Source organism: Actinoplanes sp. NPDC051475, assembly GCF_040689425.1.
Lineage (GTDB): Bacteria > Actinomycetota > Actinomycetes > Mycobacteriales > Micromonosporaceae > Actinoplanes.
The window spans coordinates 57,128-112,954 of sequence record NZ_JBFAZZ010000007.1; the positions used below are offsets into that span (position 1 = coordinate 57,128).

Annotated in this window: 53 protein-coding genes, 3 tRNA genes and 2 pseudogenes (2 of these 58 only partly in view); 24 read left to right on the top strand and 34 right to left on the bottom strand. The window is 70.8% G+C overall.

Annotation, left to right across the window (positions count from 1 at the left end):
- Positions 1-489 carry the 5' portion of an alpha/beta hydrolase-fold protein gene (locus AB0368_RS16090; RefSeq protein ID WP_366154647.1) on the bottom strand. 255 nt of this gene lie to the left of the window's left edge, so 489 of the gene's 744 nt are visible here — the first part of the coding sequence; the start codon lies at positions 487-489; its stop codon lies beyond the left edge, outside the window.
- Between the two features lie 53 nt (positions 490-542).
- On the opposite strand from AB0368_RS16090, the gene AB0368_RS16095 reads away from it, so the two are divergent.
- From AB0368_RS16095 to AB0368_RS16105, 3 genes are read left to right on the top strand one after another with little or no spacing between them, the layout of a single operon-like run.
- Positions 543-1,724 (top strand): glycoside hydrolase family 3 N-terminal domain-containing protein, encoded by a 1,182-nt coding sequence (locus AB0368_RS16095; RefSeq protein WP_366154648.1) that lies wholly within the window; start codon positions 543-545, stop codon positions 1,722-1,724.
- Between the two features lie 41 nt (positions 1,725-1,765).
- Positions 1,766-2,146, top strand: a complete 381-nt coding sequence (locus AB0368_RS16100) for a MerR family transcriptional regulator (RefSeq protein ID WP_366154649.1) — start codon at positions 1,766-1,768, stop codon at positions 2,144-2,146.
- Positions 2,128-2,475 (top strand): thioredoxin domain-containing protein, encoded by a 348-nt coding sequence (locus tag AB0368_RS16105; RefSeq protein WP_366154650.1) that lies wholly within the window; start codon positions 2,128-2,130, stop codon positions 2,473-2,475. Before AB0368_RS16100 ends, AB0368_RS16105 begins: the two co-directional genes overlap by 19 nt.
- A gap of 6 nt (positions 2,476-2,481) precedes the next feature.
- On the opposite strand, the gene AB0368_RS16110 is transcribed toward AB0368_RS16105, so the two are convergent.
- Positions 2,482-3,039, bottom strand: coding sequence for a hypothetical protein (locus AB0368_RS16110; RefSeq protein WP_366154651.1), 558 nt, complete (start codon positions 3,037-3,039; stop codon positions 2,482-2,484).
- 52 nt (positions 3,040-3,091) lie between these two features.
- A complete protein-coding gene (locus tag AB0368_RS16115; protein WP_366154652.1) occupies positions 3,092-4,282 on the bottom strand; it encodes a hypothetical protein in 1,191 nt (396 codons plus the stop codon).
- A gap of 204 nt (positions 4,283-4,486) precedes the next feature.
- Here AB0368_RS16115 and AB0368_RS16120 point away from each other — a divergent pair, with 204 nt between their 5' ends.
- On the top strand, positions 4,487-5,179 hold the full coding sequence (locus AB0368_RS16120) for a hypothetical protein (RefSeq protein WP_366154653.1): 693 nt from the start codon (positions 4,487-4,489) through the stop codon (positions 5,177-5,179).
- Here AB0368_RS16120 and AB0368_RS16125 read toward each other — a convergent pair whose 3' ends face one another.
- From AB0368_RS16125 to AB0368_RS16155, 7 genes are all read right to left on the bottom strand, one after another.
- Positions 5,180-5,629, bottom strand: coding sequence for a YdeI/OmpD-associated family protein (locus AB0368_RS16125; RefSeq protein WP_366154654.1), 450 nt, complete (start codon positions 5,627-5,629; stop codon positions 5,180-5,182).
- A gap of 21 nt (positions 5,630-5,650) precedes the next feature.
- Entirely contained in the window at positions 5,651-7,753 is a 2,103-nt protein-coding gene (locus AB0368_RS16130) for an MMPL family transporter (protein WP_366154655.1), read from the bottom strand.
- Positions 7,754-7,936: 183 nt separating this feature from the next.
- Positions 7,937-8,461, bottom strand: coding sequence for a hypothetical protein (locus tag AB0368_RS16135; protein WP_366154656.1), 525 nt, complete (start codon positions 8,459-8,461; stop codon positions 7,937-7,939).
- Positions 8,462-8,676: 215 nt separating this feature from the next.
- Positions 8,677-9,864 carry a S8 family peptidase gene (locus AB0368_RS16140; protein ID WP_366154657.1) on the bottom strand — a complete coding sequence of 396 codons (1,188 nt, stop codon included), beginning with the start codon at positions 9,862-9,864 and terminating at the stop codon, positions 8,677-8,679.
- 88 nt (positions 9,865-9,952) lie between these two features.
- The gene (ligD, locus tag AB0368_RS16145) at positions 9,953-10,912 is read right to left on the bottom strand and encodes a non-homologous end-joining DNA ligase (RefSeq protein WP_366154658.1); all 960 of its coding nucleotides are present in this window, start codon (positions 10,910-10,912) and stop codon (positions 9,953-9,955) included.
- An 18-nt stretch (positions 10,913-10,930) separates the two neighbouring features.
- A complete protein-coding gene (locus AB0368_RS16150) occupies positions 10,931-12,763 on the bottom strand; it encodes a sensor domain-containing diguanylate cyclase (RefSeq protein ID WP_366154659.1) in 1,833 nt (610 codons plus the stop codon).
- A 108-nt stretch (positions 12,764-12,871) separates the two neighbouring features.
- Positions 12,872-13,471: an antibiotic biosynthesis monooxygenase gene (locus tag AB0368_RS16155; RefSeq protein WP_366154660.1), complete on the bottom strand. Its 600-nt coding sequence runs from the start codon at positions 13,469-13,471 to the stop codon at positions 12,872-12,874.
- 91 nt (positions 13,472-13,562) lie between these two features.
- Here AB0368_RS16155 and AB0368_RS16160 point away from each other — a divergent pair, with 91 nt between their 5' ends.
- On the top strand, positions 13,563-14,615 hold the full coding sequence (locus AB0368_RS16160) for an oxidoreductase (RefSeq protein ID WP_366154661.1): 1,053 nt from the start codon (positions 13,563-13,565) through the stop codon (positions 14,613-14,615).
- A gap of 6 nt (positions 14,616-14,621) precedes the next feature.
- On the opposite strand, the gene AB0368_RS16165 is transcribed toward AB0368_RS16160, so the two are convergent.
- Positions 14,622-15,257 carry a response regulator transcription factor gene (locus AB0368_RS16165; protein WP_366154663.1) on the bottom strand — a complete coding sequence of 212 codons (636 nt, stop codon included), beginning with the start codon at positions 15,255-15,257 and terminating at the stop codon, positions 14,622-14,624.
- Complete coding sequence (locus AB0368_RS16170) at positions 15,209-16,495, bottom strand: sensor domain-containing protein (protein WP_366154664.1); 1,287 nt, start codon at positions 16,493-16,495, stop codon at positions 15,209-15,211. The genes AB0368_RS16165 and AB0368_RS16170 overlap by 49 nt, the downstream gene beginning before the upstream one ends.
- 100 nt (positions 16,496-16,595) lie before the next feature.
- Between AB0368_RS16170 and AB0368_RS16175 the strand changes: the two genes are divergently transcribed.
- Both AB0368_RS16175 and AB0368_RS16180 read left to right on the top strand, forming a co-directional pair.
- Positions 16,596-17,612, top strand: a complete 1,017-nt coding sequence (locus AB0368_RS16175; RefSeq protein ID WP_366154665.1) for an acyl-CoA desaturase — start codon at positions 16,596-16,598, stop codon at positions 17,610-17,612.
- A 61-nt stretch (positions 17,613-17,673) separates the two neighbouring features.
- On the top strand, positions 17,674-18,468 hold the full coding sequence (locus AB0368_RS16180) for an SDR family oxidoreductase (protein ID WP_366154666.1): 795 nt from the start codon (positions 17,674-17,676) through the stop codon (positions 18,466-18,468).
- Between the two features lie 87 nt (positions 18,469-18,555).
- Here AB0368_RS16180 and AB0368_RS16185 read toward each other — a convergent pair.
- From AB0368_RS16185 to AB0368_RS16195, 3 genes are all read right to left on the bottom strand, one after another.
- Positions 18,556-18,630 (bottom strand) — tRNA-Met (locus AB0368_RS16185).
- Positions 18,631-18,632: 2 nt separating this feature from the next.
- Positions 18,633-18,705 (bottom strand) — tRNA-Lys (locus tag AB0368_RS16190).
- A 4-nt stretch (positions 18,706-18,709) separates the two neighbouring features.
- Positions 18,710-18,783: transfer RNA gene (locus tag AB0368_RS16195), tRNA-Arg, on the bottom strand.
- 1,235 nt (positions 18,784-20,018) lie between these two features.
- On the opposite strand from AB0368_RS16195, the gene AB0368_RS16200 reads away from it, so the two are divergent.
- Positions 20,019-20,978, top strand: coding sequence for a CDP-alcohol phosphatidyltransferase family protein (locus tag AB0368_RS16200; RefSeq protein WP_366154667.1), 960 nt, complete (start codon positions 20,019-20,021; stop codon positions 20,976-20,978).
- 19 nt (positions 20,979-20,997) lie between these two features.
- Here AB0368_RS16200 and AB0368_RS16205 read toward each other — a convergent pair whose 3' ends face one another.
- Entirely contained in the window at positions 20,998-21,639 is a 642-nt protein-coding gene (locus AB0368_RS16205; protein WP_366154668.1) for a response regulator transcription factor, read from the bottom strand.
- On the bottom strand, positions 21,630-22,727 hold the full coding sequence (locus AB0368_RS16210) for a sensor histidine kinase (protein ID WP_366154669.1): 1,098 nt from the start codon (positions 22,725-22,727) through the stop codon (positions 21,630-21,632). The genes AB0368_RS16205 and AB0368_RS16210 overlap by 10 nt, the downstream gene beginning before the upstream one ends.
- Positions 22,728-22,879: 152 nt before the next feature.
- Here AB0368_RS16210 and AB0368_RS16215 point away from each other — a divergent pair, with 152 nt between their 5' ends.
- Positions 22,880-24,415, top strand: a complete 1,536-nt coding sequence (locus AB0368_RS16215) for an alpha/beta hydrolase (RefSeq protein WP_366154670.1) — start codon at positions 22,880-22,882, stop codon at positions 24,413-24,415.
- Between the two features lie 288 nt (positions 24,416-24,703).
- A complete protein-coding gene (locus tag AB0368_RS16220; protein ID WP_366154671.1) occupies positions 24,704-26,392 on the top strand; it encodes an AMP-binding protein in 1,689 nt (562 codons plus the stop codon).
- A 429-nt stretch (positions 26,393-26,821) separates the two neighbouring features.
- Here the strand turns inward: AB0368_RS16220 and AB0368_RS16225 are convergent, their stop codons facing one another.
- From AB0368_RS16225 to AB0368_RS16250, 6 genes are all read right to left on the bottom strand, one after another.
- Positions 26,822-28,006, bottom strand: coding sequence for a glycosyl hydrolase (locus AB0368_RS16225; RefSeq protein ID WP_366154672.1), 1,185 nt, complete (start codon positions 28,004-28,006; stop codon positions 26,822-26,824).
- A 95-nt stretch (positions 28,007-28,101) separates the two neighbouring features.
- Positions 28,102-28,890 carry a carbohydrate ABC transporter permease gene (locus AB0368_RS16230; RefSeq protein WP_366154912.1) on the bottom strand — a complete coding sequence of 263 codons (789 nt, stop codon included), beginning with the start codon at positions 28,888-28,890 and terminating at the stop codon, positions 28,102-28,104.
- A 128-nt stretch (positions 28,891-29,018) separates the two neighbouring features.
- On the bottom strand, positions 29,019-29,921 hold the full coding sequence (locus AB0368_RS16235; RefSeq protein ID WP_366154673.1) for a sugar ABC transporter permease: 903 nt from the start codon (positions 29,919-29,921) through the stop codon (positions 29,019-29,021).
- Positions 29,921-31,309 carry an N-acetylglucosamine/diacetylchitobiose ABC transporter substrate-binding protein gene (gene ngcE, locus AB0368_RS16240; protein ID WP_366154674.1) on the bottom strand — a complete coding sequence of 463 codons (1,389 nt, stop codon included), beginning with the start codon at positions 31,307-31,309 and terminating at the stop codon, positions 29,921-29,923. The genes AB0368_RS16235 and ngcE overlap by 1 nt, the downstream gene beginning before the upstream one ends.
- A 9-nt stretch (positions 31,310-31,318) precedes the next feature.
- Positions 31,319-32,068 (bottom strand): SIS domain-containing protein, encoded by a 750-nt coding sequence (locus AB0368_RS16245; RefSeq protein ID WP_366154675.1) that lies wholly within the window; start codon positions 32,066-32,068, stop codon positions 31,319-31,321.
- Positions 32,065-33,000 (bottom strand): MurR/RpiR family transcriptional regulator, encoded by a 936-nt coding sequence (locus AB0368_RS16250; protein WP_366154676.1) that lies wholly within the window; start codon positions 32,998-33,000, stop codon positions 32,065-32,067. Before AB0368_RS16250 ends, AB0368_RS16245 begins: the two co-directional genes overlap by 4 nt.
- A gap of 77 nt (positions 33,001-33,077) precedes the next feature.
- Here AB0368_RS16250 and AB0368_RS16255 point away from each other — a divergent pair, with 77 nt between their 5' ends.
- Together AB0368_RS16255 and AB0368_RS16260 are read left to right on the top strand one after the other, a co-directional pair.
- The gene (locus tag AB0368_RS16255) at positions 33,078-33,989 is read left to right on the top strand and encodes a BadF/BadG/BcrA/BcrD ATPase family protein (RefSeq protein WP_366154677.1); all 912 of its coding nucleotides are present in this window, start codon (positions 33,078-33,080) and stop codon (positions 33,987-33,989) included.
- On the top strand, positions 33,989-34,828 hold the full coding sequence (locus tag AB0368_RS16260; RefSeq protein ID WP_366154678.1) for a hypothetical protein: 840 nt from the start codon (positions 33,989-33,991) through the stop codon (positions 34,826-34,828). Before AB0368_RS16255 ends, AB0368_RS16260 begins: the two co-directional genes overlap by 1 nt.
- Here the strand turns inward: AB0368_RS16260 and AB0368_RS16265 are convergent.
- Entirely contained in the window at positions 34,825-35,934 is a 1,110-nt protein-coding gene (locus AB0368_RS16265; protein ID WP_366154679.1) for an MFS transporter, read from the bottom strand. The genes AB0368_RS16260 and AB0368_RS16265 overlap by 4 nt on opposite strands.
- A gap of 99 nt (positions 35,935-36,033) precedes the next feature.
- Between AB0368_RS16265 and AB0368_RS16270 the strand changes: the two genes are divergently transcribed.
- Positions 36,034-37,080 carry a DUF5937 family protein gene (locus AB0368_RS16270; protein ID WP_366154680.1) on the top strand — a complete coding sequence of 349 codons (1,047 nt, stop codon included), beginning with the start codon at positions 36,034-36,036 and terminating at the stop codon, positions 37,078-37,080.
- Between the two features lie 4 nt (positions 37,081-37,084).
- Here the strand turns inward: AB0368_RS16270 and AB0368_RS16275 are convergent, their stop codons facing one another.
- Positions 37,085-38,116: an alcohol dehydrogenase catalytic domain-containing protein gene (locus AB0368_RS16275; RefSeq protein WP_366154681.1), complete on the bottom strand. Its 1,032-nt coding sequence runs from the start codon at positions 38,114-38,116 to the stop codon at positions 37,085-37,087.
- A gap of 21 nt (positions 38,117-38,137) precedes the next feature.
- Between AB0368_RS16275 and AB0368_RS16280 the strand changes: the two genes are divergently transcribed.
- A complete protein-coding gene (locus tag AB0368_RS16280) occupies positions 38,138-38,953 on the top strand; it encodes a GNAT family N-acetyltransferase (protein WP_366154682.1) in 816 nt (271 codons plus the stop codon).
- 4 nt (positions 38,954-38,957) lie between these two features.
- Positions 38,958-39,962, top strand: a complete 1,005-nt coding sequence (locus tag AB0368_RS16285; protein WP_366154683.1) for a LacI family DNA-binding transcriptional regulator — start codon at positions 38,958-38,960, stop codon at positions 39,960-39,962.
- A 1-nt stretch (position 39,963) separates the two neighbouring features.
- Here AB0368_RS16285 and AB0368_RS16290 read toward each other — a convergent pair whose 3' ends face one another.
- Both AB0368_RS16290 and AB0368_RS16295 read right to left on the bottom strand, forming a co-directional pair.
- On the bottom strand, positions 39,964-40,974 hold the full coding sequence (locus AB0368_RS16290; RefSeq protein WP_366154684.1) for a LacI family DNA-binding transcriptional regulator: 1,011 nt from the start codon (positions 40,972-40,974) through the stop codon (positions 39,964-39,966).
- Positions 40,975-40,984: 10 nt separating this feature from the next.
- A complete protein-coding gene (locus AB0368_RS16295; protein ID WP_366154685.1) occupies positions 40,985-41,806 on the bottom strand; it encodes a LuxR C-terminal-related transcriptional regulator in 822 nt (273 codons plus the stop codon).
- Positions 41,807-41,890: 84 nt separating this feature from the next.
- Between AB0368_RS16295 and AB0368_RS16300 the strand changes: the two genes are divergently transcribed.
- Both AB0368_RS16300 and AB0368_RS16305 read left to right on the top strand, forming a co-directional pair.
- Complete coding sequence (locus AB0368_RS16300; protein WP_366154686.1) at positions 41,891-43,483, top strand: AMP-binding protein; 1,593 nt, start codon at positions 41,891-41,893, stop codon at positions 43,481-43,483.
- Positions 43,484-43,532: 49 nt separating this feature from the next.
- Complete coding sequence (locus tag AB0368_RS16305; RefSeq protein ID WP_366154687.1) at positions 43,533-45,197, top strand: GMC family oxidoreductase; 1,665 nt, start codon at positions 43,533-43,535, stop codon at positions 45,195-45,197.
- A gap of 44 nt (positions 45,198-45,241) precedes the next feature.
- Here AB0368_RS16305 and AB0368_RS16310 read toward each other — a convergent pair whose 3' ends face one another.
- Entirely contained in the window at positions 45,242-46,366 is a 1,125-nt protein-coding gene (locus AB0368_RS16310; protein WP_366154688.1) for a cellulose binding domain-containing protein, read from the bottom strand.
- 308 nt (positions 46,367-46,674) lie between these two features.
- Between AB0368_RS16310 and AB0368_RS16315 the strand changes: the two genes are divergently transcribed.
- Together AB0368_RS16315 and AB0368_RS16320 are read left to right on the top strand one after the other, a co-directional pair.
- Positions 46,675-47,025, top strand: a complete 351-nt coding sequence (locus AB0368_RS16315) for an Lsr2 family protein (protein WP_366154689.1) — start codon at positions 46,675-46,677, stop codon at positions 47,023-47,025.
- Between the two features lie 68 nt (positions 47,026-47,093).
- Positions 47,094-47,825 carry an SDR family NAD(P)-dependent oxidoreductase gene (locus tag AB0368_RS16320; RefSeq protein WP_366154690.1) on the top strand — a complete coding sequence of 244 codons (732 nt, stop codon included), beginning with the start codon at positions 47,094-47,096 and terminating at the stop codon, positions 47,823-47,825.
- Here AB0368_RS16320 and AB0368_RS16325 read toward each other — a convergent pair.
- The 3 genes from AB0368_RS16325 to AB0368_RS16335 are packed head-to-tail and all read right to left on the bottom strand — an operon-like array spanning position 47,820 to position 51,351.
- Positions 47,820-49,886 carry a xanthine dehydrogenase family protein molybdopterin-binding subunit gene (locus tag AB0368_RS16325; protein WP_366154691.1) on the bottom strand — a complete coding sequence of 689 codons (2,067 nt, stop codon included), beginning with the start codon at positions 49,884-49,886 and terminating at the stop codon, positions 47,820-47,822. The two genes, AB0368_RS16320 and AB0368_RS16325, sit on opposite strands and share 6 nt — an antisense overlap.
- Positions 49,883-50,866 carry a xanthine dehydrogenase family protein subunit M gene (locus AB0368_RS16330; RefSeq protein ID WP_366154692.1) on the bottom strand — a complete coding sequence of 328 codons (984 nt, stop codon included), beginning with the start codon at positions 50,864-50,866 and terminating at the stop codon, positions 49,883-49,885. Before AB0368_RS16330 ends, AB0368_RS16325 begins: the two co-directional genes overlap by 4 nt.
- Positions 50,863-51,351, bottom strand: coding sequence for a 2Fe-2S iron-sulfur cluster-binding protein (locus tag AB0368_RS16335; protein ID WP_366154693.1), 489 nt, complete (start codon positions 51,349-51,351; stop codon positions 50,863-50,865). The genes AB0368_RS16330 and AB0368_RS16335 overlap by 4 nt, the downstream gene beginning before the upstream one ends.
- A 61-nt stretch (positions 51,352-51,412) precedes the next feature.
- Between AB0368_RS16335 and AB0368_RS16340 the strand changes: the two genes are divergently transcribed.
- The gene (locus tag AB0368_RS16340) at positions 51,413-52,492 is read left to right on the top strand and encodes an NAD-dependent epimerase/dehydratase family protein (RefSeq protein ID WP_366154694.1); all 1,080 of its coding nucleotides are present in this window, start codon (positions 51,413-51,415) and stop codon (positions 52,490-52,492) included.
- On the opposite strand, the gene AB0368_RS16345 is transcribed toward AB0368_RS16340, so the two are convergent.
- Positions 52,489-52,917 carry a DUF6174 domain-containing protein gene (locus tag AB0368_RS16345; RefSeq protein WP_366154695.1) on the bottom strand — a complete coding sequence of 143 codons (429 nt, stop codon included), beginning with the start codon at positions 52,915-52,917 and terminating at the stop codon, positions 52,489-52,491. The genes AB0368_RS16340 and AB0368_RS16345 overlap by 4 nt on opposite strands.
- Before the next feature lie 42 nt (positions 52,918-52,959).
- On the bottom strand, positions 52,960-53,424 hold the full coding sequence (locus AB0368_RS16350) for an SRPBCC family protein (RefSeq protein ID WP_366154696.1): 465 nt from the start codon (positions 53,422-53,424) through the stop codon (positions 52,960-52,962).
- A 14-nt stretch (positions 53,425-53,438) separates the two neighbouring features.
- Between AB0368_RS16350 and AB0368_RS16355 the strand changes: the two genes are divergently transcribed.
- Positions 53,439-53,711, top strand: a complete 273-nt coding sequence (locus tag AB0368_RS16355) for a hypothetical protein (RefSeq protein ID WP_366154697.1) — start codon at positions 53,439-53,441, stop codon at positions 53,709-53,711.
- Between the two features lie 192 nt (positions 53,712-53,903).
- Here AB0368_RS16355 and AB0368_RS16360 read toward each other — a convergent pair.
- Positions 53,904-54,136, bottom strand: a pseudogene (locus AB0368_RS16360) (hypothetical protein).
- Positions 54,137-54,392: 256 nt separating this feature from the next.
- Here AB0368_RS16360 and AB0368_RS16365 point away from each other — a divergent pair.
- The 3 genes and pseudogenes from AB0368_RS16365 to AB0368_RS16375 all read left to right on the top strand — a co-directional run.
- Positions 54,393-54,461 (top strand): annotated as a pseudogene (locus AB0368_RS16365) (hypothetical protein); the annotation flags it as partial.
- Positions 54,462-55,182: 721 nt separating this feature from the next.
- Positions 55,183-55,551, top strand: a complete 369-nt coding sequence (locus AB0368_RS16370; protein WP_366154927.1) for a hypothetical protein — start codon at positions 55,183-55,185, stop codon at positions 55,549-55,551.
- 24 nt (positions 55,552-55,575) lie between these two features.
- Positions 55,576-55,827, top strand: the 5' portion of a protein-coding gene (locus AB0368_RS16375; protein ID WP_366154698.1) for an NUDIX hydrolase. 222 nt of this gene lie beyond the right edge of the window; only the first 252 of its 474 coding nucleotides appear in the window; it begins with the start codon at positions 55,576-55,578; its stop codon lies off the right edge, out of view.

Consider the following 55,827-nt stretch of genomic DNA (forward strand, 5'->3'; position numbering starts at 1 on the left):
GTTGAAGTAGACGGCGTCGCCCCGATCGCCCCAGCCGCGCCACGTGTCCGGGTCGTAGTTGCCGGAGAAGCCCAGCGCCAGCGGGAAGAGGTCGGCCCGCTTGAAGGCGAAGTTCAGGGCGTGGAAGGCGCCCAGCGAGCAGCCGGCCGTGACGATCTCCGCGGACTCCCCGGTGTCCGCGCGGATGTGGGGCACGACCGCGTCGAGCACCCACGCCTCGTACGCGGCGTGCCGCCAGGCGCGCTCCTCCAACGGCAGGTGGTGAGCCGACCACGTCTCGGCGTCGAAGGAGTCGACGCAGTACAGCTTGACCCGCCCGGCCTCGATCAGGTCCTCGACCGCACCGACCATGCCGTTGCGCGAGAACTCCCAGGCGTCACCGCCCTCGGTCGGGAAGACCAGCACGGGCCGGCCCCACTGTCCGTAGACGGCAACGGTCCCGGACCGCCCACCGGCGGGTACGGCGAGATCCACCGCATAGTGACGCACTCCCCCACGCTAGTCACCGGCCGCGCTGGATGCCGCGCGCTAGCGTGGCACCAATGCATGCTCGACTGGGATGGGCGTTGGCCGGGATCGTCGCTGTCACTGCCGGCGGCGCACTGACCGCCTGCTCCGACCGGCCGGCCGCCACCGCAACGGCAGCGTCCGCCCCCACTGCCGCGGCGCCGTCCGCCTCGCCGTCATCCGCCGGCTGCGTCTCCCGGACGCTCGCCGGAATGTCCGCCGAGGAGCGCGCCGGGCAGGTGCTCATGATCGGGGCGCCCGTGGACGACCCCCGGCGGCTCGAGGAGGCCATCGCCGAGCGGCATCTCGGCGGGGTGTTCCTAGCCGGGCGCAGCACCCGCCGGGCCACCGGCCTGCGGGCCGACATCGCCGCGCTGCGGCGGGCCGGGAAGATCACCCCGCTGGTCGCCCTCGATCAGGAGGGTGGCAGCGTGCAGACCCTGAAGGGGCCCGATTTCCCGCTCGTACCCTCGGCGCAGCGGCTCGGGCGCGGCTCGCAGGCGAAACTGCGGGACAGTGTTCGCGACAGCGCACAGCGGCTGGCGGACATCGGCGTCACCGTGAACCTGGCGCCGGTCGCCGACACCGTTCCGGCGGACGTCGGTGCCGCGAACCCGCCGATCGGCGCCTTCGGCCGGCAGTACGGCTCCGACCCCGGCAAGGTGGCGGCGGACATCCGCACCGTGGTGCCTGCGTCGCAGGGCGCGGGCGTGCTCACGATCCTCAAGCACTTCCCCGGGCTGGGCCGCGTACTGGCGAACACCGACGTCTCCCGGGACGCCGTCGACGCCCGGACGACGGCCGACGACCCGTACCTGAAGCCGTTCGAGGCCGGGATGCAGGCCGGGTCCGCCGGTGTGATGATCTCGTCGGCGCGGTATCCCCGGCTGGACCGCTCCACGATCGCCGCGTTCTCGAAGCCGATCGTCACCGGGCTGCTCCGCGAGCGGCTGGGCTACCAGGGCCTGGTCATGTCGGACGACCTCGGTGCCGCCGACGCGGCCGGGTTCGTGCCGGTGGGCGAGCGGGCGGTGCGGTTCGTGGCGGCCGGCGGTGACCTGGTCCTGTCGATCCGGCCGCAGGACGCGAAGCCGATGGAGGCCGCCCTGGTCGGCGAGGCACGCACGTCACCGGCCTTCGATGCGCGGCTGACCGACGCCGCCGGCCACGTCCTGCGCACCAAGGACCGGGCCGGGCTGCTGCCGTGCTCTGCCTGAGGGCTTGCCTTGACGTCGGCGGCAAGGCCTAGCGTGGGGTCATGCTGATCGGGGAGTTGGCCGAGCGGGCCGGCACCAGCGCCCGCACGCTGCGGTACTACGAGGAGCACGGGCTGGTCGAGCCCCGCCGCGACCGCAACGGCTACCGGCGCTACGACGAGGGCGAGCTGCGCGTGGTGCACGAGATCCGGGCGCTGCTCGCGGCCGGGTTCGGGCTCGACGACATCCGGCCCTTCGTGGCGTGCCTGCGGGCCGGGAACGTCGCGGGGCACGTATGCCCGGACTCCGTCGCCGTGCTGCGCCGCAAGCTCGCGGAGGTCGAGGAGTGCCTCGATCAGCTCGCCGCCGTACGGGACCAGCTGCGCGGGCAGCTCGCCCAGGCGATCGAGGAGCGGGAGACCCGATGCCTGAAGATTCGTTGATCACCCTCACCGACGACACGTTCGCCGACGTGGTGCTGGGCGCGCGTCTGCCCGTACTCGTGGATTTCTGGGCGGAATGGTGCCCGCCGTGCCGGCCCGTCGCGGTGACCCTCGCCGAGCTGGCCGGCGAATTCGCCGGGCGGATGCTGATCGCCAAGCTCAACGCGGACGAGAACCCGGAGAGCACCCGGGCCTACCGGGTCCTGTCGATGCCCACCCTGATGGTCTTCCGCTCCGGTGTCGTGGTGAACACCATCGTGGGGGCACGGCCGAAGCGGATGCTGAGGTCGGCGCTGACCGCGGCCGTGGAACCGTACGCGAATCGCTGACCGTGCTCAGCTGACCGGGATGCCGGTCTCGTGGACCGTGGCCGAGACCTTGAGCGTCCGGTGCGTCTGCTTCCCGCCGCCGACGGTGTAGAGGGCGTACGTGTGAGTCTCGGTCGAGCCCGCCGCGCCGGAGCAGGAGAAGTGGAATTCCTGCATGCCCTGCAGGGCGACCGGGCCATAGGTGCCAGGGGTGCCGGTCGGGTCGTCGACGGAGAGGGCGGCCGAGTGGGCGCCGGTGACCTTCCACTTGAGGATCAGCGGCACGGCGTCGGTGTGGGAGACGTCCGTGCCCGACGGGCAGCCCGGCTTCTGGAAGACGGTGAACGACACGATGCGCGGGCTCGGACGGCTCACCGTGGTGCCTTCGTGGGACGGCTCCGCTTTCGTCTTGGCCTCCTTCTTCGGCGCCGTCTTCGTCTTCGACGACGACGAAGACGAGGACGACGGCGATGGCGGTGGCGAGGCGGACTCGGCGGACGGGGACGCAAGGGTGACGGAGCAGCCGGTCAGGGCGGCGGTGGCGAGGGCCAGCATCACAGCGGCGGAGATTCTCGGAATCGACATGCCACTGAGCGTAGGAACTCCGTGATGCTAGGTAATCCCGGCTTCGTGCCGTCTACCCGGCGCAGGTCACGAGCCTGTTCAGCGGGCAAACGTGCCCACGGGGGTAGTAGTCGCCCATCACGGCGGCCGCCGTGCCCGGGCGCCCGTCCGGCGGCACGTGCGTCACGGCCGGCCCGAAGCCCGGCGCCGGCAGCATGTTGCGCAGCAGCACGAGGTGCCGAGTCTCCGGCTCCGCCAGCGAGAACGGCACGAACGTCACACCCGGCACGGCCTCGATGCGCGCGCGCTGCGCTTCCGTGCCCAGCACGAAGGTGTACCAGCCGTCGGTGTCGAGCGCGACCACGTCGTCGTGGCGGCAGCCCGGGTCGGTGCTTCCGTCCGGCAGATTGTTGACCACGACGGGGTAGAAGGGCGAGCGCAGGTTGGTGCAGAGCGACCAGTACCGCAGGTCGTCGCCGGGCCCGGGCCACGGGTGCGGGTGCGGCTCGTCCGGGCTCCGCGCCGCCTTGCCGCGGATCACCACGACCCGGTCCCGACCCGGCGGCGTCACCCAGGCGTTGAGGTATCCGCTGTCCGGATTCGGGAACAGCTCGTCATTGCCGAACGAGCGGGCGAAGTGCAGGTCACGACCCAGGGCAGGCTGCGGGATCCGGTGGCTGCCGGCGACGGTCACCGTACGTTCACAGGGCCGCAACGTCCGGCTCCGACCGCCGTCGGTGACCGTCAGGGTGGGCAGCAGCACCGGCGACGACGTGCCTCCGGTCGGCAGGTAGATGCGGTACACGAGATACCCGGTCTGGCCGTCCTCGGCATCCGGCGGCGCGAGCGGGAGCACGTTGGTCTCCCCCGGGGCAACGGTCATCCGCAGGTGCAGCGTGTACGCGCCGCCGGCCACGGCCGGCCGCTGCCACGGGTTGGCGCTGCCGGGGTCCGGGGCGATCTCGAAGTCGGGCCGCGACGAGAAGACGCCGTTGCTGGTGAAGGGACCGTGGAAGCCGTCGTAGACCGTGAAGGAGGCGTACCGGGTGTCGGGGAAGGCGCCGGTCACGGTGATCTCCCGGCCCGTACGCACCTGGAAGGGCATTACCCAGTAGCGGGCGTTGGAGTCCGGCAACGCGATGTTCGCCGCCTGGGCGCCGACCTCCGTCGGCCACGCGCATGCGGATGCGGCCGCGGACGCCGGGACGACGGGCACCAGGGTGGCCAGGGCCAGGATGGCGAGGACAGCTCCGACACGTCTCATCCGTGCAGCACAGCATGTCGATATAACGACGATGTTCAATATCATGAACAAAGTGATGTCGCCGCCCGCCCGTTGCCGGGCGGGCGGCGGGACACGTCCCCCTCGATCGTGTCCGACTAGAAGATCGCCGCGCGCGGGCCCCTGATACGCCGGGAACTGTCAACTGGCCGACCGGCACCGGGAGCCGTCTGCCATCATGGCCGGATGCTTGTGCCTGGTCGGATGGTTCGGGGTGTGCTCGCGATCGTCGCCGTCGCCGGTTTCGCCGGCTGCTCGTCGGACGACTCCCCCGAGCCGGACAAGAACCACATCTCCGCCGACGTCATGCGCAACGCGCTGCTCAAGCCCGCGGAGGTCGGCCCCACCTGGAAGACGCCCACCGAGTCGGCGGCGCCCGCGCAGCTGGTGAGCATCTGCGGCGCCGACACCGAGCCGGCGGCGATCCCCGGGCGGCCCACGGTCGTCTCGGCGCCGCTGTCCGACGAGGGCACCAAGGGCGTGCAGAGCCTCACCCAGCACGCCCTCGTCTACGAGGACGCCGTCTCGGCCGCGACCGCCCTCGCCACCCTGCAGACTCTGGCGAACGCCTGCCCGCCCAGCACGCAGCGACCGGCCAAGTCCGGCGACCGGGAAGAGCCCGCGTACACCGAGACCGCGACCACCTCGCCGCTGGAGGAGGGCGCCTGGGCCGGCTTCGTCACCGTACGCAACAAGCTCTACGACAAGGCACACCCGGCCACCGCGGACGTCGCCGTGGCCGCGCTGGCCCGGAACAATGTCGTGCTCGTCGACCAGTACGCGATCTACCGCCTGGGCCGCTCGGACGCGAGCGCCAACCCGCAGTTCGCGGCCGACTGGCGGAAGCTGGTCGGCACGACGCTGAAGCGGATCGGCTAGCTAACGGGCCTTACCCGCCGCGAGCAGGGCGATCGACTTCTCGATCCTGCGGGCGCGGGTCTCCGGCGTCTTCGCCCCGGTCACTTGCAGGACGTGCCAGCTCTGGTTGCTGTAGGACAGCGTGGCCCAGAACGACTTCGCCGCCGGGGACGATTCGAGGGCCGTGGCCAGGTCGGCCGGCACGTCGACCTCCCGGGGTGCGGTGTCCAGCTCGACGTCGACGTCCAGGACCTCGCCGGCGGCGATGCCGGCCTGAGCGCGGCGTTCCGCGCTGACGCCGAGCCAGTAGCTGCCGCCCATCCGGGCGATCGACCCCCGCCACGACTCGCCGTTCACCGTCACGACCACCTTGGGCCGGCCCCCGCCGCCCAGGTCGGCGACAAACTCGTCGCCGACCTGGAAGCCGGTCGTGGTACCACCCGTGGCCTGCAGTTCTGCCCGGAATCTCATGCGGGCGAGAATAGCCGCCGATCAGGGCACGGGGTCGAGATCCCGGCCGGGCGTGCCGGCCTCCGCCGGGACGACCGCGGGCTCGTCCCGCACCTGGGTCAGCTTGCTCGGCCACCACAGCCAACGGCCCAGGTCGAGGCCGAGCGCCGTGACGAGCACCGAGCGCACCACCAGTGTGTCGAGCAGGACGCCGAACGCCACCGCGAACCCGATCTCGGCGAAGGCCACCAGCGGGAGGCTGGCCAGCGCCGCGAACGTGCCGGCCAGCACGATGCCGGCCGAGGTGATCACGCCCCCGGTGGCGGCGAGGCCGACGAGCGCGCCGCGCCGGGTGCCTTGCTGCAGCGTCTCCTCGCGTACCCGGGTCATCAGGAAGATGTTGTAGTCGATGCCGAGGGCGACCAGGAAGACGAAGACGTACAGCGGGAACGAGGTGTCCTCGCCGGCGAAGCCGAACACGTGCTTGAACACGAGGGCGCTGACGCCCAGCGCCGCCACGAACGACAGCACCACGGTGGCGATGAGCACCAGCGGGGCGACGATCGCGCGCAGCAGGATGCCGAGGATCACGAGGACGACCAGCAGCACCAGCGGGATGATGATCCGGTTGTCGTGGTCGTTGGCCGTGTTGACGTCGAGGGTCATGGCGGTCATGCCGCCCACCTTGGCGTCGCCGACCCCGTGCACCGCGTCGCGGACCCGCTCGATGGTCGCCATCGCTTCGTCGCTGTCCGGGGCCGAGGTCAGCACCGCCTCGTAGAGCACCAGGTCGCCGTTGACGACCGGGTCGCCCACCGAGCTGATGCCCGCGGTGCCGGCGACCGTGGACCGGATCTGCGCCGCGGCCGAGTTCTGCCCGATGACCACGACGGGCTGACCCTGGCCGGCCGGGAAGTGCCGGGCCAGCGCCTCCTCGCCGGCCACCGACGACGGCCGGTCGACGAACTGGTCGGCCTGGGCGAGCCCGTTCGCGTCGAGCTGGAACAGGCCCAGCGACATCGCGCCGAGGACCAGCGCAGTGCCGATCCAGACGGTGCGGGGTCGCCGGGCGATGCGGACGCCGAGCCGGGCCCAGACGCCGGTCGCGGTCGGTTCGGCCGAGCCGGCCTTCGGGCGTACGGGCCAGAAGAGCCAGCGCCCGCAGATGACGAGCAGGGCCGGCAGCAGCGTGATCATGGCGAGCAGGCCGACGGCGACGCCGATGGCGGCGACCGGGCCCAGGCCGCTCGTGGAGTTGAGCTGGGCGAGGGTGAGGCAGGACATGCCGATTGCTACGGTGGCGGCGCTGGCGATGATCGCCGGCCCGGCCCGGTGCAGCGCGAGCGCCATGGCCTCGTGCCGGTCCTCGTGCCGGCGCAGTTCCTCCCGATAGCGCGCGACCAGCAGCAGCGCGTAGTCGGTGCCCGCGCCGAAGACCAGCACCGTGAGGATGCCCGCGCTCTGCGCGTTCACGACCAGCCCCGCGTGCTTGGCGAGCAGATAGATGACCGCCTGCGAGGCGGTCAGCGCCACGCCGGCGGAGAGGATGGGCAACAGCCAGAGAATCGGACTCCGGTACGTGATGAGCAGGATGATCGTCACGACGGCGAGCGTGGTGTAGAGCAGCGTGCCGTCGATGCCCTCGAACGCCTCCGCGGAGTCGGCCGCCGTGGCAGCCGGACCGGCGAGGTGGACGTCGAGGCCGGCCGCGGAGCCACCGGTGGCCGCCTTCACCTGGTCCACGACCTCGACGATGCGCTGCCAGCCGTCCTGGTCCACCTTGATCGGCACGATCGTCTGGAACGCCTTGCCGTCCTGCGCGGGCACCGGGCCGGCCACCTGACCGGCCACCCCGGCGATCTGCTGCAGCCGCGCCACGTCGGCGGTGGCCTTCTGCCGGTCGGCCGGGGTGACGCCGGCGCCGCGCTCGTACACGATCACGGCCGGCACGATGTCGTCCGGCCCGAACCGGCCCTGAAGATCGGCGACCTGGGTCGCCTCGGCGCCGCCGGGCAGCCACGCCGAGTTGTCGTTCTTCTCGACGCCGGTCAGCTTCCCGGCCAGCGGCCCGGCGACCGCGAGAACCACCACCCACAGGCCGAGGACCACCCACTTGGTCCATCGTCCACACACGAGCCAAGCCATGCCGTTACCCCCGATGTAGTCCGACAGCAGGCGAGCGTAGACCCGCCCGGCCGCCCGCCAGAAGCAGCGAGCCGACAGCTCAGGGGTTTTTTCAGGGACATCGATCACACCGGATGGGTTGATCGTCGACCCGGGGTCGGCGGTTCGGCGCAGGACCCCCCCACCTGAGGGGGGCCGGTCGGTCTAGGCGGCCGCCGCGGAGGCGGACTCGACGGCGGCGCGGATGCACTGGGCGAGGCCGATCGCCTGCACCACCGACAGCACCGGCGTACGCAGCTCGAATGCCAGGTTCTGCCCCAGGGCGAACAGGCCGCCGCGGGTGTGCAGCTCGGCGACCGGGGAGCCGGCCTCGTCGGTGATCGTGAACTCCCGTGCCGTCCAGTTCCCCTTGGTGGCCAGGCTGCGGCCGTCCGGCAGCGACACGACGCCGCGGCCCGAGGGGCCGGTCCACCCGCCGAACTTCAGCGACAGCAGGAACTCCGACTGCGGGCCCATGAGCTCGTACTTGTTGCCCCAGAACCCGGCCTGGGCGCCGGCGGCCAGCAGCGCCGTGCCGGTCGCGTCGAGGATCTCGAAGCGCCGGCGCGAACTCCACACCCGGCGGCGGATGGTGGCGACGGGCAGGCCGTCGTCCGTGGTGACGGTGGAGGTGGAGCCGAGGACGGGCGAGTCCGGCAGCAGCAGGACCCCGGTGAAGGGCGTGTGCATCGCCCCATTCTGGCCTCCGCGCGCAACCACCGGAGTTCCTCAGGTACGGGCGTCCACCCAGCCGCAGTCCGAGCAGACGTCGAACCCGCGGAACCGGGCGATGCGGCGGCGACCGCTGGGCGAGTCGAGGAAAACGCCGCTGAGCTGGGGAAATGCGGAGCGGACCGGCGGGCCACGGGTACCTCGTTCGAGCTGACCGCGGCCCGCCGGCTTGACTAGAACCCGCCGGTGTAGAGCAGCCGGTTGGGCGAGCCGGAGCCCGGGCTGCCCACCACACCGGTGGTCGCCGCGGACACGACCGCCGAGTGCACGTCGGCCGCCGTGGCGGTGGGGTGCGTCGCCAGGTAGAGCGCGGCCGCGCCGGTCACGTGCGGGGTCGCCATCGACGTGCCGCTGATGGTGTTGGTGGCGGTGTCACCGGTCCCCCACGCCGAGGTGATGTTGATGCCGGGCGCGAAGAGGTCGACGCAGGTGCCGCGGTTGGCCCAGCTGGGCTTGCGGTCGCTGCTGTCCACGGCGGACACCGTGATGGCGGTCGGCACGCGCGCCGGCGACTGGGTGCAGGCGTCCAGGGCGAAGATGCCGAAGAGGCCGTTGCCCGCCGCGATGGAGTAGCTCACGCCGGAGGCGATCGACCGGGTCACCGCGCTGTCCAGCGCGGTGTCCGCGCCGCCGCCGAGGCTCATGTTGGCGACCGCGGGCTTCTGCGCGTTGGCGGTCACCCAGTCGATGCCCGCCACGACCTGTGCCGTGGTGCCGCTGCCCTGGCAGTTGAGGACGCGGACCGCGACGAGCTGCACGCCCTTCGCGACGCCGTACGAGGTGCCCCCGACCGTGCCCGAGACGTGCGTGCCGTGGCCGTTGCAGTCGTCGGCCGTACCGCCGTCGACGGCGTCGAAGCCGCTGGTCGCGCGCCCGCCGAAGTCCTGGTGGGTGATGCGGATCCCGGTGTCGATGATGTAAGCGTGCACGTTCGAGGCGCGCGTCGAGTACGTGTACGCCGAGTTCAGCGGCAGGTTGCGCTGGTCGATCCGGTCGAGGCCGTACGACGGCGGGTTGGTCTGGGTGTCGCTCGCCCGGTGGACGACGTCGGCCTGCACGTACGCGACGGCCGGGTCGGCGGCCATCCGGCGAGCCTGGCGGGCGGTCATCGTGGCCGCGAAGCCGCGCAGCGCATGCGAGTACGTCCGCCGCACCGTGCCGCCATGACGGCTCGCGAGGGTGCGCGCCTGCCCAGCGACCGCGGAACGGTTCTCCTTCAGGACGATCACGTAGCTGTCCGGGACGACCTCGGCGCCGGATGCGGCGAGGACTGCTTTCTCGGCGGGCGCCGCATCGGCGGCCGCCGGCACGCCTAGGGTGGTCAGGGCGACGGCCGCCGTTGCCGCGACCGCACATCTCATGGATCTCCGCATGAACGCCTCCCCCTGTGACGGGTTGACTCCGTGCGGTGAACGTAACAGTTTTATCGATTCATGAGAATGTCTCGGTTCATTCGCTGTCCGCGGGTCCTTCGAGACCCGCCTTTTCGTCGCGTTCCGCCCATTCCAGCAGCGGACGCAGGTCGTGCGCGGTGTCGTCGATGGTCGCGTGCAGATCCCCGAGCTCGGCGAACCGGGCCGGGACCGTCCGCAATGTGAAGTCGTCGGGCTCGACGTCGTCGATCTCGTCCCACCGGATCGGGGTCGACACCGTCCCCCGCTGGTTGCCCCGCACCGAGTACGCGCTCGCGATCGTGTGGTCGCGGGCGTTCTGGTTGTAGTCGACGAAGAGCTTGGCGGGATCCCGGTCCTTGCGCCACCAGGTAGTGGTGACGTCCGCGGCGGCGCGGCGCTCGACCTCGCGGGCGAAGGCAAGGGCGGCCCGGCGTACGTCACCGAAGCCGTGCTCCGGCTTGATGCGGACATAGACGTGCAACCCACGGCCGCCGGAGGTCTTCGGATAGCCGGCGATCCCGAGGTCGTCGAGGACCTCGTGGGCCACGTGCGCGACCCGGCGTACGGTCGCGAAGTCGCACTCGGGCATGGGGTCGAGGTCGATGCGCCACTCGTCCGGCTTCTCGGTGTCGGCGCGCCGCGAGTTCCACGGGTGGAACTCGACCGTCGACATCTGCACCGCCCAGACGACCTCGCCCAGCTGGGTCACGCACAGCTCGTCGGCGTGCCGGTTGTAACGGGGGAAGGTGACGCGCACGGTCTGCAGCCACGGCGGGGCGCCGTGCGGAACCCGCTTCTGGTGCACCTTCTCGCCGGCCAGGCCGTCGGGGAAGCGGTGCAGCATGCACGGTCGTTCGCGCAGCGCCCGGACGATGCCGTCGCCGACGCTCAGGTAGTAGTGGACGAGGTCGAGCTTGGTCAGGCCGAGCTCCGGGAAGTACACCCGGTCGGGGTTCGACACCCGTACCGTGTGCTCCCCCGCCTCGACCTCCACCGCGGGCGCCTTCGTGGCCATGGACCACAAACTAGCCGCTCAGTCCTCCGAGCGGTGGCGCCCCACGCGAATCAGCTCGCGCTGCTCCGGAATCGCAGCGCGGCGACCGCCGCCGAGGTGCTTGATGGCGTACATCGCGTGGTCCGCCGCACGCAGCGCCTGGCCGGGATCGTCCGAGGCGTTCGCGAGGTGGACGCCGACGCTCGCCCCGATGGTGATCTCGTTGCCGAGGACGTGGAACGCTCGCTCGACCGACAGCCGGACCCGGGTGCTCATCGCGTCGGCGTCCGCGCGGTTGGTCACGCCGGGCATGAGGACCACGAACTCGTCGCCGCCGACCCGGGACACAACGTCCTGCACGCGGACGCACCCGCTGAGCCGGTCGGCGACCTGGCGCAGCAGCTCGTCGCCGACCTCGTGGCCGTGGGCGTCGTTGACCGGCTTGAAGCCGTCCAGGTCGACGAAGAGCACCGCCACCGACTCCTGCTGCAACGAGGTGCCGAGCGCGTCCTGCATGCGGCGGCGGTTCGGCAGCCCGGTGAGCGGGTCGTGCTGCGCCTCGTAGGCCAGCCGCTCCTGGAACGCGCGGGTCTCGGAGACGTCGCGAGCGTTGATCACGATGCCGGTCAGGGCCGGGTTGTGCATCTGGTTCGACGCGGTGAACTCGAACCAGGTGGCCCGGCCGGCGGCGTTGAGGACCCGCGTCTGCAGGCGCAGCACGCTGTCGCGCTCGGCGAACAGCCGCCCGAAGGCCTCCATCATGCGGGGCCGGTCCTCGGGATGCACGAGGTCGAAGACGCTGCTGCCCTGCAGCGAACCCGGTGGGAAGTGCAGCACGGAAGCCGCGCTGGGGCTGGAGTACGCGAGCCGCCCGTCCGCGTCGAGCACGGCCACCATGTCGGGCGCGTGCTGGAACAGGGCCTGGAACTTCTCGTCGGCACGCCGCCGCTGCACCTGGGTGCGGTAGCCGAGGATCGAGATGCCGACCGCGCCGATCAGGAGCATGGCGAGCAGGGTCAGGTTGATCGTCTGGCTGCGCTTGTGGACCGCGCCGTCGAACGAGGCCGTCGTCTGCGTCCGGACGTAGTTCCAGCCGTCCGGCAGCACGTCGCCGGTGACGAGGATGGCGGTCATGGGCGTGTGGCCGACGTGGTACTCCACGAACGTGGATCCCTGCGGGTGTTCGCGCGCGGCGGCCACGACGGCGGGGTCGATCGTGGTGCCGATCCTCGTGCCGTCACTGCTGAACCCGACCGTACCGGCGCTGTCGACGATCATCGTCAGGTGCGCGTCGGACTTCAGCTTCGAGGTGTACGCCTGCAGGGTCGTGTCGGCGAACTTGTTGAAGCCGAGCAGCAGCCCCACCGGAGCCCCGGCGACCTTGATCGGCACCCCGACGGCCTCGACCGCCGTGCGCTTGCCGTCGGTGCCGTAGACCGACATGACCGAGGAGAACCCGGGCTTGCCGGCGAGCAACAGGCTCAGCATCACCTTGTAGCCCGGGTCGGTGGCGTCGGGCAGCGCGTTGGCCCGCGTGGCGTTGATGACGGTGCCGTTGAGGTCCGTGATCGCCGCCCCGTAGGGGAACAAAGGCGATTGGGCGACGTACTTCTCGAGGGCCTTGCGGTCGCCGGCCTGACCCGGCGCCAGGATGAACGGGCGGCTCTCGGCGAACTCGTTGAGCTCCTTGGCGGAGAGCAGCTGCATCTGTCCGGCCAGGGTGGCGTTGTTCACGGCCAACGCCTGTGAGTCAGCACGGTGAACCGTGTCGGCCGCGCGCAGCGCCGAACGGTTGACCAGTACGCCGACGATGCCGACGGCCACCAGCAACAACACGCTGACGGCCACGGCGATCCAGTTGCGCAGCCGCATGGAATGCCTCCCTCGCCCGGATTTATCGGGCGTGGCGGAGGGGACCTGAAGAAATCCGCGCGGAATCCGCGCCACAACCGTCCCGGCGGCACCATCCGCACCGCGGCATCAAGCCCGGCCGCTCCGCCACGGCGGGGGCTGGCCGTGCAGCCACCACTGGAGCGCTCCGGTGATCCGGGGCAGCACCAGATAGGCCATGAGCGGCGTCAGCACCAGCGTCGAGACGAGCGTGCGGATCACCACGTGCTGGCCCTCCAACAGGTGACCCAGCGTGACGGCCGACAGCAGGCTCACCGGGAAGAACCCCAGCCAGATCGTCACGGCCTGCTTCCACCGCGGCGGTGGCGCGGGGGCCGCGGTCAGTTCGTCGACCGACTGCTCACGCGGCGGGTCGAACCAGCCCTCGATGCCGGTGCGGCGCTCGACCCGAGTGTGTTCCACCATGCCCTGCGCGGACGACAGCCACCACTGGCGCTGCGGCGACTCCTCCCACGCGTGCAACGACTCGGCATCGGCGAAGCGGTAGAGCATGTGCCACTCGGTGGAGCCCAGCACCGGACGGACCCAGCCGACCCCGAGGAAGCCCGGGAAGTCCTCCGCCAGCGTCGCCCCGGCGCGCACCCAGGCGAGCATCTCCGCGTTGCGGGAGGGGTCGGCCTTACGGGTGATCGCCACCGTGACGGCGAGCTGCTGAGGTGCGGTCTCCATGCCCCCATCCTCGGCCGCCGGGATCACGGGCGGGCTGCGATCGGCGTTCTCCGCCCGTGTCCTCGCTCACCTTGGAGTAAGTTCCGGAGGCATGATTCGAAAGCTGTCGATGGCCGCGCTCGGCCTGGTCACCCTCGCCGCCACGAGCGGCTTCAGCTCCGGCGTCCCGGCACCGTCGTGGGAGCTCTCCGGCACGGGCGTGACGGCCCGCTTCCGCGGCCTGGCCCCGGTCAGCGACCGGATCGCCTGGGTGGCGGGTTCCGCCGGGACCATTCTGCGTACGGTCGACGGCGGGCGGGCCTGGCAGCGGGTGGATCCCCCGGGTACGGCGGACCTGCAGTTCCGTGACATCGAGGCCTTCGACGCGAACCACGCCGTCGCCCTGACCATCGGCGAGGGCGACCAGTCCCGCCTGTACGCGACCAGCGACGGCGGCGCCACCTGGACCGAGACGTTCCGCAACGACGACCCGGCCGCCTTCTACGACTGCGTCACGTTCCTGGACCGCCGCCACGGCCTGGCTCTGTCCGACCCGGTCGGCGGCAGGTTCCGCATCCTCGCGACGGCCGACGGCGGCCACAGCTGGCAGGTGCAGCCGACGGACGGCATGCCGGAGGCGCTGCCCGGCGAGTTCGCCTTCGCGGCCAGCGGCACCTGCCTGGTCACCGCGGACCACCTCGGCCGCGGCCACGCCTGGTTCGCCACCGGCGGGGGCGAGCGGGCCCGGACGTTCGCCACCACCGACGGCGGCCGCACCTGGCGCGTCACCGACAGCGGCATCCCGAGCGGCCCCAGCGCCGGCGTCTACAGCCTCGCGTTCCGCGACCCGTGGCACGGCATCGCGGTCGGCGGCGACTACGCCGTACCGGAGACGGCCCTGGATGCCGCGGCGACCACCCACGACGGCGGCCGCACCTGGAGGCCGGCCCGGACGGAGCCGGGCGAGTACCGCTCGGGAGCCGCCTGGATGCACGGCACGACGGCCCTGGCGGTCGGGCCGACCGGCAGCGACATCAGCCGCGACGGCGGCCGCACCTGGACGGAGTTCGACGGCGGCAGCTTCGACGCGGTGCGCTGCGCGGACGGCGCGTGCTGGGCCTCGGGCGAACAGGGCCGCGTGGCCAGGCTGACCTGGCGGCACTGACCGCGATCACCCGCCCAGGTAGGTCAGCACCGCCAGCACCCGCCGGTTGTCGTCGTCGGACGGTGGCAGGTCCAGCTTCGTGAAGATGTTGTTGATGTGCTTGCTGATGGCCTTCTCGGTGATGCAGAGCCGCGCCGCGATAGCCGCGTTCGAGCGGCCCTCCGCCATCTGACCGAGCACCTCGCGTTCCCGCGCGGTGAGGGCGGCGAGCGGTTCGCGGCGCGCGAGCAGCTGCGACACGACCTCGGGATCCATCGCGGTGCCACCGGCGGCGACCCGGCGGACCGCGTCGACGAACTGGGCGACATCGGAGACGCGGTCCTTGAGCAGGTAGCCGACGCCCCCGCTGCGGTCGGTGAGCAGCTCACGCGCGTACAGGGGCTCCACGTGCTGGGAAAGCACCAGGACGGGCAGGCCGGGAACCTCGGTGCGGGCCGCGATCGCGGCCTGCAGCCCCTCGTCCGTGAACGTCGGCGGCAGGCGGACGTCCACCACGGCCACGTCGGGGCGATGCCGCAGGAGGGCCGGCAGCAGCGCGGGACCGTTGTCGACCGCCTCGACAACCTCGAAGTCGAAGGCCTCCAGTATGCGGGTCAGCCCGTCCCGGAGAAGGGCGAGATCCTCGGCGATGACAACACGCACGGCAGCTCCATCGTGACGACGGTCGGGCCGCCCGGCGGGGACGACAGCGCCATGGTGCCATCGAAGGCGGCAAGGCGGCGCGAGATGCCCCGCAGGCCCGTGCCGGCCCGCGGATCCGCACCGCCGGCGCCGTCGTCGGAGACGACCATTGCGAGCCGGCCGCCGTCGTACACGATCGAAACCGCAGCGGTACGGGCAGAGCTGTGCCGGACGACGTTCGTCAGCGCCTCGGCGATCACGAAGTACGCCGCCGACTCGACCGGCGTCTCAGGCCGGCCCGGCAGGTCGACGTCGACGCTGATCGGCAGCGGGAGACTGAGCGCAACAGCGCGGACAGCGCCGTTGAGGCCACGCTCCGCAAGCACCGGCGGGTGGATGCCCTGCACGAGGAGCCGGAGCTCCACCAGTGCGGCAACGCTGGCCTCGCGCGCCTCGGCGAGCAGCTTCCGCGCGCGGGCCGGATCGCGGTCGAGCATCTCCTCGGCCAGCCCGATCGTCATGCCGAGCGAGACGAGCCGCGCCTGGGCGCCGTCGTGCAGGTCCCGCTCGATGCGGCGCAGCTCGGCAGCCTGGGCGTCGACCGTGTCGGCCCGGCTGACGGTCAGGTGCGCCACCCGCAGCCGCAGCTCGGCGGCCTTGGTCGGGGCGAGGAAGAGCTTGGCGAACCGGGCGTCGACCCGGCGCAGCCAGGGCGCGGCCGTGATGCCCGCCGCCAGGATCACCAGGCCCTGCGGCATCGACGAGAGTCCCTCGCCGACGCTCTCGATGGGCCAGAAGAGCCCGTATCCGTACCAGTCGGTGCCGAGGTAGAGCCAGAAGGGCAGCAGGACGATGCCCTCGACGCCGTAGATCGGCACGACCAGCGAGATCACGCCGAGTCCCAGGCTCACGATCGCGCCGGGCACGAGCCAGGCGACGTCCCGCCAGGTCGCCTGGTCGGTGAGGATCCAGTGATACCGCCGCCAACCACCCGGCATCGCCAGCGGCGGTCCCGGGGCGTACGGCCGGCCGATGACCACGCCGGCCCGGGCGGCGAGCTTGCGCTCCAGGTCGGCACGGGCCCGCAGCACCAGGGTCATGAACGGCAACGCGATCAGGCCGAGCCCCGCCACCGGGCTGAGGGCGAGGGCCACGATCCAGAGCACGAGCAACGGGATGTTCGTCACCGACAGCCCGACGGCGAAGATCCCGCCCGCGACGGCGCGCAGCCCGGTGCGCAGCCATGTCCGCGTCTCCATGGCGCCATTCTCCGTCCTCCCGCCGTGGTGGGGTTAACCCCACCAACCTCCGGGTGCTTCCACTCCTGACATCGAGCCCCGGCCCCGAGACCCTTGAACCATGACGACGATGGAACGGCCGAAAACCACCGCCGGCAGCGACTTCGCCGAACTCGGACGCCGGATATCCCAGGCGGGCCTGCTCGATCGCAGGCCCGGCTACTACGCCCTGCGGCTCGGCGTCGTGGGCGCCATGCTGGTGGGCGGCTGGAGCGCGTTCTTCATGGTGGGGTCGTCGTGGTGGACCCTGGCCGTGGCGGTCTTCCTCGCGGTCACCTTCGCCCAGGTGGCCCTGGTGGCACACGATCTCGCGCATCGTCAGGTCTTCCGCACCAACAGGCCGAGCTCCCGCGCCGGAATGATCGCCGGCAACCTCGGCATCGGGATGAGCTACGGCTACTGGATGGACAAGCACACCAAGCACCACGCCCACCCCAACCACGACGACCTCGACCCGGACGTCGCGCCGGGAGTGCTGGTGTGGTCGACGGAGGCGGCCGCCGGCCGCCGCGGGCGGTTCGGCCGCTGGCTCACCCGCAACCAGGCCTGGCTGTTCTTCCCCCTGCTCACCCTGCTCGGGCTGAGCCTGCGCAAGGACAGCGTCAGCGCGCTCCGCGCCGGATCGATCAAGCGCCGCGGTTTCGAGAGCGCCCTGCTTGCCACGCACATCATCGGCTACCTGGCGGCCCTGCTGCTCGTCCTGAACCCGTTCCAGGCGCTGGCGTTCTTCGTGGTGCACCAGGCCCTATTCGGGGTGTACCTGGGCATGACGTTCGCGCCGAACCACAAGGGCATGCCCCACCCGACGGGCGACGAGGACTTCCTCCGCAAGCAGGTGCTGACGTCCCGCAACGTGCGAGGAGGATGGCTGACGGACGCGGCGCTCGGCGGCCTCAACCACCAGATCGAGCACCACCTGTTCCCGGGCATGCCGACGCCGAACCTGCGCAGGGCCCAGCCGATCGTGCAGGCGTACTGCGCGGAGATCGGCGTCTCCTACGAGGTCACGGGCCTCGCCGAGTCGTACGGCATCGCCCTTCGCCACCTGCACGCGGTGGGCGCTCCCCTGCGCCCCTGAACCTGTGCGACCGTGCTCTTGGCGCACCTGGCGTGCCGCACGTATCGAACAGGAGGCGACGATGGATCTTCAGCTCACCGACAAGGTCGCGGTCATCACCGGTGGCAGCGTCGGTATCGGTCTCGCGGTCGCCCGCGGCCTGGCCGCCGAGGGGGTCCACCTCGCGTTGTGCGCCCGCGACGAGTCCCGCCTGCGGACCGTCGTGGACAGGATCAGAACCGATTTCCCGGTACGCGCCATAGCGGTCCCCGCCGACGTCGCGCACCCGGACGGCATAGCGGCCCTCGCCGACGCGGTCACCACAGAGTTCGGCGGCGCCGACATCCTGATCAACAACGCCGGCACCGGCAGCGAGGAAACCATCCTCGAAGCGCCCGACGAGCGCTGGCAGGCGTACTGGGAACTCCACGTCATGGCCGCGGTCCGCCTGGCCCGCGCCCTCGCCCCGGGCATGAAGGCCCGCGGCGGCGGGGTGATCCTGCACAACGCATCGATCTGCGCCACCCAGCCCCTGGGCTACGAACCGATCTACAACGTCACCAAGGCGGCGCTGGTGATGTTCTCGAAGTGCCTGGCCAACGAGCTGATCGGCGACGGCATTCGGGTCAACGCCGTCAATCCCGGTCTGGTGATGACGCCGGACTGGCAGAAGACAGCGAAGCAGCTGACGGCCGGGACGGACACATCGTGGGAGGCGTACCTGCAGAAAATCGCCGACGACAACGCGCCGATCGGCCGGTTCGCCGACCCGGAGGAGATCGCCGACCTGTTCGTGTTCTTGTGTTCGCCGCGGGCGAGCTACGCGGTCGGCTCGACGTACTACATCGACGGCGGCTGGCTGCGCACCACTACATGATCACCCGCTGTCGCAGGCCCCGGTGTCGAACCGGGCGGTCCGCCCTTATGAGGGGCGGGCGAGCAGCCAACGCTCCGCCTGCGTTTGTGGCAGGGATGGGATTTGAACCCACGACCTCGGGCTTATGAAACCCGCGAGCACTCCGAACTGCTCCACCCTGCTAGTGCGCCGCCGGGGACTCGAACCCCGAACAAACTGATTAAGAGTCAGTCGCTCTACCATTTGAGCTAGCGGCGCCCGCACCCCCCAGCAGGACTCGAACCTGCGGCCTCGACGTTCGTAGCGTCGCGCGCTCTCCATCTGCGCCATGGGGCATCGTTTTCGTGTCTTCGATCGGCATGGTGTCTTCGGTCGACTCTGTGTCTGGCTCGGCTTTGGCTTTTGGGCACGGCTTCGTCGTCAGGCATCCCTGTGCAGGTGCCTTCAACTTCAGCGCGGCTTTGTCTTCAGCCGCGCCTTTCTCTTCAGCCGCCGCTTTGTCTTCAGCCGCCGCTTGGCCTCGAGGGGGGCCTTGTTCCGAGGGGCGGCCTTGTTCCAATGGCAGCCCTAATCCCAGGGGCGGTGGGCCGTCGCGCGTTGGCGGGGTAGCGCAACTAATCCCTGCCAGCGAGCCCGGTGGTCTAGGTACCACCGCAGCCGGCCCGCGCGGGCCACCGCACCTCAAGAACCGCCGTCCCTCGCCTGGACCAGCTCCCCGGAAGAAAGAAAGCCGCCGTCGGCGAACCGGGCGGCGGCAGCAGAACGCGGTGATCAGCCGCGTCGCCGGCCCAGACCCGGGCGCATCATCCACAGTCCCCGCATTCGCTTCGCGGCGCTGCCGATCATCTCCACCCCCTCGAGTCCGTCCTGCCCGTGCTCCCCCGTTCGGAACCAGTCATACGTTAGGGCGCTGCTTGGTCGCCCTCAACACATTTACCGCGAGGCAGCCCCTCGCATTCGCCCGCTCGCCCTCAGGACGGTCCCATGCATCCGCTGCCCTCAGGGCGGTCCCTCGCACTAGGCTCCGTCGGGCTGTCCCTGGCACTCCTTGCCCTCAGCGCGATCCCTCGCACTCGCCGCCCTCAGGCGCGGCCGGCCTCAGCGCGGTCCCTGGCGTTCGCCCGCCTCAGCCCGGCCCCCTGGCGTTCGCCCGCCTCAGCGCGGTCCCTGACGGTCGCAGGCCTCAGCGCCGGTCCCTGGCGTTCGCAGCCGTCGGGTTAGCTCCCTGAGCGAGCGGCCCGAACTCTTTCCAGAGCGCATGCAGCGCGGCGGGAACGTTATGACCGTCACCCCTGGCCCGACGCGTTCGGCGAGCGTCCGGGCCGGGCGCTCCTCGTCGTCGTAGTGGAGCGCCGCAGGTCCTCCGTGATGGCGACAGGCTGACCCGGCATCCACGGTAGACAGCAAGCGGACCCGCCAGTCAGCAGGTGGACCGGCCCGTCAGTGGCCTTAGCCCGGCGCCCGGACATCGACCGTTGGCCATGAATAGACCGCACTACGCCCACCGCTCCTCGAAACCGCACGTGAGCGGCCGCTCGTACAGGACCGACGCCTCCACGATTCGCGCACTCATGGGTAACCCGCTCCAGCCTCGGGTTACAAAACGGACAAAAGTCGTTTCCGGAGTGATGGTCCGACCGTTGATCGGGGTTATGGTGCAACGCTCATCGCTGCAGGAGATCCGCGAGCGAACGTACAAGACCAGCGACGCGTGGTGGACGGTCCTGCTCGTCGACCCGGTAGCGGCCAGGCTGGTCCGGTTCGTCTCGCCGTACCGATGGATCACCCCTAACCTGCTGACCGTCCTGGCAACGGTCCTCGGCCTGGCCGCGGCAGCCTGCTTCGCGATGCAGGATCGCTGGTGGCTGGTCGCGGGCGCGCTCCTCTTCCACGTCAGCTTCATCGTTGACTGCATGGACGGCAAGATCGCCAGGCTCAACGGCACAGGGTCCATGTTCGGCGCCTGGTTCGACTTCATGTTCGACCGCCTCCGAGTCTTCATCTGCGCCGTCGCCCTGTTCGTCGGCCAGTACGCGCGAACCGGCTCCACGGCGTACCTATGGGCCTTGATCGGCGTGACGTTCCTGGACCTCTTCCGGTACGTGAACTCCCAGCAGATGGCGAAACTTCGCCAGAGCATGCGCGACCAGCTCTCGGAGGCTCGCGGCCCCGTCCCGCCGCCCGAGGCGCCGGACCCCGCCGTTCAGGTCATGCCGCACGGCCCCCGCGCCCGCCTGCGGCACATGCTGCTGTCCCGCCGCATCCGCACCCATCTGGTGAGCGGCATCGAGTTCGAGATGACGGTGTTCATCATCGGCCCCCTGACCGGTTGGGTGATTCAGACGTCGGTGGTGGCCGGCGCCCTTCTGCTGGGTTTCGAGCTGTGGTTGATCTTCCGCCTGTGGCAGGCGACCCGCGCCTTCCCGGTAGCCCTCGCCAAGGCCCATGCTTCAGCCGCGATGGAGCGAGCGAACCCGCACCTCCCCGTCCAGGATCCGGCTCGGGATCTCACGACGGCCGCGAAGGAGTAGCGACTCTCGAGCGGCCCCATTACCCCTCCAAATACCTGAGGACCGCTCGGACCCGCCGGTGATCGGTATCGCTGGCGGGTAGGTCGAGCTTCGAGAAGATATTGGTCACGTACTTCTCTACGGCGCTACCACTCACCCCGAGCGCCTCGGCGATGCCGGTGTTGGATCGAGCCTCGGCCATCAGCCGCAGGACGTCGAGCTCCCGCGGCGTCAGCCGGTCCCGCGGATCCTTACGCCTCCGGACCATCAACTGACTGACGACCTCGGGATCGAGCGCGGTGCCACCACTCCCGATGCGGCGCATGGCGTCGAGGAACTCGCCCACATGCGCGATCCGGTCCTTGAGCAGGTATCCGACCGACTCCGCGCCCATGGACAGCAGATCTGTCGCGTACCGCTCCTCCACGTACTGCGACAGGACCATGATCGCGATCTCGGGGTGGAGCCGGCGGATCGCCAGAGCCGCTCGGATGCCCTCGTCCGTGTACGTGGGCGGCATGCGCACGTCCACGACGACGCAGTCCGGCTCGTGCACATCGACGGCTCGCAGCAACTGCTCGGCGTCCCCGACAGCGGCCACCACCTCGAACCCTCCGTCGGTCAGCACCTTGGTGATACCGGGGCGGAGCAGTACCGAGTCATCAGCCAGAATCACGCGCACGGCAACTCCACGGTGAGGATCGTCGGTCCGCCGGGTGGACTTTGCAAGGTCATCGTGCCGTCTACCGATGTCGTGCGGCGAGCCAGACCGGTGAGCCCGCCATCGGGTGTCATGACGGCGCCACCGCAGCCATCATCGCTCACCGTCAGGTACAGCCGCTCGTCGCGCCGGATCACGACGACGTCGGCCCGCTCAGCTGAGGAATGCTTGACGACATTGGTCAACGCCTCCGAGACGATGAAGTAGGCGATGGCCTCCACCGTCGCCGCACAACGCGGTTGGACGTCAACTGAGACGTGGACGGGTATGGGTGCGCGCGCCGCGATTCCCGACAACGCGGCGTCCAATCCTCGATCATCGAGCACCGCCGGGTGCAGCCCGCGGACGAACTGCCGGAGCTCCGCAAGCGTCGCAACCGCTTCTTCATGGGCGGCGACGATGGCGTCTCTGGCCGGAGAAGGCTCGGTCAGTGCCTCCCTCGCCATCCCAAGATTCATGGCTAGCGACATGAGTCTCTGCTGAATTCCGTCGTGCAGGTCCCGCTCGATTCGCCTGCGTTCGGCGTCGGTCGCCGCAATGACGTCGGCCCGGCTCTGGGCCAGCGACTCCACCCGCCGAGCAAGCCGTTCGTAGCTGCCCGGGGCGAGCAGGTACCGAGCGACCATCACGTCGGCCTTCGCATAACGCCGCGCCGCCGGCGGCACTAGTACTAGAGCAACGGCTGGCACTCCTACGGTGAGGGCTATCAAGTGATAGGTGAGATAGCGGCCGGCGCTGTTCCACGTCAGTGTCGGTGTCGGGATGTCGATCCCGAACGACCAGCGAAAACGGTCTCGGTGGGCCTTGGCGAACTCACGCGCGAGCCAAAGAACAGCAGCGGGAAGAGCGAGCGCAGCCGACGCGTAGGTGACGACCAGGGTCGTTCCGCTCGTTGAACTACCGAAGAGACTGAAGACGGCCGCAAGCCAGACAACAGCCATGACGGTCAGCAGACTGCCGGCCAGGGTCCCCAGAGCGGCACCGGCAACGAGGTGCCGCACGGACCGGGAGGTCGTGAACGGGGTTTCCTGCCCTGATGGATTGGTCACGGCTTCGACCGTAGGCAGTGAGGCAAGTACCGGCCATCCGGCGATCCTGCTGTTGAGGGTGGGGATAACCCCACCCTCAAGGGAGCGCACACCCCAATGACGGCGCGGCCCATCCAGGGAAGCCTGGGAGCCGACCACGAAGGGGGCACAACATGATCCCGATCAAACGAATGACCATCATGAGCATCGCGACGCTCGGCCTGGTGGCGGCAGCGATACCGGTCGCATCAGCAGCAACGTCGACGGCGCCGCCCGCGAAGGCTACCGCTGCGGACGATCCCGTGGGTTCGATTGCATGGCATCCGTGCGCCTCAAGCCCGCAGGACGAGGAAGGGAAGGAGCTGGACGAGGCCGGGGTGGAGTGCGGCGACGTCACGGTTCCCGTGAACTACGCCAAGCCACGCGGTCGGACCATGACGGTGGCCATCGCCCGTAGCCGTGCCACCGATCCGAGCCGGCGCATCGGCCCTCTGATCATCAACCTTGGCGGCCCGGCGTCGCCGGTGCTGAGCGTTGTGCCGTTGGCGCGTGAAGCGATGGGTCAGGCAGGTTCCCGGTTCGACCTGATCGGCATGGATCCCCGGTTCGCGGGACGCAGCACCCCACTCGACTGCGGGTGGCCGGGGAGTTGGCTGCCGCGCTCCGCGGGAGCAGACCGCGAAAGCTTCGACCGCATGGTGGCGCTTTCCAGAGACCTCGCGAAGCGATGCGGGCAGACGCATGCCGCCGACATCCCGTACGCATCCACCGCCAACACGGCTCGCGACATCGACACGATCCGCGCGGCGCTCGGTGAGCAAAAGCTGTCTTACCTCGGCTACTCGCAAGGCACATTCCTCGGTGCCGTGTACGCGCAACTCTTCCCGAAGCGCGTCGATCGGCTCGTGCTCGACAGCGCGGTGAACCCCACCCTGCGCGGGACGTACCTTCTTCGCGACGGGGCGACCGGCAGGCAGGCCGCACTCGCCGAATGGGCGAACTGGGCAGCCGCCCGCAACGGCGAGTTCGGCCTGGGGTCCACCGCCAAGGAGGTCCTGGCCACTGTCAACAAGGTCTACGCAGTGTCGGCCCGCAAGCCACTGAGGATCGGCGGCTACGCGATCGATGACACCGTGGTGCCCGCCATCATCACCCGGTCTCTCAGCGATGACGCTACGAATGCCGAACTGGCGGAGACGGTGGCGTCTCTGGCCGCTGTCGCCAAAGGCGGAACGGCGGAGCTCACCGAGTCGTTGGCTGACGTACTGGCAAGCGTCCTGACCGGCGCCGAATCAGGCCTGCACAGCCCGCAGACGGCCATCATGTGTGGCGACGCTGCGGCTCCGCGCAACCCGCAGTGGTACTGGCGGGACATCCAGACCCATCGCGCCGAGTCGCCGATCTTCTCGCCGATGAGCCGGACGATCACGCCGTGCGCGTTCTGGCCCAACTCGCCGATCGAGCGCCCGGTGCAAATCGGCAATGCCGTGCCCGCCTTGATCGTGCAGGCGGAGAAGGACATCAACTCGCAGCTTCCAGGAGCGCAGAAGATGCACCGGGCGCTCACCGGCTCCCGGATGGTGACCCTGCAGGGAGCCCGCACCCACGGCGTATACGGGTTCCGAGGTGCGAGCTGCGTGGATGAGTCGGTCAACGCCTACCTGCAGAGCGGATCCCTCCCCCGGGCAGACGTGACCTGCACGGAATAGCGCCATGCTCGGCACCTGCCACCCCCGCTCGGGGGTGGCGGGCGCCATCCGCCAGGCGCAGGCTGGTCGAGGATCAGCAACAAGGTCGACCTGGAACCGGAAGCGGGCATACGCAGGAGCAGCAGCAGGCACAGTGAATAGCCGAAACTAGATCCATACCGTTCGGATTCGGCTTAGTACCTCTTTGAAGATCACCAGCCGACCAGCCTTGGCTGTGAAGGTTCGATTTCGTTGTGGCAGAGTCAACAGCCCTCCGATGGGCGGCAAGTAGGACTACGAGGAGGAGATGTGGCGACGACGGACGGCACGGAGACATTCCGTGCGGCGCGGGATTTCCTCTTGGAACACCGTGAGGACTACGACCGCGCCTTCGCTGACTTCACATGGCCTCAGCTCAGTCAGTTCAACTGGGCACTCGACTGGTTCGACGTGATCGCGGCCGGCAATGACAACCCGGCGCTCTGGATCGTCGAGGCGGACGGGACGGAGCAGCGGTTCTCGTTCGCAGAGATGGCTCAGCGGTCAAGTCAGGTGGCCAATTGGCTCCGCGCCCGTGGTGTCGGCCGCGGAGACCGGGTCGTCCTGATGCTCGGCAACCAGGTAGAGCTGTGGGAGACCATTCTCGCGGTCATGAAGCTGGGCGCCGTCATCATTCCCGCGACGCCATTGCTGGGTGCCGCTGATGCTCGAGACCGGGTGTCCCGTGGCGGTGCTCAGCACGTGATCGCCCAGTCCTCGGCGATGGAGCGGTTCACCGAGATCGACACGGCGGTCACCCGCATCGCTGTGGGCGCGCCTGTCGACGGCTGGCATGCGTTCCATGACGCGTACGAGGCGAGCTCCGAGTTCACGCCCGACGGTCCGACCCGGGCCAGCGACACGCTCCTGCTGTACTTCACGTCGGGCACGACGGCTCGGCCGAAACTTGTCGAGCACACGCATGCGTCCTACCCCGTCGGACACCTGTCGACCATGTACTGGATCGGCCTGCGACCCGGCGACATCCACCTCAACATCTCGTCGCCGGGGTGGGCAAAGCACGCGTGGAGCAACGTCTTCGCGCCGTGGAACGCTGAGGCGTGCGTGTTCATTCACAACTATTCGCGATTCGACGGGCCGCGCCTGCTGAGCGAGATGCAACGGTGCGGGGTGACGAGCTTCTGCGCTCCCCCGACCGTGTGGCGCATGCTCATCCAGTCCGACCTGAGCACGCTGACCGATCCGCCCCGCGTGGTGGTGGGCGCCGGGGAGCCGCTCAATCCCGAGGTCATCGACCAGGTGCAGAAGGCTTGGGGCGTGACGATCCGCGACGGGTTCGGCCAGACCGAGACGACCGTCCAGATCGCCAACTCGCCGGGACAGGCCGTGCGACCCGGTTCGATGGGGCGGCCGGTGCCCGGCTACCGAGTCGCGCTCCTCGACCCGGCGACGGGTGAGCCGGCGGATGAGGGCGAGATCTGCCTGCAACTGGAGCCGCGACCGCTCGGCCTCATGGTCGGATACCACGGCGACGCGGAATTGACGGCCGAGGCAATGGCCGGCGGCTTCTACCACACCGGCGACATCGGATCTCGGGACGCGGACGGCTACATCACCTATGTAGGCCGCACCGACGACGTGTTCAAAGCCTCCGACTACCGGATCTCGCCGTTCGAACTGGAGAGCGTCCTCATCGAACACGAGGCCGTGGTCGAAGCCGCGGTGGTGCCGTCGCCCGATCCGCTGCGACTCAACGTGCCCAAGGCGTACATCGTGCTCGCTGACGGCTGGGCCGCCGACGAGACGACGGCCGACTCGATCTTCACGCATTGCCGGGCTCACTTGTCGCCCTATCAGCGGGTGAGGCGTATCGAGTTCTCCGAGCTCCCGAAGACGATCTCGGGCAAGATCCGGCGAGTTCAGCTCCGTGACGCCGAGCGCACCAAATACGTCTCTCCGGACGCCGTTCCGCCGGGCGAATACCGCGACGGGGGGTGATTGCGGCTCGGGTGAGCGGTCGGCCTCGAGGCAACTGCCTTCCGAGCGAGTGAGGTCGTTCGCATCGTGGCCGCTGCACGAGCGAAGGCGTCCCTGGGAGACGGGCCCATGCGCGGGCAGCGGGACCGGGTGCGGGCGGCGGGACGGTGAGCCGGCTTAGCCGGCACGGCCAGGACAAGCGACGGGCGCGCGGCCGACGCAGGCGGCACGGGGGTGCGCAGCACGGGGATGCGCAGCACGGGGATGCGCAGCACGGGGATGCGCAGCACGGGGATGCGCAGCACGCCGTGCGGACAAGCGCGGGTCGCGCGGACAGCGCGACAGCCGGTCAAGCGCACATAACCGCAGGACCGCCCGAATCAACCGACGATCGGGCCCGCCCCGACACCACAAGGACGGACCCGACCATCACTCACCCGGAACAGTCACTCAACAGCGCCCGAGGTCTTCCCACTGTTGGGTCCAGCCCGGTTCTGAGCCCTGAGTCCAGTACCGGGCTCGCCACAGGTGCTTGCCTTCTCCGGAGGGCGGCCCGCTCGGGTCGCCGTACTTGCTCTTCTCGTGCTTCACCGTCTGTCCGCCCGTGTACACCGACGAGAACGACCATTCCGGGGCCGATGAGCAATCCCCTGCCGGCGGCGGGCCGGACGGCGGTGTCGAGGGCGGCGTGGACGGTGGGGTCGATGGCGGCGTCGACGAGTCGGTGCATCCTCCGCCCGTCGTCTCCACCGTGTCCGTGAACGTCGTGCCGGCGCTGCGGTAGCCGGCGGCGCGCGAGTTCACCTGGGCCGGGGTCAGTGCCTGGTTTTTGGCGAACAGGACCCAGTCGACCTGCTCGATGTACGTGGACAGGCCGCCCGTGTGGGCCGCCGTGTCGATGAACCACAGGTTCCAGTTGATCGTCATCGTCTGGCGGGGGTAGAACTTGCCCGAGTGGTCGCCGACCTGGACGCCGTCGATGTAGTAGATGACGTGGCCGTTGGCGACTGTTGCGACGAGGTCGTGCCAGCCGTTGAGGGAGTTGCGCTGGGACGAATGCACGTTGTCCGCGTACCAGGGGTCGTTTCGGTACGTGTACCAGGTCGTCTGGTAGTTGATCGGTCCCGTCTCGCCCCAGCCTCCGTTGGGCAGGTACTCCGATATGTCCAGCTCGCTGTACGTGGGGTCGAGGTCGCCGTTGAGGGGGCTGATCGTGAAGAACGTCTCGTTGATGTGGTCGCCGTCGGCGCCGGTCGTCGGGGTGTCGGTGAAGCGGATGCGGCTGGCGTACGTGCCTTCGAAGTAGCGCTTCTGGGTGCTGTACAGCTCGGCGTGGTTGGTGCCGCCACCCGTGCCGTCCGTCGATGCGGTGAGCTGCATGACCTTCTGCCCGTCCGCGGTCGGGAAGGTGATGCTGTTCGGTGACCAGGTGGCGCCCGGCACGCCCGGTCCGCCTGCGTAACTGCGGGGTGTCCAGCCGTGCGAGGAAAGGCCCGAGTCGCTGGACGAGCTGTAGTGGAAGTCGTCGAACAGGTAGCCGCAGTCGGCGGCTGATGCGCTGGGAGCGTTCGCCACCACGGCGAACACCCCCGCCAGGGCGGCCACCCCGGCAACAGCGAAAGGTTTGATAGACATGGCTCAATTCCTCCAAGGGGGACGAGGAAGGGAACGAAAGGGACGCAAAGAGGGGACGGAAAGAGGGGGACGGGGAGCGGGGACGGGGAAGGGAGTTACTTGACAGCGCCGGCGGTCATTCCGGCGCGGATGTGTCGTTGGAACGCGACGTAGGCGATCAGCACCGGCAGCATTGCGATGGTCAAGCCGGCGAACAGACCGCTCCAGTCACTGCGGTACCCCTGGCTGACCGACAGGGCGGCCAGACCCTGTGCCAGGACGTACCGGTCCGGATCCGGGTTGAGGACCAGTGGGAGCAGGTACTGGTTCCAGAGCCCCAGGAAATTGAAGATCCCGACGGCGACCAGTCCCGGCCGGGCCATCGGCAGCATGACGCGAAAGAACACCGCCCCGTGCGAGCAGCCGTCCATGAAGGCCGCCTCCGCGACCTCCCCCGGCAGCGTGCGGAAGAACGCGTGCAGGAAGAAGACCGTGAACGGTACGGCGTAAGCCGCATACACCAGCACCAGCCCCTGGTACGTGCCCAGCAGACCGAGCTGCTGCACCACGAAGAACAACGGCACCAGCGCGAGGAACACCGGAAAGAACATCGCAGCGACGAACGTGTAGTACACGATTCGGTTGCCGCGGAATTCGTAGCGGGCGAGGGCGTACGCCACCAGCGATCCGAGCAGCATCGTCAGCAGCAGGGCCCCGCCGACGACGATGAGGCTGTTGAGGAAGTACCGCCCGATGCTGGCCTCGTTCCAGGCTCGTGCCCAGTTGCCGGGTTGTGGGGTGGCCGGCAGCGACCACGGGTCGTTGAGGATCTCCTCGTCCGTCTTGAACGAGCTCACCACCGCCCACAGCAGCGGCAACGCCGTGACGACCGCCCACGCCAGCATCGCCAGGTGGACCGGTGCGGATCGCAGCGAGCGGGGCCACGACGATGCCCGTCGCGGCCGCCGTCCGGCCGGATCGTGATCGTCGACGTTGTCGGTCCGGCGGGCACGGCTCGTGGAAAGTGACAGTGTCATGCCGGCCCCGCGGTTGATTTGCGGCTGCCGCGCAGGGCGAGCACGGCGAGGGTCAGGGTGGCGAAGAACAGGGCGACCCCCATCGCCGAGGCGTAGCCGAACTTCCCGTACTGGAACGCGTTGCGATACAGCGACAGGCCGATGACCTCGGTTGCGCCGTCCGGGCCGCCGGGGCCGACCGTCATCACCTGCACCACCGCGAACGCGTCGAGCGCCGCGATGCCCAGGTAGACGAAGGCGACCTGCACGGTGTCGCGTACGAGCGGCAGTGTCACCTTCGAGAACGTCGTCCAGCCGCCTGCCCCGTCGATCACCGCCGCCTCGAAGAGTTCTCGCGGGATGCCGTCGATCGCCGCGCTGAACAGGACCACGTAGAAGCCGACCGACGACCAGACCAGCACCGCCATCACTGCCGGGAGGGCGAGGCTCGGCGATGCCAGCCAGGAGGCACCGTTGAGTCCTACCGCTCGCAGGGCTCCGTTGAGCAGGCCGGTGTTGGGGTTGTAGACGAAGCTCCACAGCACCGCCACCACGACCAGGGACAGCAACTGCGGAAAGAAATAGATGATCTGGTACGCCCCTGAGCCGGCGATTCCTCGTCGGCCGCCGCGTCCGCCCAGGTGCAGCATGCTGGCCAGGAACAGGCCGATTCCGACCGTAACCAGCGGCACCAGGACGAGCATCAGTGCGTTGTTGCGGACGGCGTCCAGGAACAGCGAGTCGCCGCCGAGGCGGGTGTAGTTGGCCGCGCCGACGAAGTGGGCAACGCCTGCGACGCCGGTCCAGTCGGTCAGCGACAGGTAGAAGGCCTGCGCGTACGGCGACAGCACGAAGACGACGTGCAGCACCAGCGCGGGGATCAGGGCCCCGGCCAGGAACCGCCACCGGCCGTGTCTCATCAGCGGGTGTATTTCTTGACCGACGAGTCCTTGGCGAGCGCGTCGGCCGCCTTCTGGAGCCGTTCCGACCACTGCGCGGCGGTGCTGCGCTTGTTCACGAGCTCACCGGTCGCGTCGTCCACCGCCTTCGCCAGCGGGGCGTACCACGTACGGAATCGGTAGGTGAAGGTCTCCGATCCCGCGGCCGTCACCGCGTCGCGGACGGAGCCCAGCCCGCTGCTCAGCGTCAGGCCGTCGGTGGCGCCGGCGACGGCGGGTAGTGTGCCCGCGGTCTCGGCGAACGCTTTCGCCGATTGCTTCGAGAAGAGGATTCGCAGGTATTCCATGCCGCCGGCCGGGTTCTTCGCCTTGGCCGGGACGAGGAACGACTCGCTGCTCGCGGCCTGCACCGCCGTCTGCTTGAGCTGGTCCGAGGCGGTACGCGCCGGCACCGGGCCCATGACCATGTCGAAGCCGTCCGGGGTGACGCCCTTCTGCTCGCTCTCCAGCCACGAGCCGCACGGGATGAACGCGGCCTTGCCCTGGCACCACGCGGCCTGCGCCTCGGTGTGCGACAGGGCCTCGGAGCCCGCCATGAGGTAGCCCTTGCCGGCCAGTTCCGCGAAGGCTTCCGCGGCGGCGAGCAGGCCGGGCGCTTTCCACGCGTTCGGCTCGAGGTTGTCGACCGCCTTCACCAGCGCCGGCCCGCCGGTCTTCGCTGCCATGCTCAGCAGCGGGTCGTTGATGTACTCCGGGTACTTGCCCTGGTAGGTCCAGGGTGCGATGCCGGCGGCCTTGATGGTCGCGCAGAGCGAGAGCATCTCGTCCCAGGTCTTCGGGTACGCCCAGCCCCTGGCGGTGAAGAGCTTCTTCGAGTACCAGACACCCCACACCGTGTACGTGAAGTTGAGCGTCTGCGCGACCCCGTCGAAGGTGCCGTCGTCCACCACGCCGGGCAGCAGCGTCTCGCGGACCTTCTTCGCCGGATCGTCGAACGCCGGGGCGTCGAGCAGCGCGGTCAGGTCGGCTACCTGTTTGGCCGAGACGAGGGTGGCGATGTCGAGGCGGCCCGCGCCCGTGTTGTCCACCACGTCCGGGGGCGTGTTCGCGACGAACCTCGGCTGCAGCGCCTCGCCGACCTTCTGCAGGCCTTTGTGGTCGATCTTCGCGCCGGCGTATTTCTGCGTGTACAGGTTTTCGGCGCTCTTGGCGTACTCGTCGCCGTATCCGCCTTTGAAGATCACGACCTCGAGCGGGGCGTCGGCCTTGACCCCTAGCGGGTTGTCGGCGCTCTTGGCGCCGGTGTTGCCGGCGGCGGGATCGTCGTCGTCACCGCCGCCGGTGACGCAGGCGGAGAGGAATGGCAGCGCCGCGGCGCTGAGAAGTAGGTTTCTTCTGGTCGCGGACATGGACCCTCCCTATGCGGTACGCCGGATACGCCCGGCATAGCGCGCCTCGAGCTGTCGGTTGTGTTCGCGCCCGCCCGGCACGTTGTCGGACAGGTAGACCGGAGGCGTGACGCCGAGCGCCAGCAGCCGCGCCACCACCTCGACGACGATCTGCTGGGCGAGCAGCGCTGCGGTGATCGACGAGACCGCGCCGACGGCACCGTCGCCGTAGGACAGGGCCGCGTCGCCGTAGGGTGCGCCGTTGTCGAGGACGACGTCGGCGAGGTCGGTGAGTTTGAGCCCGCTGGCGTGCCGGGACTCGACCCGGGCCGAGTGGGCCAGCGAGGTGATCGCGACCAGTGCGTGGCCGCGCTGCTTGACGAGCAGGGCCATCTCCACCACGGCGCCGTTGACGCCGGAGTTGCTGGCGATGACGAACGCGTCGTCGGGCTTGATCGGGGCCAGCTCGTAGAGGCGGTGCGCCACCCGGGGCGTGCGTTCGAGCTGGGGGTCGGCGAGGACCTCGGGCGGCTCGCCCCCGTACAGGACGATGTCGCGCAGCGCGATCCGGTTGGTGGGCACCAGGCCGCCGGCCCGGCCGGCGATCTCCATGGCGAGCGCCTCGGAGTGGCCGCAGCCGAACGCCTGGATCACTCCGCCCGCCTGCAGCGTCTCGGTGAACAGGCCGGCGGCCCGAGTCACCTCGTCGCGCTGGGTGGTGCCGGCGCGGTCGATCGCGTCCCGGATCGCCTCGACGTAGTCGGCGCTCGTGATGGTCACAGCGGCTTGTCCCTCCGTACTCGCTTGCGGTTGGCGGGGGTGTCCGGCAGGCGGTGCGCGTCCACGGCACGCACGGTCAGCTCCAGGGCTTCGGCGGTCCGCTCGTACGTGAGCTGCGCGACCGCCACGTAGATCAGGTCGAGGATCAGCAGCTGGGAGTGCAGGGCGGAGAGCGCGGCCAGCCGGAACGTGGTCTCGTGCACCGAGGTGGTGAAGACGACGTCGGCGACCTCGGCGAGCGGCGAGCGGGCGAAGCTCGTCACCGCCACGGTCTGCGCGCCGTGGTCCGCGGCCTCGGCGAGCATCTCGATGGCCTCGCGGGTACGCCCCGAGTGGGACAGGGCGATCGCCACGTCGCCGGGCCCGAGCAGTGCTGCGTTCGTCAGGGCGGTGTGGGTGTCCGCCCGGTACCGCACGGGGATGCGGATGCGCTCCAGCCGGAAGGCCATCTCGCTGCCCGCCGTACCGCTGCTGCCCAGGCCGAAGATCTCCACCCGGCCGGCGCCGGCGATGGCGGCCGCGACCCGCTCGATCGCGTCGGTGTCCAGCGCGGAGGCGGTGGCCTGGATCGCGCGGGTGTCCGCGGCGGTGATGATGTCGAGGACCTTCTCGGTCTGGTCGCCGGGGTTGATGTCGCCGCTGATGTCGGTCTCCCACCGGGCCTGCTCGGCGCGGCCGGTCTCGGTGGCGACGGCGACGCGCAGGTTCGCGTACCCCTTGAAGCCCAGCGCCCGGGAGAAGCGGGTGACCGTCGCGGTCGAGGTCCGGGACCGCTCGGCCAGGTCGACGATGCTGGCGTGCGCGGCCGTCTCCGGGTCGGCCAGGATCGTCTCGGCGATCTTCGCCAGCGCCTCCGGCATGGTCGGTCCCTCGATGCGCAGCCGCCCCAGCAGCCCGCCGCTCTCACCTGTCACCGTGGTCGTCCTTTTCATCGATGAACTATGTCGATGAAAATTACGACCACTTTGCCTTCTGGTCAATAACAACTTTCTATGTTTCGATCGGCGCCATGAAACTGGTGGTGGGGGTGGACGCCGGAGGGACGGCGTCCCGGGCGGTCGTGGCCACCGCTTCCGGCGAGATCGTCGGCCGGGGATCGGCCGGGCCCGGCAACCCCACGTCCGCGGGGGTCGCTGCCGTCCGAGCCATCGGTACGGCGGTCCGCACGGCCCTGGCCGGCCACGACCCCGGCACGGTGAGCGGGGGCGTCGCCGGGATCGCGGGCGTCGCCGTGCTCACCGAACCGGCGATCGCCGCCGCCTTCGAGCAGGAGTGGGCGGCCCTGGGCCTGAGCTGCCCGATCGAGGTCACCGGCGACGCGGTCACCGCGTTCGCCTCCGGCGTCCCGGCCTCCCGCGGCGCCGTCCTCATCGCCGGCACCGGAGCCGTGGCCGCGCGCATCGACGACTGGCAGATCACCCGTACCGCAGACGGGCTGGGCTGGCTGCTCGGCGACGAGGGCTCCGGGCTCTGGCTGGGTCTGCAGGCGGTCCGCTCGGTCGCCCGCTCCTGGACGTCCACACCGGAGGGACTGGCCGCGAAGGTCGCCGCCCACGCCGGCGCGGGTACGTGCGACGAGCTCGTGCACTGGGCCGGCCGGCAGCACCCCGCCGCCTTCGCCGCGCTCGCGCCGCTGGTGTGCGCCTCGGACGATCCGCTGGCGGCCCGCCTGACCGCGGACGCGGCGTTCCGCCTGCTCGCGACGCTGGGCGAGCTCGGTCCGCCGGACGGCCCGGTGGTGCTCGCCGGCGGACTGCTGACCGAACCGACCCCGGTCCGCGCGGCGGTCCTCGCCGCCCTGCCCGAGCCGGTGGCGACCGCCCGCGACCCGGCAACGGGTGCCGCCTGGCTGGCGCTGCGCCGCGCGCTGGACCTCGACCCGGAGGAGGCGGCCGAGCTGCACCGGCGCATGCTTTCGTGATGGGTACTGACGTTCGCCGCCTGTGGCAGCTGTACGAGCCGCTGCACGCGGTCACCTACTTCGCGCCCGAGGCCCGGGCCGCCTTCGAGGCCGCCGGGCTGCGGGGATTCTGGCGGGGCTACTTCGCCGGCCGGGCGGCCCCGCTCGGGGCGGTGGCGGCGGCACCGGTCAGCGCGTTGTTCTTCTCCTTCGCCCCGGCCATGGTGGCCCGTGCACTGCCCGACGTCTGGCTGCGCGTGTCGCCGGAGCAGGCGCTGGCGGCTCGGCTCGACGGCGCGGTGGCCGCGCTGCGGGCAGTCCTGCCCGACGACCCGGCGCGGTGGGCGGCGGCCGCCGACCTCCTCGAGGTCGCGGCGCAGGCAGCCGTGACGGCGGGCCGCGCACTCGGCGCGGCCAATGCCGCGCTGCCACGCCCGGCCGACCCGCTCGCCCGGCTGTGGCATGCCGCTACGGTGCTGCGTGAGCACCGGGGCGACGGGCACATCGTCGCGTTGGTCGACGCCGAGCTGAACGGCTGCCAGGCGCTCGTGCTGCGGGATGCGCTGTACGGCGGCAGGGACCAGCTGCAACCCAACCGCGGCTGGACCGACGGCGAATGGGACACCGCGGCCCGGGAACTGGCGGAGCGGGGCCGGCTGGAGAGCGACGGCCGGGCCACCGCCGAGGCGGCGGAGGTCCACCGCGCCGTTGAGGACCGTACGGATCGGCTGGCCGCTCAGCCGTGGTCCGCACTCGAGCCCGCTGATCAGGCCTGGCTCGCCGAGCTGCTGGCGCCGTTGGCCACCGCTGTCGGCGTCGTCATGCCGTACCCCAATCCGATGGGCGTCCCCCGCGTTTAGACGGCGGGGGCCCAGCGGCGTACCGCGGCGGCCGCCGCCAGCGTCGTCCCGGCCAGCAACCCCCACAGCAGCCCGGGACCGATCGACAGCAGTGCCGTCAGTACGGCCGGGGCCGCGGCGTTGCCCACCCCGGTGGAGAGCTGCCAGCGGGCCAGAGCACGGCCCAGCCCCTCGGGCGGTGCGGCGGCGGCGACGAGGGCGGTGCCGCTGCCCGCGTACAGGATCTCGCCGAGGGTGTAGGGCACCGCGACCAGCGCGACCATTGCCGGGCCGGCCGGCGCCGCCACCCAGAACCCCAGGTAGGAGGCGGCGAGGACCACGCCCGCGGCGGCCAGGACGCTGCGGCGGGGCAGGTGGCGCAGCCGTACGACCAGCACCACCTGCACCGCGACGACGAGCACGGTGTTGCCCGCGAACAATGCCGCCGACCAGGCCGGCGGGGCGTCCATCCGGGTGATCAGCAGCGCCGGCAGGGCGACCTCCAGCACGCCGAAGCACAGCGCGTACGGCAGGTTTGCCCAGGCCAGCGGCCCGATCCCGGCGCTGCCGCCGGCCGTGACCGGCGCCCGCGCCAGGCGAGGGCGCGGCAGGGAGAGGATCAACGCGCCGGCGAGGAGATAGCCGACTCCGTTGACGGCGGCGAGCAGGCGCAAGGAATCCGCGGCGACGACGGCGACGAGAGCCCCCAGTCCCAGGCCGGCGTTGCGGATCGTCCGGGCGGTCGCAAGCGCCCGGTCCGCGGGGCCGTCGACCATGGTGGTGACCAGCGCCGCCTGCGCGGCCGGCAGCGACTGGTTCCCCGCGCCGAGCAGCAGCGCCGCCGCCAGGTAGCCCGGCAAGCCGTGGCCGAGCAGCAGCACCACGATGCCCGCGACCCGGACCAGCATCGTCGCCGCCATCGGCGCCCGGCGGCCTCCGGCGTCGATCCATCGTCCGAGCAGCGGGATGCCGGTCAGCCCCGCGAGCAGGCCCGCCGTCAGCGCCAGCCCCGCGGCGCTCGCCGAAAGGTGCAGCACGCTGAGGCCGTACAGGAGGAGGAAGGGGCGCAGGAGGCCGGAACCGAGGGCGTCCACCGCGAGGGCGACCGCGAAACGATGCGAGAGCATGCCGCCGACCGTCCGCCCTCGCGGCCCGGAACAGCCCGCCAATTGACGGTACGCGTCAACCGTCGCGGGCGTACGGCCCCAGCGCGCCACAATGGCGGCGTGTCCCTGACGATCGACATCACCGGTCTCCCCCCGGAACGCTGCCTCTTCGCCCCGTCGCCGCTGGCCGAGCTGGGCGCGATGCTGCACGTGCTGGTCGCACCCGCCCACCATCCGGCGCTGCAACCGTGGGCGGCCGGTGTGCTGGCAGGATGCAAGCCGTCGTTCACCGACCGGCTGCTGGAGGCCGAGTTCCTGTGGCACTCGTCGCGCGCCGACTTCCTGGTGCCCGCCCATCCCCGCGCCACCCTCGCCGAGGAACTCGACGACGTCGACGCGATCAGCGACGAGACCTACGCGGCGGCGGCGCTCGTCACCACCTGTGGTTCCTCGCGGTTGTCGTTCCGCCGTACCGCTCCGGACCGGCTCAAGGATCTTGCGCGGGCCCGCGGCCCGGTCCAGGCCGCCTTCGCCGAACAGCTCCTCGCCGATCCCGGCCCGGTCCGGGTACGCGTCCGGCGCCTGCTCGAGGACTGCGTCGACGAGTTCTTCGGCGAGGCCTGGCGGCGGACGGCGTTCGCCCTCGCGGCCGACGCGCGGCGCATGGCCGACCTGCACGAACGCCAGGGCCTGGGGGCGGCGCTGGCGGCGATGTCCCCGGCCATGACGCTCTCGGGCACCCGGATCGTGCTCGACAAGGTGCAGGACAACTGGACCAGCGCCGAGGACGGACTGACCTTCATCCCCACCGCTTTCGGCCGTCCCCACCTGGTCACGGTGCACGCACCCGGCTACCGGCCGGTCGTGCAGTACCCCACGGCGGCCGAGCAACCGGTGCCGCTCGACGTGGTGCAGCGGCGGATCGACGCGCTGGCCCATCCCGTACGGCTCCGGCTTTGCCGGACCCTCGCCCGGGGACCGAGCACCACGAGCGAACTCGCCGAGGCGTGGCAGTTGAGCGCGCCGGAGGTGTCCCGGCACCTGGCGGTCCTCAAGAAGGCCGGCCTCACCGTGACCACCCGGCGCGGCCGCTACGTCAGCTACCAGCTGGACCTGTCGGCCACGGCGGCGCTGGGAGCCGACCTGATCGCCGTCCTGCTGCGCTGACAGCTCAGCGCAGGGCGGCCGGGTCGGGGGCGACGAGCACCTTGAGGTGGCTGCCGCTCTCCGCGTCCGAGAACGCCGCTGCGGCCTCGGTCAGCGGGTGGATCGCCGTCACGAAGTCGGTGGCTGACACCACGCCGTCGCGCAGGAGCACCATCGCCTCGGCGTAGTCGGCCGGCAGGTATGTGGCGCTGCCCTGGATCCGGAGCTGGCTGTCCTGCACCAGGGCGAGCGGCACGCTGACGTCGCCGGGTGGCACGCCGACGACCACCACCGTGCCGCCCTTGTTCGCCATGGCCAGCGCCTGGCGCAGAGTTGACTCCTCGGCGACGCAGTCGAAGACCACGTCGGCGCTCTCCCCCAGCACCGCCCGTACCTGGTCGGCGGCGTCCGGTGCGGTGGCGTCCACGACCGCGTCCGCGCCGAACGCCGTTGCGCGCTCGCGGCTGTGCGGGGATCGGGCCGTCATCACGATGCGGCGCGCGCCGCGGAGGCGGGCCACCCGGAGTGTCAGCAGGGCGATCGTGCCGGCGCCCAGGATGGCCACCGCCCGGCCGTCGAGCGGGCCGGCCAGGCGGGTGGCGTGCACCGGGGTCGCCAGCGGCTCGATCAGCGCGGCCGTCGTGTCGTCGAGCTCGTCCGGCACGGCGTGCAGGCGGCGGGCGTCGATGGTGAAGAGGTCCGCCATCCCGCCCTGGTCGGAGCCGCAGCCGAAGAAACCGAGGTGTTCGCAGAGGTTCTCCCGGCCCGCGCGGCACTGCTTGCACGTCCAGCACGGGAGGTCCGGTTCCACGGTCACGCGGGTGCCGGGCCGGACGTCGGTCACGCCGGCGCCGGCCGCCAGTACGACCCCGACGACTTCGTGGCCCGGCGCGTACGGCGGGGTCACGTGGGGGTGGCGGCCGCGCAGGGCGTGGGTGTCCGAGCCGCAGACGCCGGAGACCGCGGTCCGCACCAGCGCCTCGCCCGGACCGGGTACCGGCTCGACGGCCGGCACCACCTGGACACCGTCGGGGGTGACGACCACCTTGCGCATCATGGTCGGAGGATAATCGCCGGGGTGCCGATCCGGATCGCTCAGCCCGAGGACGCCGCCGCCGTGGTGGCGTTGCGCGCGGTCGTCTACCCGTACCTCGTGAGGGGGGTCGAGGCGACACGGCGGGCCATCACCGGCTCGCAGTGGGTGGCCGTGGAGGGCGGCGAGATCGTCGGCTGGGTCGCGGCGCACGGGCAGACCATCTCGCTGCTGCACGTCCACCCGGCCCACCGCGGCCGGGGCATCGGGAGCGAGTTGCTGGCGGTGGCGCGCCGGCACGTGGCGGAGCCGGCTCGGGTCTTCGCCCTGCCGGAGTTCGTGCCGTTCGCCCGCCGGCACGGGTTCACGCCGAGCCGCGAGATCCGATACTCCGCCGTCGATCTGGCGGACTTCCCGCGGGCCCCCAGCGACCTGCCCCGGCTGCGCGACGTCGATCCCGGCGAGCTGCACCGCACGTACGCCGAGGCGACCGCCGACGAGCCGGGCGACGTCCCGCCGGAGCCGGTGCCGTACGACCGGTGGCGGGCGGAGTTCTGGGACAACCCCGACGCGGACGCCGAGGCGGGCACGGTGGCGGTACGCGACGGCCGCCCGGTGGCCTTCGCGCTCATGCTGCGGGACGGGGACCGGGCGTGGTCCGACATGACCGCGACGCTGCCCGCGTACCGGGGACGGGGTCTGGCCTACACCGTCAAGCGGGCGGCTCTGGGGCGGTGTCGCGCGCGGATCGCGTACACGTCGAACGACGCGGCCAACCGTCCGATGCTGGCGGTCAATGCGCGGCTGGGTTACCGGCCGGTCGCCGCCCAGTGGAGCTGCGTCGGCGACGCACTACGGTAGGAGCGTGCGCGCAGCGACGATGGCCGACATCGCCCGGCGCGCCGGTGTGTCCCGCATCGCCGTCTCGTACGCGTTGAACGGCCGTCCCGGCGTGTCGGCCGATCTGCGCGAGCGGATCCTGGGCATCGCCCGGGAACTGGGCTACCGCGCGCACGGGCCGGCGCTGGCGCTGCACGGGGCCGCGGCCCGGGCCGTCGGGCTGGTCCTGCTGCGCTCGTCCGCCGCCCTGACCGTCGAGGTGTTCCGGCGGCAGCTCATCGCCGGCATCCAGGCCGAGCTGTCCGGGCACGGCTTCGGGCTGGCCCTGCAGATGGTCGCGGGCCTCGACGAGGAGGCGCAGGTGCACCGCCGGTGGAGCGCCGAGCGGCGGGTCGACGGGGTGCTGATCTGCGATCCCCGCGTCGACGATCCGCGGATCACGGCGGTACGCGAGCTGGGCCTGCCCGCCGCGCTGGTCGGCAGCACGTACGACGACCGGTTGCCCGGCGCGTGGTGCGACGACCGTGACTGGTCCCGCGAGGTGGCCGCGCACCTGGCGGGGCTGGGGCACCGGCACGTCGCCCGGGTCAGCGGGCCGGCGGGCATGCTGCACACGGCGATCCGCGACGAGGCGCTGCGCTCGGCGGCCGACGAACGCGGCATGCGCACGACGATCGTGCGGGGCGATTACACGGGCAACTCCGGCGCGCGGGTGACCCGTGAGCTGCTCGGGCGGGCGGACCGGCCCACGGCCGTCGTCTACGACAACGACGTCATGGCGATCGCCGGCCTGGGGACGGCCGGCGAGCTGGGCCTGGCAGTGCCGGCGGAGTTGTCGATCGTGGCGTGCGAGGACTCGCCGCTGTGCGAGGTGGTCGGGCCCCCGCTGACCGCGGTGCACCGCGACATCGCCGGGTACGGCGCGCTGGCGGCGGCCCGCCTGCTGGCCGCCATCGAGGGTGAGTCCGGTCCCCCGGTCCAGGCCTCCGGCGGCCGGTTGAAGATCCGCGGCAGCACCGGACCGGCCTGAGTCACGCCGCCGGCGGGGCGGTGCTGCCGCGCACGAGCAGCCGGGCGGGCTCGTCGAGGCGGGCACCGACCCGCTCCCCCGCGATCACCGCCAGCAGCAGGCGGGCCGCGTGCTCGCCGTACGCGGAGATGTCCCGGGTCAGCGCGGTCAACGGCGGATGCACGAGCCCGCACATCGGCGAATCGTCCCAGGCCACGATGGACAACTCCGCCGGCACGGCCAGGCCCAGCTCGCGTGCCACGGACAGCCCCGCGATCGCCATGACGTCGTTGTCGTAGACGATCGCGGTGGGCGGGGCGTCGCGCATGAGCAGGTCCCGGGTGGCACGCGCGCCGGCCGGCCCGCTGTAGTCGGTGAAGACGGTCATCTCCTCGGACATCCCCAACTCCGCGAAGGCCCGGGTCCGGGCGGCGGTGTGCGCCAGCCCCGGCAGTCCGGCGACCCGGGCGATGCGGCGGTGTCCCAGCGCGGTCAGATGCTCGACCGCGCTGCCCACGGAAACGGCGTCGTCGGACCACAGACTGGCCAGGTCACCCTCGGCGGGGGGTGGCCCGACCACGACCGCCGGTACGCCGATCCGCTCGACCGCCGGCACCCGCGGATCGTCGGCGCGCAGGTCACAGAGCAGCACCCCGTCGACGCGTCCCTCGATCCACCACTGCCGGTACACCTCGATCTCGGCCTCCGCGTCGTCCTCCGGAACCATCTGCAGCAGCAGCGCGTACGAGCGGGTGGACAGCTCGGCCTCGAGCCCGCTGATCAGCTCCATGAAGAACGGCTCGACGCCCAGCAGGCTGGCCGGGCGGCGCAAGGCGAGTCCCACGACGTGCGCCGGCGCGCCGGCCAGCGCGCGGGCGGCGGCACTGGCCCGGAAGCCCATCCGGTCGGCGATCGCCAGGATCCGGGCCCGGGTCTCGGCCGAGACGCCGGGGCGGTCGTTGAGGGCGTACGAGACCGCGCCCTTGGACACGCCCGCCTCGCGAGCTATATCGGCGATCGTCGGTCTCTTCACGGTGGGGACCTTAGGGCAGGAAGCCGAGCCGGCGCGCGGTCACCACGGTCTCCACGCGACCGTGCGTGCCGAGTTTGCGCATGGCGTTGCGCAGATAGCTCTTCACCGTCTCGGGTAGGAGTCCCAGCCGCCGGGCGGCCTCGGCGTTGCTGCAGCCCAGCGCCACGGTCGCCAGGACGTCCAGCTCGCGCGGGGACAGCGGGTTGGCCGTACGCGGATCGCCGCCCGACCGGCCGAGCAGCGCGCACACCTGCCGCAGGCGCGTACGCAGGTCAGGATCGGTCACCTCGTGAACGATCGCGCGCAGGTCGGCGTGCGCCTGCCGGACCTCCTCCCACTGCGCCCCTCGGGAGACCGCGGCCGCCGCTTCGATCTCGTCGAGGCGGCGCTGCACTTCCCGGCGTACCGTCAGCTCCGTCGCGATCCGGGCCGCCACCTGGCCCATCGCGTCGAGCGCCCGCGCGCCCACCGCCAGGGGTTCGCGCGTGCCCGCATAGAGGACGGCGAGCACGGATGCGCCCGTCGTGACCGGCACCGCGGCGATCGCGCGCAGGCCCTCGGCGATCACCGGCTTGTCGTATTCGTGGCTGATCCGCGGGTCGGCGGCGTAGTCCTCGACCCGCGCCGGGCGGCCCGTGGTCACGACCCGGCCGCCGAGCCCGCTGCCCGCGCCGACCACCAGGCCGTGCAGCGCGGGCGTGGTCGTGCCCGCGAAATCGGTCAGCCGCATGGCCCGGCCGTCGGCGGCGACCGCGCCGCCGAACGCGACCGGCAGCCCGGTGACGCGCCGGATCCGGCCGAGCGCGGCGGTCAGGTCGGCTGTTTCGAGCACGCTCCCAGCATGTCGCGCCCGCAGGCCGGGGTCCACCCCTGTACGGGGGTGGTGCCCGCACGCCGCCCGGCTCATGCTGCAGAAATGGTCTCCTATGCCTCCGGGCCCTCCGACGTGCCACTGCTCGGCGAGACGATCGGTGCCAACCTCGCCCGTACGGTGGCGACCTTCGGCGACCGTGAGGCGCTCGTCGACGTGTCCTCCGGGCGGCGGTGGACGTACACGCAATTCGACGCCGCCGTGGACGACGTTGCGCGCGGCCTGCTCGCCCGCGGAATCGCCAAGGGCGACCGGGTCGGCATCTGGGCACCCAACTGCGCCGAGTGGGTGATCGTCCAGTACGCCACCGCGCGCATCGGGGCGATCCTGGTCAACGTGAACCCGGCCTACCGGACGCACGAGCTGGACTACGTGGTCCGGCAGTCGGGGATGCGGCTGCTTGTCAGCGCGGTCACCTTCAAGACCAGCGACTACCGGTCGATGATCGCCGAGATCGGGTTCCGCGAGACGGTCTTCATCGGCACCCCGGACTGGGATTCACTGATCGCCGACGGCGGCGGGCAGGATCTCGGCACGCGAGACGCGACGCTGTCCTTCGACGACCCCATCAACATCCAGTACACGTCCGGGACCACCGGGTTCCCGAAGGGCGCGACGCTGTCGCACCACAACATCCTCAACAACGGCTACTTCGTGGGCGAGCTGGTGGGCTACACCGAGCAGGACCGCATCTGCATCCCGGTGCCGCTCTACCACTGCTTCGGCATGGTGATGGGCAACCTGGCGGCGACCTCGCACGGCGCCACGATGGTGCTGCCGGCGCCGGGTTTCGACCCCGCGGCGACGCTGCGGGCCGTCGCTGACGAGCGCTGCACCTCCCTGTACGGCGTGCCGACCATGTTCATCGCCGAGCTGGGCCTGCCCGACTTCGGCGCGTACGACCTGACGAGCCTGCGCACCGGGATCATGGCCGGCTCGCCGTGCCCGGTCGAGGTGATGAAGCGAGTGGTGGCCGAGATGAACATGAGCGAGGTGGCGATCTGCTACGGCATGACCGAGACGTCACCGGTGTCCACTATGACCCGCCGCGACGACGGGCTGGAACGGCGTACCGGAACGGTCGGCCGCGTACTGCCCCACCTCGAGTCGAAGGTCGTGGACCCGGCCACCGGCCTGGTCGCGGAGCACGGCGAGCCGGGCGAGCTCTGCACCCGCGGGTATTCGGTGATGCTCGGCTACTGGGACCAGCCGGAGGCGACGGCCGAGGCGATCGATGCGGCGCGCTGGATGCACACGGGCGATCTGGCCACGATGGACGCCGACGGCTACGTGAACATCGTCGGCCGGATCAAGGACCTCGTCATCCGCGGCGGCGAGAACGTCTATCCCCGCGAGGTCGAGGAGTTCCTCTACACGCACCCGGACGTCGTGGACGTCCAGGTGATCGGGGTGCCGGACGAGAAGTACGGCGAGGAGCTGATGGCGTGGGTCGTGCTGCGGCCGGGCGCGGAGCCGCTGACGGCGCAGAGGGTACGGGAGTTCTGCGCGGGCCGGCTGGCCCATTTCAAGGTGCCCCGCTACGTGCACGTGGTCGACGGCTTCCCGATGACTGTGACCGGCAAGGTCCGCAAGGTCGAGATGCGCGAGCAGGCGGTCGACATCCTCAAGAACGCGTGACAAAGTTGCCTCTGGTGTAACACCCCCGCGGCGTGGTGGAGTGTCACCCATGACGGACTACGACATCGTCGTCGTGGGCAGCGGGTTCGGGGGCAGCGTCACGGCGCTGCGGCTGGCCGAGAAGGGCTACCGCGTCGGCGTGCTCGAGGCGGGCCGGCGCTACACCCCCGAGACGCTGCCGAAGACTTCGTGGGACCTGCGGGCGTTCCTCTGGGCGCCGGCCCTCGGGCTGCGCGGCATTCAGCGGATCACCCTGCTCAAGGACATCATGGTGCTCTCCGCCGCGGGCGTGGGCGGCGGCTCGCTCGTGTACGCGAACACCCTCTACCAGCCACCGGCCCGCTTCTTCGCCGACGAGCACTGGTCCGGGATCACCGACTGGGCGAGGGAGCTGGAGCCGCACTACGACCAGGCGTCCCGGATGCTCGGCGTGACCGTCCAGCCGTCGATGACGCCGTCGGACCGGGTCGTCGAGTCGGTCGCCAAGGAGATGGGCGTGGGCGGGACGTTCCGCCGTACGCCGGTCGGGGTGTTCTTCGGCGAGCCGGGCAAGACGGTGCCGGACCCGTACTTCGGGGGCGCCGGACCGGACCGCACCGGATGCACCGAGTGCGGCGACTGCATGATCGGCTGCCGGCTGGGCGCCAAGAACCGTCTCGACCTGAACTACCTGTACCTGGCCGAGAAGCTGGGCGCGACCGTGCACCCGGACACCGAGGTGACCGCGCTGCGGCCCGTGAACGGCGGCTGGCGGGTGGAGACCCGCCGGCGCGTGTTCACCGCGAAACAGGTGGTGCTCTCTGCGGGAGCGCTCGGCACCCAGCGGCTGCTGCATGCGATGAAGGACACCGGTGTGCTGCCCGCTCTCTCGCCGCGGCTGGGGTCGTTGACGCGCACGAATTCCGAGGCTGTGCTGGGCGCGCAGGCTCCCCGCGTACCTGCGGAGCCGTTCTCCCGGGGCGTCGCGATCACCTCGTCCTTCCACCCGGACGCCGACACCCACATCGAACCGGTACGGTACGGGCCCGGCAGCAACGCGATGGGCCTGCTCACCACCCTGCTGGTGGACGGCGGCGGGCGGGTGCCGCGGCCGGTGAAATTCCTCGGGCAGGCACTGCGGCATCCGATCCTGCTGCTGCGCACGCTCTCCAACCGCCGGTGGAGCGACCGCACGATCATCGCGCTGGTCATGCAGACCCTGGACAATTCGCTGACGGTACGCCGGACCCGCCGCGGCCGCCTCACCACTGGTCCCGGGCACGGCCCCAGCAATCCGACCTGGATCCCGGCCGGCCACGAGGCGGTACGCAGGATCGCGACGGCCATCGGCGGGCACCCGGGCGGCCCGATCGGCGACGTGTTCGACATCCCGATGACCGCGCACATCCTCGGCGGGGTGACGATCGGCGACTCGCCGGAGACCGGGGTGGTGGACGCGTACCAGCGGGTCTACGGCTATCCGGGCCTGCACGTCGCGGACGGGTCGGTGATCCCGGCCAATCTGGGGGTGAACCCGTCGCTGACCATCACGGCGCTGGCCGAGCGGGCGATGTCGTTCTGGCCCAACAACGGCGATCCGGATCCGCGGCCGGCGCCCGGGGCGGCGTACGAGCGGGTCGAGCGGGTCGCCCCGCGCTCGCCGGCGGTGCCGGCAAACGCCCCGGCGGCGTTGCGCCTGATTCCGATCACGCCGGCCGCCCCGCCGCCGGGCTGATCGGCGACGGGGCGGGGCTTGGTGGGGCTGTTCGCGCCTGCCGGTCAGGCCTTTGCGCAGGCGGATCCGTTGAGAGTGAAGGCCGACGGGGCGGAGTAGCCGCCACTGAGCGTCCCCTGGAAGCCGAACGACGCGCTGCCGCCCGCCGGCAGGCTCCCGTTGTAACTCACGTTGCGGGCGGTGATCGCGCCGCTCGCACCGGTCAGGCCGGCGTTCCACGAGTTGGTGACGCTCTGGCCGGCGGGCAGCGTGAAGCCCAGCGCCCATCCGTTGATCGGGCCGCTGCCGCTGCCGGTGTTGGTGACGGTCACGGTGGCCACGAAGCCGTTGTTCCAGCTGTCCGCGGCGTAGGCCACCCGGCAGGAGGCGGACGGCGGCGGAGTGGTCGGGTCCGACGGTGGCGGGGTGCTGCCGCTGTTGACCGCGGCGGAGAAGTCGCTGACCGCCAGTCCGGCGCCGCCGATCCACGGTTCGAAGCCGGCCTGGATGCTGGTCAGATACCACGCGCTCGTGACCGCGCCCCGTTTCTTCGTGTCGTTGATGAAGTCGAGGGCGCTGAATCTCCAGCTGGGGACCGGCGACGGCGCCACGTACGAGATGACGTTGTTCGAGCCGTTGTTGCCGCGCCAGACCTCCCAGCTGCGCCCGCCGATGGTGGTGGTGCCCACCGGTGAGCCGATCGGCTGGATCGAGCCCTGCCGGTTGAACCAGATCATGATCTCCATGGCGTTGACCCCGTCGCGTTTCGGCGTCGGGTCGAGCCAGATATCGTACGCGGCGTCGTACGTCGCACCGCTCACGTAGTGATACGTGATGCTGCTGGTCACGCCGCTGATCGCGCTCAGTTGCAGAGGCAGATTCGTGCCCGGGGAACAGTTCGTGTAATGGCACCCGTAGTAGACGGCCGGGTACGACACCGGCGCCCCACTCGTGCTGCCGACGCCTTGCTGGCTCGTGATGGCGAATCCGGTGCCGGTGACATTGATGCACTGCTCGGCGGCGGTGCCCCAGCGGTTGTTCATCACCACGTATCGGCCGCCGATCGTCGTGGATCCGTACTGCTCGCAAATCTGCGTGTCGGCGTGTGCGGGACCGGCCAGGACGAATGTCGTCATGCCGCCCGCGGCCAACAGGACGGCCGCGGCGACGGCGCGGATGGCGCGTCTCATGAAAGCTCCTTCGTGGGGGATGCCCCGGGGGGACGGGGTTTTTGGGAGCGCTCCCAGGTAACGTACAACACATCGACACATCTGAGAAGTGTTGCCGCGAAGTTTCCAGAAGTTGTCCTGGTCGAGCGGCACCGGGACGCGCGCCGCATCGCTTTTCCGACACTTCCGCGGGCGCCGGCGCGGGCGATTTCACCGGATCCGTTCGCGACATGCGCGGGCGACAATTTGCCTCGGCACCGGCGGACCGCCAGAATGAATAGGCGCAATTCTGAGACAGACATTGGCACCGCTGTAGGAGCGACCACATCATGGCCAAGCAGGTAATCACCCTTCTGACCGACGACCTCGACGGCGGCGAGGCCGATCGCACGGTCGAATTCGGACTGGACGGGGTGAACTACACGATCGACCTGTCGGAGAAGAACGCCGGCAAGCTGCGGAAGGCCCTCGATCCGTATCTTTCGGTCGCCACTCGCGTCGGGCGCAGCGGCACCGAGGCCCGTCCGGCCCGGCGCGGCACCGCACCGGCGAGCACCGGCCGGGCCACCCGGGACCAGAATCAGGCCATTCGCGAGTGGGCGGGCAAGAACGGATACGAGGTGTCCGAGCGCGGCCGCATCCCGAGCTCCATCGTGGAGGCGTACCACAGCAGGCGATAGATTCTCCCTCGACCGCGAAACGGCGTCGCCGGCCGGCGACGCCGTTTGTCGTATCCGCAGGAGGACCATTGCGCGTCGTCATCGTGACCGGAGCATCCAGCGGAATCGGCCGCGCGACCGCCCTGCGGCTCGGCCGCCCGGGCACCACCGTCGTACTCGCCGCCCGCCGCGCCGAGGAGCTCACCGCTGTTGCCGCCGAGATCGCGGCGAACGGCGGGGGCGCCGTGGCCGTCCCCACCGACCTGCGGGAACCGGCCGCCGTCGAGGCGCTGGTCGCCGCCGCCCGCGACGTCACCGGCACGATCGACGTCCTGATCAACAACGCCGGGCTGAGCGGTCCGGACACGGTCCTGATCGACGACGCGACGCTGACCGCGATGGTGGACGTCAACCTGCTGGCCCCGATCCGCCTCATGCGGGCGGTGGTGCCGGGGATGCGGGCGGCCGGGGCGGGCGCCATCGTCAACATCGGGTCGGTCGCCGGCGAGGTCGGCATCGGGGGCGCGTACTCGGCGACCAAGTTCGCCCTGCGCGGCATGACCGACTCCGTCCGGCGCGAGCTGGCCGGCACCGGGATCGGTGTATCGCTGATCGAGCCGGGGCGCATCGGCACCGAGCTGAACGCCAAGCACGCCGACCGCCTGCCCGGGCCGGAGATCGTCGTGGACGCCGTCGAACGCGCCCTCCGCCGGCCGCGGCGGCGCATCGTCGTGCCCGGGCGCTACCGCGCCTCGATGCTCGCCGCCGCCGCCCTTCCCGGGGTCACCGACCGGATGTACGCGGGAAAGGCAGCCCTATAGGTACGGCAAGAGCTTGTCGAGGCGTACCGGGAAGTCGCGGATCCGGACACCGGTGGCGTGCCAGACCGCGTTGACGATCGCGGCCGGGGAGCCGACGATGCCGATCTCCCCGATGCCCTTGCTGCCCATGGGGTTGATGGCGTCGTCCCGCTCGTCCAGCCAGGCGGCGTCGATCCACTCCACGTCCGCGTGCGCCGGCACGTGATACTCGGCGAGGTCGTGGTTGACCCAGTCGCCCGTCGCGGGGTCGAGCACGCCCTCCTCGTGCAGCGCCATGCCCATGCCCATCGTCATGCCGCCGATGAACTGGCTGCGGGCAGTACGGGGGTTGAGGACGCGGCCGACCGCGTACATGCCGAACAGGCGGGAGACCCGGACCTCACCCGTGTCGGCGTCGACGCGGACCTCGGCGAAGTGCGCCCCGTACGCGTGCTTGCCCTCCTTCTCCTGGCGCTGGACCAGGTCCGTGCTGTCGAAGGTCACGTCGTCGCGGCCGGAGTCGCGCAGCTCGCGGCACGCTCCGGTGACCGCCCAGCCCCACGAGGCGCTGCCCGACGAGCCGCCCGCCACCGAGGCCTTCGGGAGCGTGCTGTCGCCGATGCGCACGCGTACCCGTTCGACCGGCAGGCCGAGCTCGTCGGCCGCGATCTGGGTGAGGATGGTCCGAGCGCCGGTGCCGATGTCCGCGGCCGCGATCGCCACCTCGGCCGTCCCGTCCGGCTGCAGGCGTACGCGTGCCACGGACGGCTGGACCATCGCCGGATAGGTGGCGCCGGCGACGCCCGTACCGATCCACCAGGAGCCCTCGCGCCGGCGCCGGGGCAGCGGGTCGCGATCCGCCCAGCCGAAGCGCCGCGCGCCCTCGCGCAGGCAGGCGAGGTAGTTGCGGCTGGTGAACGGCACGCCGCTCTCCGGTTCGGCGCGCGGCTCGTTGCGGACCCGCAGCTCGATCGGGTCCAAGCCGAGCTCGGTGGCGAGCTCGTCCAGCGCGCACTCGAGGGCGGCCATTCCGGGTGCCTCGCCGGGTGCCCGCATCCAGCGCGGGGTCGGCACATCGAGGCGTACCAGGCGGTGGCCGGTGCGGCGGTTCGCCGCGGCGTACATGTGCCGGGTCGTGACCGTGGTCTGCTCCCCGTACTCATAGATCCGCGATGTCTGCTCCACCGCCTGGTGGTCGATCGCGGTGAGCGTGCCGTCCCGCTCCGCGCCCAGGCGGATGCGCTGCAGCGTCGGCGTCCGGTAGCCGACCATGCTGAACAGCGCCTGCCGGGGCAGCGCCAGCTTGACCGGGCGGCCGACGACCCGGGCGGCCATGGCGGCGAGCACGGCGTTGGGCCGGGCGGAGCCCTTCGACCCGAAGCCGCCACCGACGTGCTCGGTGATGACGTGGACACGCTCGGCGGGCAGGCCGAAGACCGCGCCGACGTCCCCCGCGACGCCCGCCGGGTGCTGGTTGGAGTCGTACAGGATGAGGTCGTCGCCCTCCCAGAGCGCGGTCGTCGCGTGCGGCTCCATGGGGTTGTTGTGCAACGCCGGCGTCGAGTAACGGACGTCCACAGTGATCGGTGCGGCCGCGAACGCCGCGTCCACATCGCCCGAATCGGTGACCGCGGGAAAGGCCGGGTTGACCGTCTCCGGGGTGTAGAGCTCCGGATGGTCCTCGCGCAGCAGGGCGTCGTGCGGCTCCTCGGCGATCTCCAGGCGGACGACCTGCGCGACGCGGCGGGCGGCCTCCAGAGTGCGGGCCACCACGAGCGCGATCGCCTGGCCGCGGTAGCTGATTCGCTCGGACTGCAGGACGGCCAGCTCGGGGTCCTCCGGCTCGGCCAGGCGCGGGGCGTTGCCGGGCCAGAGGACGGCGAGCATGTCGTCCGCCTCGGCCATGGGGTCGACGACCACCGAGGACAGCGTGCCGCGGGCGACCGGTGACTGCACGACCCACGCGTACGCGACGTCCTCGACCGGATATTCGGCGGCGTAGCGGGCGGCCCCGGTGACCTTGGCGAGTCCCTCGATCCGGCCGATCGGCCGCCCCACCGCGCTCTGCACCGTCTCGGTCATGAGGGCTCCCCCGTCAGCCGCGCCAGCGTGGCCGCGACCAGATTGCGGATCAAAGGAATCTTGTACGCGTTGTCCCGCAACGGCACCGCGGCGGCGAGCTCCACGTCGGCGGCCGCGAGGAAGGAGTCGCGGGTGGCCGGCTGTCCGCGAAGTGCCTGCTCCGCCGCGTACGCCCGCCACGGCTTGTGGGCGACTGCCCCGAACGCCAGCCGGACGTCCCGCACGACACCGCCCTCGGCGTGCACCGCCGCCGCGACCGAACCCACGGCGAAGGCATAAGAAGCCCGGTCCCGCGCTTTCCGGTACGCCGACACGCGCGCGAACCCCAGCGCCGGCAGATCCACGGCGACGATGAGCTCACCGGGACGCAGCACCGTGTCCACCTCCGGGGTGTCGCCGGGCAGCCGGTGCAGCTCGGTCACCGGCACTTCCCGTTCCCCGTCCGGCCCACTCACCCGGACGGTGGCGTCGAGCGCGGCCAGCGCGACCGCCATGTCGGAGGGATGCGTGGCGATGCAGTGCTCCGAGGCACCGAGCACGGCCAGATTGCGGTGGTCGCCGTCGCGGGCCGGGCAGCCGCTGCCCGGCGCGTGCTTGTTGCACGGCTTGCTCATGTCCATGAAGTATCGGCACCGGGTGCGCTGCAGCAGATTGCCGCCGGTGGTTGCCATGTTGCGCAGCTGCCCCGACGCCCCCGCCAGCAGCGCCTGGCTCAGGACCGGATACTCGCGCCGCACTGTCGGATGGGCGGCCAGATCGCTGTTGCGGACGCCGGCGCCGATCCGCAACCCGCCGCCCGGCAGCTCGGTGACGTCGTGCAGCGGAAGCCGGTTGATGTCGACGAGCTCGCCGGGGGTGGCGACGCCGAGCTTCATGAGGTCGACGAGGTTCGTGCCGCCCGCCAGGACCGTGGCGCCCAGGGCGGAGGCGGCCACCGCGGCAGCGACATCCGTCGCGGCGGTGTACGTGAACGTCTTCACCGGCCGGCCGCCTCGGCGATCGCCGGGACGATGTTCGCGTACGCCCCGCACCGGCACAGGTTCCCGCTCATCCGCTCGCGGATCTCCGCGTCGTCGAGCACCACCTCGCCGTCGCCCGTGACGGCGCTCGGCCAGCCGCGCGCCACCTCGTCCAGCATCCCGGCCGCGGAGCAGATCTGCCCGGGCGTGCAGTACCCGCACTGGAGGCCGTCGTGATCGACGAAGGCCTGCTGCAACGGGTGCGGCTCCGCCTCGGTCCCGAGCCCTTCGATCGTGGTGACCTGCGCGTCCTGCTGACTGATGGCGAGCACCAGGCAACTGTTCACCCGGCGCCCGTCGAGCAGTACCGTGCAGGTCCCGCATTGCCCGTGGTCACAGCCCTTCTTGGCGCCGGTGAGCCCCAGATGCTCGCGCAAGGCGTCCAGCAGCGTGGTCCGCGGGTCGATGTCCAGGGCGTGCCCCACACCGTTGACGACGAGATCCATGACCGTTTTGCTACCCCCAGCTCTCAGGTTCAACCTCGGGTCCTTCGGGTACGCCTGAAGCATGCGAGTGGTGATCGTCGGAGCGACCGGTAACGCCGGCACGGCCCTGCTGCGCCGACTGCGCAACGAACCGGACATGGACCTCGCCGGGGTCGTACGGCGGCTGCCCGGCACGGACGCCGCGCCCTACGACGCGGTCGAGTGGCATTCCTGCGACATCGGCGCACCGGACGCCGCCCGGGACCTGACCGAGGTGTTCCGCGGCGCCGACGCCGTCGTGCACCTGGCGTGGCAGATCCAGCCGAGCCACGACCAGCGCCTGCTCCACCGTACGAACGTGCTCGGCAGCCGGGCCGTCGCCGAGGGCGTGCTGCGGGCGGGCGTACCGGCGCTGGTGTACGCGTCCTCGGTGGGCGTCTACGCGCCCGGCCCCAAGAACGCGTACGTGACCGAGGCGTACCCGAAGACCGGAGTGCGGGGCTCCTCCTACAGCCGGCACAAGGCGCTGGTCGAGGCAATGCTGGACCGGGTCGAGTCCGACCACCCGACCCTGCGCATCGTCCGCCTGCGCCCGGGCCTGATCTTCCAGCGCGACGTCGGCACCGAGATCGGCCGCTACTTCGCCGGCCCCCTGCTCCCGGCCCGCCTCCTGCGGTACGGCCGCATCCCGCTCATCCCGTCCCACTCGGGCCTGCGGGTCCAGGCGGTGCACGCCGACGACGTGGCCGACGCGTACGCCCGGGCCCTGCGAGCCGACGTACGCGGCGCGTTCAACGTGGCCGCCGGCCCGGTACTCGACCCGTCGGTAGCCGCGCAGACCTTCCACGGCCGGGAGGTTCCCGTACCGGGGTTCCTGCTGCGCGGGGCCGCGGACCTGAGCTGGCGCCTGCACCTGCAGCCGGTCGACGTGGGCTGGGTGAGACTCGGCCTCAAGGCACCGCTGATGTCCTGCGACCGGATCGCGGCGGAGCTCGGCTGGCGCCCGCTCACCGGCGCCGTCCATGCCCTGAAGGAGCTGGTCACGGGAATGGCCGAGCGGGCACATACGGACAGCCCGCCGCTCTCCGGGCGAGCGGACCTCCCGGGCCGCCTGGGCGGTGTCCTGCGCGGCCGCCTGCCCGGCTCGGGAAACCCCTACTAGGCGGTGAACCGGACGATGTCAAAACAGGATTCGTCATCGATCCACTCCTTCCGGTAGTCCAGCCGGATCCTGGTCGGATGGCCGTCGGCGTCATCGAAGCTGATGTCCGCCACGTCCGCACCCTTGTCCCTGGCCTTCTGGTACTGCTCGTAGAGGTCGCCGAGGGTCGGGAGATACTCGGGCTTCAGCTTCCTGACCCGCATGACCTCCTGGCTGAAAGCATTGTCGGCCACGACCTTGGCGACCTTGCCGTCGGCCACCGTCAGCGTGTACTGCCCCGGCGGAAACTCCATGCCGCAGCGAAACCGCACCGAGTATTCGTAGGCCGGCGGCTCGACCCACGTGGGGGGCTTGCTGGCGGCGATGCCCCAGAACACCGCCGCAAGCATGACTGCCCCGGTCGCAATCACGATCCTCTTCGTCACGCCGGATCCGACGCCCGGTCCGCCGCCGCCGTTCCCGGCCGGTCAGGTGGCAGAACGTTCGGCCAGGGCGGCGAGCCGATCGAGGGAAGCCCGCAAGCTCTCCGTCGTCGTCGCCCGCGCACGCGGGAATCGGCGCTCATCGGTCAGCCGCGTCCAGTCATAGGTGTGCGTGACACGCGTCTGCGCCGAATCGATCGGCTCAAGGTCCCATCGCCACAGGTGGCCGGGAGCATCCTGGCCCGGCTCGGCGGGTTTCCACGCTATGCACCGGCCCTCGACGAACTCGACCACATGGTTCTCCCGGACATTGCCCTTCGTGGTCGTCATGAGGAAGACATCCCCGACGGCGTGGACCCGCTGGTTCACGGGCGCCTCGGACAGGTTGTCGTTGCCGTCCCAGCTGGGCTGCAACGACGGGTCGGCGATGAGCTCGAAGATCCGGTCCGCCGCGGCCGCGATGTCGCGGCCGGCGACGACGACCCGGTCGGAGTCAGTGCTACTGGTCATCGGTACATGTTGACATGCGGCGATCTCTTATCGATAGTCGATATCTCGACGCGGTCGTCTGGCTCGTGATAGCCGTCCTGGCCCGCCGGATCGTCACCTCGGCCCTCCACGGGAATCCGTTCACCGTCGCCACGTCCGACCGGAACCGCCGGCTGAGCATCGTCATCCTCGTCGGCGGGGGCCTGACCGAACTCATCCGGATAGGCGCGGCGTACGCGCTGTTCCACTCCGTGTTCCCCTCCTCCACCTACATCGGACTCATCCAAGAGACGTTCAGTTTCTGGTAGCTGCCGTTGGGCTTCGCCGTGCTGGCATTCGCCGCGGCGGTCCGGCAGGACTGCGCACTGCGCGCCGAGCTGGACGAGGTGATCTGATGCCGCCCGGGGAGGAGCACCGCATCGACATCCACATCGACCGGCTGCTGGCCGCCCACGGCCGATTGTCGTTCGCGGATGGACGACGAGAAGAAGACAGTGATCTCATTCCTCGCTGCTCGGCTTGTAGGGGCGCAGGCCGGCTAGGCGTACGAAGATCTCGCGGCGTTCCTTCGCCGCGCCGGATCGGCTCAGCGAGTAACCCGCCAGCCAGCCCCAGCCGTCGTAGGTCGGCCGCCGGCTCGTCGAAACACGCAGAAGACCAGGCGGGACTGGCCGGCGAACTGCACAGACGCCGCATTGTCCACGACCAGGACGTCACCGGGCTGTGGGACCATGCGTCCTCCCCGAATGGAAGGGCACCGGAACGGGCGGGCATAGGGATCACCAGCACCCGCCCCGGCGCCGTCTCAGGAGCCCGTCCCCGCATTTGGCCTCGGGCATGCGATTCAGGTTGTAGTCAGATCCGGCCTGGAACCCGGAAAATCATTCCGAGGTCGACTATCTCGATCGGGGGATGCTCAGCGCATGCGCGGAATGATGACGAAGCTGACCATCGGCGAGCGGGTCGCCTGGTACCGCCGGCGGCGCGGCATGTCTCAGGAAGTCCTCGCAGGACTTGTCGGCCGGACGCCTGACTGGCTGGGCAAGATCGAGAACAACCGGATCGAGTTGGACCGGCTCTCCGTCATCAAGTCTCTGGCCGATGTTCTGGACGTTGCGCTCAGCGATCTGCTGGCCGAGCCATCGCTGCTGGACTGGACCAGCGAAACCGGCTTGGAGACCGTCCCGGCGTTGCGGGCAGCGCTCATGGACTACCGCGGCATCACTGCGCTCGGCGGTGGCGACATGGATGTGGAGCCGCCCAACCTGTCCGAGCTGCGCAGTGAAACCAGCGGACTGTGGGAGGCGTACCAGGGATCGCGTTTCGGGCTGGTGACCCATCGGCTTCCCGCCCTTCTGAAGCACGCCCAAGCCGCCGTATTCGAGTGTGAAGGCAAGGATCGGGACGAAGCTCGACATCTGCTCGGCCTGACGTACCAGCTTGCCGCGACTCAGCTCACCAAGCTCGGCGAGACCGATTTGGCGTGGGTCGCCGCTGAACGAGGACTATCCGCCGTCCGGCCAACCGGAGATCCGGTGATCGCCGGGTCCCTCTTCCGGTCGGTCAGCCACGCCCTGAACTCCACCGGCCGCTACGCGGACGCAGTGCGGCTCACCAACGACGCGGCCGGCTACCTCGACCACTACATGAGCGACGCGACACCAGAGCTGTTATCGGTATACGGGACGCTTCTACTCGCTGGGTCGGTCGCCGCCGCTCGCGGGCGATGCCGAAACAACTCGCACGTTCCTCGCTGCCGCCGAGGACGCGGCACTCAAGTTGGGTCGCGATGCCAATCATCTGTGGACTGCGTTCGGTCCGACCAACGTCGCCATTCACCGGGTCGCAGCGGCCGGCGAGCTCGGCGACATCCAGGTCGCCATCGACCTCGGCCCGCGCGTCGACACGGCCGCGATGCCGATGGAGCGGCGAGTCCGGCATGCGCTGGAGGTGTCGCGGGCGTACAGCGCATGGAACCGGCAGGAGGAAGCGCTGTCCACCCTCCTGCACGCCGAACAGATGGCGCCGGAGCAGGTTCGCCACCACTACCTCGGACGCCAGCTCGTGCTCATATGGATCCGCCAGCAGCGCACCGAGCCATCCGTCGCGCTTGTCGGTCTTGCACGTCGCCTTCAAGTGCTCGACTGATCCGCTCGCTCTAGGCTGCCCGATGTGACACCCGAGACCCCCATGGCCACTCCCCGCGTCGCCGCCGGCGCCCTCTTCTTCGACGAAGAGGGCCGCATCCTGCTCGTCAAGCCCGGTTACAAAGACGGCTGGGAGATCCCGGGCGGATACGTCGAGCCTGGTGAGTCACCGCGAGCAGCCTGCCACCGCGAGATTGCGGAAGAGCTCGGAATCCCCGCATCCGTGGGTGTCCACCTGGTCGTTGACTGGGCGCCGATCGACGCGGAAGGTGACAAG

Coding starts and splice junctions, on each gene's coding strand:
- AB0368_RS16200 (WP_366154667.1), top strand. CDS start 20,019: ATGGGTAACCCGCTCCAGCCTCGGGTTACAAAACGGACAAAAGTCGTT.
- AB0368_RS16230 (WP_366154912.1), bottom strand. CDS start 28,890: ATGCTGGCGTGGGCGGTCGTCACGGCGTTGCCGCTGCTGTGGGCGGTG.
- AB0368_RS16275 (WP_366154681.1), bottom strand. CDS start 38,116: ATGATGCGCAAGGTGGTCGTCACCCCCGACGGTGTCCAGGTGGTGCCG.
- AB0368_RS16150 (WP_366154659.1), bottom strand. CDS start 12,763: ATGCGGCTGCGCAACTGGATCGCCGTGGCCGTCAGCGTGTTGTTGCTG.
- AB0368_RS16130 (WP_366154655.1), bottom strand. CDS start 7,753: ATGGCTTGGCTCGTGTGTGGACGATGGACCAAGTGGGTGGTCCTCGGC.
- AB0368_RS16225 (WP_366154672.1), bottom strand. CDS start 28,006: ATGTCTATCAAACCTTTCGCTGTTGCCGGGGTGGCCGCCCTGGCGGGG.
- AB0368_RS16250 (WP_366154676.1), bottom strand. CDS start 33,000: ATGAAAAGGACGACCACGGTGACAGGTGAGAGCGGCGGGCTGCTGGGG.
- AB0368_RS16235 (WP_366154673.1), bottom strand. CDS start 29,921: ATGAGACACGGCCGGTGGCGGTTCCTGGCCGGGGCCCTGATCCCCGCG.
- AB0368_RS16155 (WP_366154660.1), bottom strand. CDS start 13,471: ATGGAGACCGCACCTCAGCAGCTCGCCGTCACGGTGGCGATCACCCGT.
- AB0368_RS16260 (WP_366154678.1), top strand. CDS start 33,989: ATGGGTACTGACGTTCGCCGCCTGTGGCAGCTGTACGAGCCGCTGCAC.
- AB0368_RS16350 (WP_366154696.1), bottom strand. CDS start 53,424: ATGACCAGTAGCACTGACTCCGACCGGGTCGTCGTCGCCGGCCGCGAC.
- AB0368_RS16325 (WP_366154691.1), bottom strand. CDS start 49,886: ATGACCGAGACGGTGCAGAGCGCGGTGGGGCGGCCGATCGGCCGGATC.
- AB0368_RS16100 (WP_366154649.1), top strand. CDS start 1,766: ATGCTGATCGGGGAGTTGGCCGAGCGGGCCGGCACCAGCGCCCGCACG.
- AB0368_RS16140 (WP_366154657.1), bottom strand. CDS start 9,864: ATGAGATGTGCGGTCGCGGCAACGGCGGCCGTCGCCCTGACCACCCTA.
- AB0368_RS16110 (WP_366154651.1), bottom strand. CDS start 3,039: ATGTCGATTCCGAGAATCTCCGCCGCTGTGATGCTGGCCCTCGCCACC.
- AB0368_RS16135 (WP_366154656.1), bottom strand. CDS start 8,461: ATGCACACGCCCTTCACCGGGGTCCTGCTGCTGCCGGACTCGCCCGTC.
- AB0368_RS16095 (WP_366154648.1), top strand. CDS start 543: ATGCATGCTCGACTGGGATGGGCGTTGGCCGGGATCGTCGCTGTCACT.
- AB0368_RS16120 (WP_366154653.1), top strand. CDS start 4,487: ATGCTTGTGCCTGGTCGGATGGTTCGGGGTGTGCTCGCGATCGTCGCC.
- AB0368_RS16255 (WP_366154677.1), top strand. CDS start 33,078: ATGAAACTGGTGGTGGGGGTGGACGCCGGAGGGACGGCGTCCCGGGCG.
- AB0368_RS16170 (WP_366154664.1), bottom strand. CDS start 16,495: ATGGAGACGCGGACATGGCTGCGCACCGGGCTGCGCGCCGTCGCGGGC.
- AB0368_RS16315 (WP_366154689.1), top strand. CDS start 46,675: ATGGCCAAGCAGGTAATCACCCTTCTGACCGACGACCTCGACGGCGGC.
- ngcE (WP_366154674.1), bottom strand. CDS start 31,309: ATGTCCGCGACCAGAAGAAACCTACTTCTCAGCGCCGCGGCGCTGCCA.
- AB0368_RS16160 (WP_366154661.1), top strand. CDS start 13,563: ATGATTCGAAAGCTGTCGATGGCCGCGCTCGGCCTGGTCACCCTCGCC.
- AB0368_RS16265 (WP_366154679.1), bottom strand. CDS start 35,934: ATGCTCTCGCATCGTTTCGCGGTCGCCCTCGCGGTGGACGCCCTCGGT.
- AB0368_RS16300 (WP_366154686.1), top strand. CDS start 41,891: ATGGTCTCCTATGCCTCCGGGCCCTCCGACGTGCCACTGCTCGGCGAG.
- AB0368_RS16115 (WP_366154652.1), bottom strand. CDS start 4,282: ATGAGACGTGTCGGAGCTGTCCTCGCCATCCTGGCCCTGGCCACCCTG.
- AB0368_RS16335 (WP_366154693.1), bottom strand. CDS start 51,351: ATGGATCTCGTCGTCAACGGTGTGGGGCACGCCCTGGACATCGACCCG.
- ligD (WP_366154658.1), bottom strand. CDS start 10,912: ATGGCCACGAAGGCGCCCGCGGTGGAGGTCGAGGCGGGGGAGCACACG.
- AB0368_RS16105 (WP_366154650.1), top strand. CDS start 2,128: ATGCCTGAAGATTCGTTGATCACCCTCACCGACGACACGTTCGCCGAC.
- AB0368_RS16180 (WP_366154666.1), top strand. CDS start 17,674: ATGGATCTTCAGCTCACCGACAAGGTCGCGGTCATCACCGGTGGCAGC.
- AB0368_RS16340 (WP_366154694.1), top strand. CDS start 51,413: ATGCGAGTGGTGATCGTCGGAGCGACCGGTAACGCCGGCACGGCCCTG.
- AB0368_RS16355 (WP_366154697.1), top strand. CDS start 53,439: ATGCGGCGATCTCTTATCGATAGTCGATATCTCGACGCGGTCGTCTGG.
- AB0368_RS16175 (WP_366154665.1), top strand. CDS start 16,596: ATGACGACGATGGAACGGCCGAAAACCACCGCCGGCAGCGACTTCGCC.
- AB0368_RS16310 (WP_366154688.1), bottom strand. CDS start 46,366: ATGAGACGCGCCATCCGCGCCGTCGCCGCGGCCGTCCTGTTGGCCGCG.
- AB0368_RS16305 (WP_366154687.1), top strand. CDS start 43,533: ATGACGGACTACGACATCGTCGTCGTGGGCAGCGGGTTCGGGGGCAGC.
- AB0368_RS16215 (WP_366154670.1), top strand. CDS start 22,880: ATGATCCCGATCAAACGAATGACCATCATGAGCATCGCGACGCTCGGC.
- AB0368_RS16125 (WP_366154654.1), bottom strand. CDS start 5,629: ATGAGATTCCGGGCAGAACTGCAGGCCACGGGTGGTACCACGACCGGC.